Source organism: [Clostridium] citroniae WAL-17108, from assembly GCF_000233455.1.
In the GTDB taxonomy this organism is placed as follows: domain Bacteria; phylum Bacillota; class Clostridia; order Lachnospirales; family Lachnospiraceae; genus Enterocloster; species Enterocloster citroniae.
This window is the reverse complement of sequence record NZ_JH376420.1, coordinates 1972305-2026048: the sequence shown is the minus strand read 5'-3', so window position 1 is coordinate 2026048 and position 53744 is coordinate 1972305. Positions and strand designations below refer to the sequence as shown.

The following is a 53744-nucleotide window of genomic DNA, read 5'->3' as shown; positions in this document are numbered from 1 at the left end:
GTCTTTATAGGGTACTGCGGTTGCCATTATATCATTCCTCCTTGAAAATCGGCATAAAAAATACACCCCTTGCCAGGATGCTCCAGAGATGATATAATTTGGTTGCGAAGCAAAATATATCTTCTGGAAGCAAACCCAGTAAGAGAATTATGTTAAAAGTCATTCCTGCGCCTACAGGGGTGGCTTTTTTCATTTATATGATCAAATATATCAATGAAAGATTCCGAACGCAATCCTTGTTTTTCTTGCTGTTTTTTTGACAAAATTTTTATATCTTCCAGCTTTATTCCAGCATAGTATTGTAGGATTTCGTATTTTAGGTTTTCTATCCTATATTTCACTGCTGCTTTAGGAACAAGGTATGTATCACAAGCTATATTGACAAAATCTTCTATAGCTACCTGATCAGGATGTTTTCCGACTAGATCGTATAGCATTGGTATAAACTCCCTAAATGGCATAAGAAATTCCGCTGCTCCTTCATTTGCTTGCCATTCAAGGAACGGATCCTGATTGGGTGCCGCCACTTCATTAAAACAATTGAATGTAGATCGTCCTGTATGCCGATGCAATGCTAGATGCATTGCTTCATGTCCACAATCAAAATTTTGCTCTCTGAATGTTCGTGCGCTGTTTAGTAGTATTACATCTGGATGTGGCTTTTTTCCAATTGCTGCCATACCACGCAAACCAGGTGTTCTAAAAGGTAGCGCTTCCATTTTTACACCAGTAGATTCAAATGTTTTTACAAGGTTTATTCCACATTGGAAATCTTTGAATCCCATAAAACGTTTGATCCGTATAACATTTTTGTATAGTTCAAATTTGTAATTCAGATCCAATCCTATTTCTCTCCCCTTAACCTCCTTATAGTATCAAGAGCGAGACGAATATCGTCCGGGTCGATTCCGCTGTCTTGGGCTTCCTTGGCGTAGGACAGGTATATGCCCTTCAAATCGCTATAAGGATTTTTCTTTTCTTCTGGCTCCTCTTTTCCGGTCATTAAATAGTCAAGGGACACCCCAAAATAATCAGCTACCCTTTTGCCTATCTCTGGGCTGACTAAATTTTTTTTGCTTTTCCATGTGCTGATAGTGGATTGAGATATGCCAGTCTCTTTGCAAAATTTGTATGCAGTGATATTGTATTTCTGTAAAAGTTGCTCAAATATTTCATACATTTTTATTCACCTTTCACAAAAAAGCAATACTTCGCAGAAACGTTTTAAAAAACCTTGACTGATTCTGCCGTAAGTGCTATAGTATAGACATGCTTCGGAAGAACGAATCAAAAATAAAAAACGCTTCGTATGAAAGATGCTTTATTAAATTGATATACTTCATTCGACAAATAAAGTATATCATATCTCCGAAGTAAATACAATACTAAAAGGAAAGGTGGTGTATTTTTTTGTATGAAAAATTTGAGAGATTGCTTTCTGAAAGAAATCTCACATCTTACAAAGTGTCTCTTGCTACAGGTATCGCCCAATCATCTTTATCCGATTGGAAACGAGGCGTAAGCAAACCAAAAGTTGATAAGCTTCAAATCCTTGCTGATTACTTTGGTGTTCCGCTTGATTATTTTTTGAAAGAATAAGAACGTATGTTTGCTCTGCGTGCTGTAATTGTACTCCCTTCAACATAAGATGTCAATAGGGAGGGGATGGAAAGGAGGGGTGATTTATGGTAACGATACAGGTACCAAATTATTGCACTATTACTGAGGTATGCAAGAAATTTGGTTTTACTTATTATACAGTATCATATTGGTTAGACCATAACCTGGTGAAGTGGATACCGGCTGGATCTAAAAAGCTGATCAACATGGAGGATCTTGATCTTTTTTTAAATGGAGAGAAGGGGGCAAATGCTAATGAGTAAAGCAGATATCCAGTACATGCCCCTCACGACAGACCCGGCCCGGAATAATCATGATCTAACCACAGAACTTACACAGGCCAACATCTGGCTGGCCGGAGGGCTGGATGAGGAGCGGAGGAAGCAGATGGAGTCAGAGCATTGGAGGATGGCCCTGGCGGTCATGCTGGCAGTGACGGTTACGCTTCTGGTCCTTACCTGGACCGGGTACATACCTATATGAAGGGGGTGAGCATAGTGAAGATATTAATACCCGGGAGCAAACTCAACTCACAGGAGCAGCTTGATATGGCAAAATATCTGGTCAAGGCTGGGTATGCCGTTAGTATCACCAAGGGTAAAAGCCAAAATGGTAAGGTTATTACCTATATTAATTACAACATGGTGGAGGTGCAGGATGAGCAGACACAGAAATGGGACAAACCGTGCGGCAGCAGCCCTGGGGCTTAATCCCTATGGGTGGGGAAACGGAAAGGCAAGAAAAAGGCCGAGGGAGGTGCGAACTCCGGTCGGCCAGTATGATAAAACATCACAACCTTATTATAAAGGAGAACCGGAGGAATGGCAAGCATGAGGATATCAAAAATCAAGATTAAGAACTTATTTGGGATAAAGGAGTACGAGGCCAATGGACAGAGCGTTGAACTGGATGGAAGGAATGGAGCTGGTAAGACTTCCGTGATTGACGCAATCCGGTACGGTCTCACGAACAAATCTGGCCGTGACTACATAGTAAGGGACGGAGAAACTGAGGGGGAAATCCTCATTGAGACTGACGATGGTATACGGATTAACCGTAAAGCCCGTACCGCACAGGCAGATTATAAGAGTGTGAAGAAAGACGGCTATGAGGTAGGAAGCCCGGAGACTTTTCTGCGGGACATCTTTACCCCCCTTCAGCTTTCTCCGGTTGAATTCATGGAGATGGATAGGAAACAGCAGAACGCCATCATTCTGGATATGATTGAGTACCCATGGGACATGAACAAGATACGGGAATGGTTTGGTGAGATACCTGACTGGGTTTCCTATGACCAGAACATTCTCCAGGTACTCAACGACATCCAGGCGGAAAATGGATGGTACTTCCAGCACCGGCAGGATATTAACCGGGACATAAGGAATAAGAGGGCTTTCATCGCGGATATTTCCGATACAATCCCGGCAGGATACGAGGCGGACCGCTGGGAACGCGAGAATGTTGGGGAGCTCTACCGGGAGATTGAAAAAATCCGTAAGGATAATGAGACCATAGACAAGGCAAAAAGGATGCTGGAGAACAGGAGCAACAAACTGAGGGCTTATGAAGCTGACCGGGAAATTGAGATATCTGCCATCGAGAAGGAGTTTGCACGGCGTGAGACTGGGCTCAAGGAACAGATTGCCTCACTGGAGGAACAGATACGCTCTTGCAAAAAAGAGCTGTCCGGTCTTGGGGAAAAGAAACAGGACAAGATTGATTTGGCTGAACAGACATATAAAGCCAATGTATCAAAATATGATGCAGAGCTGTCACAGTACGAAGAGTATGCCACTAAGGAGCCCGGAAGTACCACGGAGCTGATGGAAAAGGCAGAGTATGCTGAGCAGATGAAAGGCCACCTGAATGAATACCGCCGCATGGAATCCCTCCAGGGGGAGGTGTCGAAGCTGTCAGAAGAAGCAAAGTCCCTGACGGATAGGATTGAGAAGGCCAGGTCCCTTCCTGGGGAAATCCTGCAGGAGGCCAGGATACCGATTGATGGGCTTACGGTCAAGAATGGAATCCCGTTAATTCACGGGCTTCCCATCAGTAACCTGTCTGATGGAGAAAAACTGGACCTGTGCATTGATGTGGCAATACAGAAACCGAATGGTCTGCAAATCATACTGATTGACGGGGTGGAAAAGCTGTCAACCGACATGCGGAATGAACTTTACCGCAAGTGTAAGGACAAGGGGCTGCAGTTTATCGCAACACGCACAACTGATGATGCGGATTTGACTGTTGTGGAATTGTAGGAGGATGACAATGGAAGAAATAGTGGTGAATGACCAGAAGCATGAGGTGGCAACACCGTTTTCAAACTCACAGAGTTTCCAGAAATTATATGACATAGGGAAGATGTTCGCGTCTTCATCCCTTGTTCCGGCAGCATATCAAGGGAAGCCAATGGATTGTACAATTGCTGTTGACATGGCGAACAGGATGAATGTCAACCCCATGTTCGTGATGCAGAACCTGTATGTAGTGAAAGGGAAACCATCGTGGAGCGGACAGGCCTGCATGAGCATGATAAGGGCCTGCCATGAATTCAAAGACGCACGTCCTGTATACACGGGTGAACCATATACAGATACCTGGGGATGCTATATCCAGGCGGAGGACAGGAAGACAGGGGAAATCATCAACGGGACAGAGGTGACCATACAGATGGCGAAGGCTGAGGAATGGTACGGAAAGCCCGGGAGCAAATGGAAGACCATGCCTAAGCAGATGCTTGCCTATCGTGCGGCTGCCTTCTTTGCCAGGGTATATATTCCGAATGCCCTTATGGGGTGTCACGTTGAAGGGGAAGCAGATGACATGACGAAAGGGGATAAGCCTGCCATGGTTGACCCCTTCATACCACCAGAAGGAGAGGAGCGCTTTAAATGATATTGACAGCAGAGAACTATTACAGCCAGGAGGCCAACCAGGCTTACATGTCGGTCAGCCAATATAAGGAATTCTGTGGCAGCATGGGTAAAATCCCATGCGAGGCCCAGGCCCTTGCGAAATTACGTGGGGAATGGGAGATGGAGAAGACCGTGGCACTTATGGTCGGGGCGTATGTGGATGCCCACTTTGAGGGGACACTCAACCTCTTTAAGGCCCAGAATCCAGAAATCTTCACGAAACAGGGTGTGCTAAAGACGGAATACCGTCATGCGGAGGAAATCATCAACCGGATAGAACGGGATGAATATTTCATGAAGTACATGGGGGGCCAGAAGCAGGTCATCATGACCGGGGAGATAGGTGGGACGCTCTGGAAGGTCAAACTGGACAGCTTCATCCCGGATGTATGCATCGTGGACCTGAAAGTCATGAAGTCCATCCGCGATACATTCTGGGTACGTGATGTAGGATACATGGATTTTGTTCAGTACTGGGGTTATGACATCCAAGGCGCCGTGTATCAGGAGATTGTCCGCCAGAACACAGGCAAGACATTGCCGTTCTTCATTGCCGTGGCAAGTAAAGAGAAGGAGCCTGATATAGAAATCATTGGGATTGATGATGCACACCTGCAGGAAAAATTAATTGAGGTGCAGAGCAATGTTGCAAAAATCAATGCATTGAAGGCCGGTGAGTTTGAGCCTTTGCGGTGTGAGATGTGTGATTACTGTAAGCATACAAAGGTGCTCACACACCCCATCCATTATTCTGAGCTTATGACGGAGGTGTAAAGTGCCAGGGATTGTGACGGAGTATAATAACATTTGCATTTTTTGTGGTAAGCCAACAAATATAGAACATCATCTCATTTATGGGAATGGCCGCAGGAAGTTAGCGGATGAAGATGGATTGATAGTCCCTTGCTGTGCAGACTGTCATACCTTGGGTAGGAATACTGAGAAAATCCATGGGAACCCAAAGGCTGAGAAGATGTCGAAGATGATGGGGCAGCTTGCCTATGAGGCATATATTGGGAACCGTGAAAATTTTCGGAGAAGATATGGGGAGAGCTATCTATGAAATTCATTATTTCAGGAACTTATTACAAGGACAGGACATTTCCGGGTCTGAATGAGTACATAGCGGAGCTTGGGAGGAACCCACATGCAGGCGGCCGGCTTAAACGTGATTATATGATGGTTGCCAGCAATGCCATCAGGAGGGATTTGAAGCGGTATAAGGCCAATGGTCCGGTCATCCTCCATTACAGTTTCTATGAGCCAGCAAAAGGACGTAGGCGTGACGTGATGAATGTCTTTTCCTTTGCGGACAAGGTGATTGAGGATGCCCTGGTGAAATGCGGAGTTCTGAGTGATGATGACCCGTCCCATATGAAGAACACCACACACGAGTTTGAATACACATCCGGGGTGCCTCGCATTGAAGTGACGATAGAGGAGCTTTAAGGAGGGAATCATGTATGGATGGACACATCAAACTGTTTCGTAAGTTTCTGGATTGGGGATGGTATCAGGATATCAACACGAAGGTGCTGTTCATCCATATGCTCCTTAAGGCCAACTGGAAGGATGGAAAATTCATGGGCACAACGGTTCCGCGTGGTTCCTTTGTATCGTCTATCAAGAACCTTGCATATGAGACAGGGCTTACAGAACGGGAGGTTAGGACCGGAATTTCCCACCTAAAAACGACAGGCGAAGTGACAAGCAAGGCGACAAACAAATATAGCGTATTTACAATAAAAAACTATGATTTGTATCAGTCAGATGACAGGCAGGATGACACCCAGGCGACAGGCGAGCGACATTCTAACGACAAACGAACGACAACAATAGAAGAAAGAAATAAAGAAATAAAGAAAGAAGATAATATATATAGTGCATCCGATGACAGGAAACAGCAGGCATCTGCCTTGTTTGAAACCCTGTGGAAATTGTATCCATGCAAGAAGGGGAAAGGGCAAGTATCCGATACCCAGAAACAGAAGCTTCTAAAGGTTGGGAAGGATGAGCTTATGAGGTCAATTGAACGGTACAAGGATGACCTTAGGCGGGATGCGTCCTGGAGAAAACCGCAGAACGGAAGCACGTTCTTCAACAGCGGATATGTGGATTATCTGGATGCAAATTATGTAGGAGGTGGAAATGGTGGACCCGTTGCAGGAAATGGTCAACCGCATACAGGGGGAACGCAGAAGTACGATGCTGACTACCTCGAAGGAGCCGGAGAAGGATTTACCGGTTTCTGATATCTGCCCCGTATGTCATGGGAGCGGCTGGATATACTGGCGAGATAACAATGGCATTGAGTATGGCCGGAGATGTGGATGTGGATTGGTAGAGCGCCAGATTATGGAACGTAAGCTGGAGTTCGCAAACATCCCTGAGGCATTCAAGACGCTGGATATACGGTCCTTCAGGCTGGATGTATACCGCAATGAGGGCAGCAGAAAGGCGATTGCTAATACATGCGCTGCCATAAAATATTACCTGGACAACCTGGAAGGTATGCGTAAGGACGGGATGGGGCTGTACTTATATTCCGGGACTAAAGGGTCAGGCAAGACACGGATGGCCGCAAGCATAGCAAACGAGATGGTCAGTACATACAGGATGCAGGTTAAGTTTGCTGGTTCCATGCAGATTATCAACGAGATAAAGGCCACATGGGATGACAAAGACAGAAGTGAGAGCGACCTACTAAGGGCATTGTCCACGGTCCAGGTCCTGGTGATAGATGATTTTGGCACTGAGCTGCCAAAGGACTGGATTGGAGAGCGATTTTATAGCATTATTAATGGCCGATATCAGGACAAGCTGATTACCATATACACCAGTAATCTGTGCCTACAGGATTTGAGATACGATGACAGGATAACAAACAGAATTAAGGAGCGTACCTTCCAGCTGCCATTCCCAGAAGAATCGGTTAGGGACTTGATAGCGGAGCAGAACAGGAAGGCGCTTATAGACGGAATGAGAGGAAGATGATTGATATGGGGAAACCAAATGAGAGGAGTGCATTGTTTTTAGATCGGTCTTACATAGACCGAAAATTTGCGGAACTGAGAGCGGATATGATAACCGTTATGGAAGCTAAGTTCCGGGCAGTACAGAACAATCAGGAGAAAATTATTAAGCTTCTGGAAAGGGATGATGATAAGCCCAGAAAACAGGAAACCATATCGGAAGCATATACCTGGAAGATTGAGATACGCCGCAGGGTGGATAGGATGGTTAAGGACTACCCGGAACTGTATTCAGATTTCAACAATGTTCTGACCCGAATATATCGGAAAATGCGTGACGTATATGGCTTTGTATCGGAACAGGCCATTAAGGATTATAAGTACGCTACAGGGGCTGAGAAAGCCTCATGCCTGGAGGTGATATCCGAAGATGAAAAACTGCGATCATTGTTTGAGCCTATCCTCTCTAACCTGGAGGAGGACAGCCGTAAGGAGATGGAGCGGCGCCGGATGGCCCAGGAGGCGGAGATGGGAAAGACCAGACAGGAAATTATACAGCCGCTTATTGATGCCAGAGGAGATACAACAAATTTTGGATGCGCCACATACGTTGTGGTGAAGGCCAGATTAAGAAAAAATAAGGTCAATTATGAGGATTACGAGTCCGAATATAGGAAAAGGACAGGAATCAAGCGTAAGGTAACTAATGGTGAGTTGATTGACAACATCCCAGCCCTAAAACGTGAATTTGCAAAGGCTGTTGGGGAGATCCTGGCAGAGATACATAAGGGAGAAGCATCGGAATGAAAGATGATCAATGTGCAGAAAAATCTGAACGTCAAAGGATGGCAGCAATAAAAGACATGGAAAAACATCCATCGCCCATGACACAAGCATATCTACGTCCAGCCTATGATAGGACGGAAATATGCCCGGATCATTCCAGACGTCCAAGTAATCAAAATGCCCATTTAGAAAAGGAGTGAATGAAAGGTGATACAAATTGACGGACAATGGGAAAACATCCAGACATGGGAAGATTGCATAAGAATCATGTCGGACAAGATAGGGCCGGAATTTGCAGCCGAAGCGGATAAACTGTTTGGATATCGGAAAATAACGAAGGACAGCTTAAAATCAGTAATACCAGATTTCCAGGATGCAATCAATGATCTGGATAGCGCGCTGGATACCTTAAGAGAGATAAGAGATGAGATGGACTAAACACAGATTTAGAGGAGGAAGCAGAATGGGAAGACTAATTGATTCGGATGATGTAAAAAAACTGCTTATTGCAAGATATGAGGGAGAAGAGTACATAATCGAGGATATAAGAAAAATTCCAACCGCAAAAACAGAGAATAAGTGGGTTCCGGTTGAAAGGGACCTTCCTCCGTGTGGAGAGATAGTACACGTTACGGTTAGACGTGGATATGTTGAAGTTGGATATTATGATGATGTTAGAGAAGAATGGTGGAAGGTTGATGATGAAGGACTTCTTGATGTGATTGCATGGCATCCAGCACCGGATCCATATAAGGAGGCAGAGGGATGAAGGGATATAGACCAAAACTCGTTGAAGGACGGGTAAACAGCACTGGATGGCCGATAGATGGGTATGTAGTAGCGTTAACGTTATGGGATTATGACAACTACGAGATGTATCATCTGTTCAGCTGGCCGGATGAATCGGACGATGCAATGATGCGAACTATGTACCAGACAGAAGAGGAAGCCGGATTTTTGCTGGCTGATAGTTTGGAAGAGTTTGAACAGCAGTGGAAGGCTGGAGAGTGGGATGCTCAAGGATCATTCTGCATTCCGCTCGATAAAGTGGAGGTTATTAAGGTAATCTGGGAAGAGGAAAAAGAACATGATTATGGGGAGCGAGGAGGGAAAGCATGGGAAGAGCATTGAAACGGGTGCCATTAAATTTTGATTGGCCCCTTAATACAATATGGTATGGATATTATTCCAATTATTGTCATGACAGTGATTATAGCGCGGGAGGTTGCGATAACTGTAAACGGTTTGCGACCTTAAAGGGAATTGCTTTAACAAGTTATGGTTGCCCAGATTTTGAGCCGTTTCTAGGTCCACCAAAAGGAGAAGGTTTTCAGCTTTGGGAAACCACAACGGAAGGTAGCCCGGTAAGCCCAGTTTTTGAAACACTGGACGAGCTTTGTGAATGGTGTGAAAGTAACTATACAGTTTTTGCTGATATGAAAGTCAGTAAAGAACAGTGGAAAGAAATGCTGGATGCTGATTTTGTACATGCGAAAGTAGGAAATGCAGTATTCATCTAAATCGCTATTTAAGCAATTAAAGAAATAGAAAGTAAAACAGTCCTGGCCGGGTAAAGTGATCACTTTCTGAATGGTAAAATTACAGGATTTACCAGTCAATACATTAGCGCTGGTGAGCGATAATAGTAATTATTCATTTTAGGAGGTACCTATGAAAGTATGTTGGTTTAGCACCGGAGTATCGTCTTTTGTGGCGTGTTACTTGGCTAAGGATATTGATAAAATTATTTACACTCATGTCGAAAATCAACATCCTGATAGTCTGAGATTTTTGAAGGATTGCGAGGCGATTTTGGGAAGAAAGATTGAGCCTATACAATCAGATAAATACAAAGATGTGGATGATGTAATTGAAAATACCAGATGCATAAACACAGCTTTTGGAGCACCCTGCACTAAATGGTTGAAAAAACAGGTACGCAGAGACTGGGAGGCAGCGAATCCAGACCATCATACATATGTGTGGGGTTATGATGTGAATGAGATGCACAGAGCAGACGCAGTTGTTAAAGCGCTTTCTGACTACGACCATGAGTTCCCGTTGATTGAGAATGGATTGACAAAAGCAGAGTGCCACGGGATAGCCGATAAACTGGGGCTGAAACGCCCAGTAATGTATGACATGGGGTATCCAAACAACAACTGCATTGGTTGCGTAAAAGGCGGCATGGGATACTGGAATAAGATTCGGATTGATTTCCCGGAGGTATTTGAACGCCGGGCTAGGCAGGAGAGGGAGATAGGGCATAGTTGTATCGGGGGAGTATATCTGGACGAGTTAGACCCGAACCGTGGAAGGATGGACCTGGAGGTTATGGAAGACTGTACGATAGCCTGCCAATTACTTAGCCAGGGGATAGGCTGGATAAATGACTGAAAGGAAATATTGTATTAAACGATGAAAATTAGAATTTTGAGGTATTGGTATGATTAAAAACAAAGAGCTGTTGGGGATTATTGAAACAAAGAAACGGGAAAAAAGCTGCGAAAATTGTAGGCACTGCAATCTACAAGCATTCCATAGGGGGCAGTGGTATTGCAATAAGATAAGTGTTTTTGATGTTCCAGTGGAAACAAAAAAATGTTTTGAAGATTAGTATCTGGAGGATAAAGAATGATACCAGAAGACAGAAGAAAGATATATATGTAAATATTGCATATATTGTGAATGTGAGAAAGAAACAGAAGGAATGGTAATTTGTAATGTTGATATAAGAGAACAGGTGGATGTTAATCACCCAAGTTGCTACTGCTTTGATTATGATGATACTTTTAAGAGATATTAAGTTTTCCAGAGGTAGAAAATATGAAATTTATAAAAAATGGTGGTTTGTATGAAACAGATAAAAGTAATGAATGTAAAATTTCAAAAATCACAGAAGATGAAAAGATAATGACAATATCGGTTGTTGTGCCTAAGGATTTTAACGGAACTTATTGCCAAAAATGTCCGATATGGTGTGACAGTATATCTTGTTCTGTAATTGGAATTTGTCCGTTAAATGATAATCAGCAGTATTAACATTTAAACGATGAAAGGAGGACGGAGTTGCGGCCGCATAAAATCCGGGTTTCTCCTTTCAGATATGAAAATTTTAGTAGCATGTGAGGAATCGCAGTCGGTAACGAATGAGTTACGAAGGTTAGGACATGAAGCTTACAGTTGTGATATAGAATCCTGTTCTGGTGGGCATCCAGAGTGGCATTTACAGGTGGATGCCTTGGAGTTGCTGAAAATACAGTGGGATATGATTATTGCTTTTCCGCCGTGTACATATTTAAGCAATGCAGGGGCTTGCCGCTTATATCCTAGAAAGGGACAGCTTGACCAGGAACGATATAAAAAGGGGCTGGCGGCAAAAGAGTTTTTTCTGCACTTCCTGAATGCTGACTGTCCGAAGATAGCTGTGGAAAACCCAGTGTCAAGTACAGTGTTCCGCATGCCCCCACATAGCCAGGAAATTCAACCTTGGCAGTTCGGACATCGCTACACAAAAAAAACGAGGTTGTGGTTGCGGGGGCTTCCACCGTTAGTGCCAACAGATATTGTTACTCCGATAGGGCCATATGTGCCGGCCGGAACCGGTAGAAAAGACAGGAGCAAATACGGGGCAGCAAAACGCGGAGAGGATGCTAAAAATAGAGCAAAGACGTTTCCTGGGATAGCCCATGCAATGGCAGAGCAATGGGCTGGACAGAACGTAAATTAGCATTTCCGGGAGACCGGAGAAAGGAAAATATGAAACCGAAAGATGCAATAGAATTGCTAAAGGGTATGCAAAATCCATTACAGGATTATGCAGAGATGGTTGGTGCTCCAACGTGGTCTTATGGGTGTCGGTATGTATATCCAGACCCTGAAGATTATGCTATCGAAGAAGCGATTAATACCCTAGAAAAAATCCCGCAAGTTATTTCCGATTTGACGTATTATTTGGACACCAATGAAGAAAATGGAGTTGTTTATATTCCAAAGTTCGTTGTTGAGAAGATATTAGCATTACTAAACTTGGATCAGGAGAATTAGAATTTTTCGGAAGGAGACAGCAATGACGGTAAGGGAATTAATTGCGCTGTTGAAAAAAGCGCCGCCAGACGATATTGTCCTGGCAGATATAGAGCAGAAAGACAGCATAGCAGAACGTAATAAGTACCTCATCCAGCTTTTTATGATTAAAAAACGGAATCTTAAGCGCGGTACAATGGAAGGATACCTGGGAGCAATTAAGCGGCTGATTACGGTCATTAATAATAAATCATTGGACCAGGTGGATGAAACGGATATAGAGTGGTATTTGGCTCAGTATGAACGGCGCGAAGGACTATCATCGAAGTATTCCGCAGCACTGGTGCCAGGGTGGGAGAGATTGCAGAGATCACCTTAGAGCAGGTTAATCTGGAAACAGGAGACATCTGGATCCGGGGCGAGAAGGGCGGGAAATATCGGACCCTTTATCTGGATGATGATGCCAGACATTACTATAAGATGTACCTAGAAACGCGGACAGATGATAGTCCATATATGTTCACCCGTACCAGAAAACCCTATGGTAAGATGACCACATGCTCATACCGGAGCATAATGAAGGCCATAGGAAGAAGGGCCGGTCTTACCTGTAGGGTGTATCCACATAAAATGAGGAAAACCCTGGGGATGAACCTCAAAAACAAGGGTGTGGATATAGGAACCATCCAGGAGGTCCTGGGACATGCCAGCCCGGCAGTTACATCGCAGTATTATGCACAGTCAACGCCACATACCCTTAGGAGCGTCAGGGAGCGCGTGGCTGTATAGGAGGAGTTAGAAATTGAAGATTACAAAAAAGAGGTTAGATAATTATCGTAATAAACTTAGGTGGGATATTATCTGTCTGGAATTTGAACTGTCAGAGATGATAAGTACAGATGCAGGAATGGGGAATAGCACTATCCTCGATTATCGGGATGGATATCCAAAACCTCAAAGTATTGTTGGGTTTGATCGTGAAAAGTATACAAGGAAGGAGAATCTGCTCAAGAGAAAAAAAAAGGAGGCCGAAGAAATTAAGGCATGGTTGGAAGCAATAGAAGATGGGCAGACACGGACTGTATTTAAACTATGGTATATGGATCGGCTAACATGGAAGGCAATTGCAAAGAAAATTGGAATGCCGCAGAATGAGGATTTTCCTCGTAAATGTATAAGGGATGCGTATTTAAAAAAACTAGGCGTAAAATAGCGATTTTCCGTTTTTTCCGCCAATTCCGTTTTATAATATAATTAGGCCAAAAGGCAAGTGCCTACGGCCTTTCCCCCTACTAAACAAAACGCGGCTGCTGGGCATTATATCCTGGTAGCTGCGTTTTGCTTATTTTGGTGTATCCATTTTTCATTTTTCCCCGGCACCTGAAACTTAGGGTGCCCGGGACCTCCTCCATTCATTGTTGGATAAAATTACCATATGCATATATAACTCAATAAATTATAATACCATAAGAAAAGGGGGATCATCATGAAACTGACAGAGCGAGAAACACAGATATATCAATACATCCTTGATTACACACAGGAGCACATGTGTGCACCCACAATCCGGGAAATAGGAAAGGCTGTGGGGCTAAAATCCACATCATCTGTGGCAACGAATCTGATGCACCTGGAAGCTAAAGGAATGATAGAGGTGGGACAAGATTCGCCCAGAGCAATACGGCTGGTTGGGTATAGCATCGTTCCCAATTCTATGATCGAGGAGCTGAATAAACTGAGGGTAGTTATAAAGGGCATCTGAGAAATCAGGTGTCCTTTAATATATTATCAAGGAGGAATAGACATGGAAGAGAAAGCAATGAAATCATTGCTGGGAGTTAAGCCAGCGAGGATTGTGATTACTGACAGGAACCTTGACCTTACTAAGGCAATATGGGAACGCACCATGCAGGAGAAAATAACTGCTGCGGATTACCGTTTGATGGCCATATGGGCATCGGAAATAACACTGAACTGCAACATGATGTTGGCATTGGATAAAACAGTGAAGATGATGGGGGAGTAGCGTAGCATAAAGCGAGTAAAGGAGGTGAGCCTGATGGCGAAAGGAAAATTTGAATACTGGTTAACACCGGAAGGCTTGCTGAAATTGGAAGCTTGGGCGAGAGACGGTTTAATTGATGAGCAGATAGCAGAGAACGCCGGAATTACCACATCAACGTTATATGAGTGGAAAAAGAAGTATCCGGATATATCGGAGGCCTTAAAAAAGGGAAAAGAGATTGTTGACATCCAGGTTGAGAATGCACTGCTTAAGAGAGCACTTGGATATTCATACAAGGAAACCAAGACAGAGGAAACGGCCGATGGAGATAAGGTCACAGTCACGGTCAAGGAGGTTGTGCCAGATACCACAGCACAGATATTCTGGCTGAAGAACCGGAGACCGGATAGGTGGCGGGATAAGCAGGACATTGAGCACAGCGGGCAGATAGGAGGGGTGATGATAATTGATGACATCCCAAAGCCGGACACAAGTTAGGCTATCTGACCTGATAGCCCCTTCCTTCTATGGACTTCACCGGGATATTGCAGAACATCGGCATACCCATTATAAGCTGGCTGGCGGCCGTGGCTCTACTAAGTCATCGTTCATCAGTGTGGAAATCCCTCTTGGGATGATGCAGGACCCGCAGGCAAATGCCATTGCAATGCGTAAGGTCGGGCGGTTTCTGGAGGAGTCAGTATTCCAGCAGCTTATCTGGGCAATTAATGTACTTGGTGTTGCGGATGACTGGAAGATAAGATATTCCCCGTTAAGCCTGACATACATACCGTTTGGTAATAAGATAATCTTCCGTGGAGCGGATGACCCGCAGAAGATAAAATCCGTGAAGCTGGCGAATGGATATTTTAAGTATATCTGGTTCGAAGAGCGGGCGGAGTTTGACGGCGAGGAAGAGGAACGAACAATACTTCAGTCGCTGATGCGTGGCGGTTCAGAGTATTTTGTTTTCTATTCCTGGAATCCGCCTAAATCTTTGAATAACTGGGTGAACCAAGATATCCTTCAGAGTAGGGAAGATACAATCGTCCACCATAGCGATTACAGGTCAGTACCACCTGAATGGCTGGGAGAACAGTTCTTTATCGAAGCAGAATCGTTGAAGGAGACAAAGCCGAAGGCATACGAACATGAATATCTTGGAATTGCCACAGGTACAGGCGGGCAGGTATTTGATAATGTGACAGTCAGGCCCATCACAGAGGAAGAAATGGCGCGGTTCGACCGGATTTATCAGGGGTTGGATTTTGGTTTCGGCGCTGACCCGGCAGCATATGAAAAAATGCATTATGACAGGACGCGAAAGCGTCTTTTTCTGTTTGGTGAAGTGTACGGAACCCGGATGGGGAATACCAGGCTGGCTGGCAAGATTATAAAGTATAATCCGCTTAATAAAGTGGTAACAGCGGACAGCGAGGACCCCAGGGCAATTGATGCATTGAATGAATTGGGATTACGGGTAGTAGGAGCAAGGAAGGGGCCAGGCTCAGTGGACTTTGGAATGGAGTTCCTGGCAGATGAAGTCAATGAAATCATCATTGACCAGCATCGTTGCCCGAATGCCGCAAGGGAATTCACCGGGTATGAGTTGGAGCAGGATAAGAATGGGAACTTCAAAGGCAGTTATCCGGGCAAGGATAACCATACCATTGATGCAGTACGGTATGCGCTGGAAGATGTAATGACAAACAGGAAGGCAAAGGTCAGGAAGAAATCCGATTACGGTTTACATTGAGGAGGTGGTTACCATATATACATACACAATGCCGCGCGATGGATGGGATGAGCTTAACCCGGATAAGCAGGCTATCCGCACCCTAATCATGAAACACCAGAAGGAAGTGCGTAGATTAAAGAAACTGAAACAATATTATGAAGGACAACACAAGATACTGGGTGAGAAGAGAAAGACAAAGCTGGTCTGTAACCATGCAAAGGATATTTCAGACACAGCCAGTTCTTATTTTATCGGAAATCCCGTAAGCTACAAAAGCCAGCAGGACATCAAACCGCTGATGGATGCATTTGAAGTTGCCGGAGCCGATGAGGCGGATGGTGATAACGGACTTGACCTGTCTATATATGGGCGGTGCTATGAATATGTGTATCCAGAAGAAGGCGATACTGACCTGACAATCAAGACGTTGGAGCCTGAAAACACATTTATGGTCTATGATGACACCATTGAGCAGAAGGAACTATTTGCGGTCTATTATTATGCGAGGAAGGATGATAGTGACAGACATCAGATGGTCTATGTTGCAACAGTGCTAACCAGGCATTATAAATATGTGCTGAATATCCGCGATATTGAGGGGCCTCAGTCCCTTCTGGAGGAACCAGAACCGCATTATTTTGACGAGGTACCCGTAATCGAATATAGGAATAATAAACTTGCGATAGGCGACTTTGAACTACAAATACCTTTGATAGATGCATACAACGCACTGATGAGCGACCGTATCACCGATAAGGAGCAGTTTATAGATTCTATCCTGGCCCTCTATGGTGCCCTGCTTGGAGATGAGGATACGAAGGATACTGATGGAAAAACCGCAGCACAACGGCTTAAGGATGATAAGCTACTGGAACTGCCTAAGGATGCAAAAGCGGAATATCTGACTCGGACATTCGATGAGACGGGAGTGGAAATATTAAAAAAAGCTGTAGAGCAGGATATACATAAATTCTCACACATTCCATGTATGACAGATGAATCCTTTGGTGGGAATGTATCTGGAGTTGCAATGGAGTTTAAGTTGCTGGGTATGGAGAACATAACCAAGATTAAGACACGATATTACAAAAAAGGGCTACGCAAGCGGATGCGTCTGTTTTCGGGATGGTTGAGTAAGAGCCGAGCGATAAATATTGATATATCCGGCATCACCCCAACATTTACCCGTGCGCTTCCTAAAAACCTTCTGGAAATCAGTCAGATTACCTCCAATCTGTGGGGAAAGATAAGCAAAAGGACTTTGCTGTCTCAGGTACCGTTTGTAGATGATGTGGATGCGGAGGTTGCTGCGGTGGAAAAGGAAGCCGAAGAGGCGTTAAAGCAGCAGCGGGCCATGTTTGGTCTTGGGAGTAATACTCCGCCAACTGGAGATGAGGATGAACCGGATGTACACAAGAAGCCGGGTGGTGTAGATGAGTAGCCTGTCATACTGGGAGCGCCGGAAGGCCCAGAGGATGTTTGATTACATGCAGTCTGCGGAGGATACGGCGGACGATATCGCAAAGCTGTATCAAAAAGCATCAGGGTACATCAGTCATGAGTTGGATAAGATATTTGAACGGTACAAGCGCAAGCATCATCTAACGGATGCGGAGGCTTACAGGCTGCTAAATGACTTAAAGGACAAGACCTCCCTGGATGAATTGAAACAGGCATTAAGGGCGCCAGGAAGGGGACAGACAGCGGCAGAGATCCTTGCAGAACTGGAAAGCCCAGCATTCCAGGCACGGCTTGAACGGCTCCAGCAACTCCAGAACCAGATTGACCTGACCATGCAGCAGATTTATAAGCAGGAGAAGGTCAGGAGCACAAGCCATTATGTAGACCTTGCCAACGAGGCATATTATAAGAGCATCTTTGATATCCAGCAACGGGTGGGGCTGGGTTTTTCTTTCGCCGTGATAGATCACAAGGCAATAGACCGGGTGATTAACAGCAAATGGTCTGGTTCCAATTACTCAGACCGTATCTGGCATAATACCAGGGCGCTTGCGCAGGACCTAAAGCAGGAGTTGCTGATCAACATGGTGACAGGTCGGACTGACAGTGAGGTGGCCGATATCATATCCAACAAGTATGCCCAGGGGGCCAGCAATGCCCGGAGATTGGTACGGACTGAATCCTGCAACTTGGCAAACCAGATGGAAATGCAGTCCTATGAGGATTGCGGCATTGAGACATATATCTATGTGGCAACCCTGGATCTTAAGACATCAACCGTATGCCGGAAATTGGATGGTAAACGGTTTAAGGTGTCTGAGCAGCAGCCCGGCTTTAATTGCCCGCCTATGCATCCATGGTGCCGGTCCACAACCATCTGTGATATCTCGGATGATGAATTGTCTCAGATGCAGCGAAGGGCCAGGAATCCAGCCACTGGTAGGGCAGAGACAGTACCCGCTAACATGACATACGAACAGTGGCATAATAAATATGTCAAGGGAAACAAAGAAGCTGAGGAAAAGGAAAAGGAACTGAAAAGGATGAAAAAGAAGTGAGATGAACGTAGGAAAAGCACTCTACAAAATGGGAAATAGTAAAATGACGATTATAGAGAATATACACGCGGGACTTTCCTGGGTGTTATTTTTATGCAACGGCTTGGGCGAATGAACAGGCTGGGGCGGAAAGGAGTAATTAATGAGAAAAGAATCACATAGCAGGGAACGAGTGCCAATGAACCTGCAACTTTTTGCAGCAAGTGGAGACGGCGCTGGGGCCGAAGGCGGCAATGGTGACGGAGCTGAAGGTGAGAACAGTGGAACATCCGGGGAAGAAAGAGGGAAGGCAGATCCCCCATCATTTGATGACATATTAAAGGATGGTCACCAAGCTGAGTTTGATCGTAGGATGCAAAAGGGCATTGAGACAGCACTTGCAAAAGCACAGGAGAAGTGGAAGGTTCTTACGGATGATAAACTATCCGAGGCTGAAAAGCTGGCAAAGATGACGAAAGAAGAGAAAGCCTTATACTTGCAACAGAAACATGAGAAAGCATTGGCAGCCCGTGAAGCGGACATAACCCGCCGGGAGCTGATGGCCGAGGCAAAGAATACGCTGGCTGAAAAGAAACTACCTGTAGGGCTTGCAGAAGTGTTGAATTACACGGATGCGGAATCATGTAATAAATCCATGGTTGCTGTAGAGAAAGCCTTCCAGGAGGCCGTACAGGCTGCTGTGGAAGAGAAGCTGAAGGGCGGTACGCCGCCGAAGAAAGCACCAACAGGTGGAGATGATGATCTTGCAAAACAGGTAGAAAACCTGATGATGGGAAGCATATAAGAAAGGATGATAGAAGACTATGGCAATTAACACATTAGCAACAGCAACACTTTTTCAGAACACTTTGGATAAGGTAGCAATCCGGGAGGCCGTTACAGGATGGATGGATGCAAATGCTGGACAGGTGATTTATAACGGAGGTGCAGAGGTAAAGATCCCGAAGATGAGCGTCCAGGGCTTGGGTGACTATGATCGGGACAATGGATACCAGCAGGGTGGAGTTACCTTGGAGTATGAAACCAGGAAGATGACCCAGGATAGGGGCCGCAAGTTCCAGATTGATCCTGTCGACATTAACGAGAACAACTTTGTGACCACAGCAGCCGCAGTCATGGGAGAATTCCAGCGGACGTTTGTGGTTCCCGAGATTGATGCATACCGTATCAGTAAGATTGCAACAGAGACAATCACGGCGAAGAAGGCTGGCATGGTGTCCTATGGTTATACACCGGGAGCCACCGGGACATCGGCCCTTCGGAAAATCAAGGAAGGGATCAAGGCAATCCGGGAACTGTACAATGGCCCGCTTGTAATCCATGCCACACCTGATATGATCATAGAATTGGAAATGGAGCTGTCTGGGAAGATTACAAGTACCACGTTTTCAAAAGGGGGAATTGAGACTGCGGTTCCTTCTGTTGATGAGGTACCGATTATCTCCACCCCGTCCAATCGTATGTATACGGCAATTACTATCTACGATGGTAAGACCTCAGGGCAGGAAAAGGGTGGCTATGTGAAAGGAACCACAGCGAAGGATATCAACTTTTTTGTCTGCCCGCGCACAACACCCATTGCAGTCACTAAGCAGGATATCATGCGTATCTTTGACCCTACCATCAACCAGAAACTGAATGCATGGCAGATGGATTACCGGAGGTTCCACGACATCTGGGTGCTGGATAATAAACTGGACAGCATCTATCTGAGTATCAAAGATGCTGCCCCATCTGAGGGATAAGGAGGTAGCTTATGAGGCTGATTAAGGATAATGTGGAGCGGGTTGCAGATGGTGAACAGGCGGACAAGCTGAAAGCCTTGGGGTTCCAGGAAATCGGAAGTACAGCCACGGAAACGGTAGGGTCGGAGGATAAATCTCCTGATAAAATGTCCGTTGCTGAATTAAAGTCCCTGGCAAAGAAAAAGGGGATAGAAGGGGCCGGATCCCTGACCAAGGCGGAATTGCTGGCGGTCCTTAAGGATGTGACCATGGATGACTGACATCGAAATACTGAAAAAACTGACAGGGGAGAGTGATGAGGTATTACTCTCTCTTTTGCTGGATGACGCCACGGCTTTTGTGCTGTCCTATACTGGACGTACAAAGATAGTAACAGGTCTGGAAAAGGCCGTACGTGACTTGGCCGTGATAGCCCTTAACCGGATGGGGACCGAGGGCGAGTCCAGCAGGAGTGGCGGAGGGGAATCATACAGCTTTGATAACGCCCCAAAGCACATTTATGACACACTGGACAGGTACAGGTTGGCACGGATAGGAGGCAGGACGTATGAGGCTAAGACGGAGCAGGCTGGGGACGTACCATCACCGGGCAGCAATACCTAAAAAGGACAGTGAGGGAAGCGCATATACGGAGTATGGACCGGCTGTATCCTTCCAGGCCGAGGAGTGGTCGGCAGGCGGAAAAGTACAGGCTGAGATGTATGGGCAGCGATTGCCTAATATCCGTAACCTTAGAATCCAAGGAACCTATCAGGAAGTACCGGGATCCGGTAAAGTAAGCTATGCAATTGCTGATGGCCCGATCATTACGGCCAATGATGGGATATGCCTGTATGTCTCTGGAGAGGCGGAGCCGGATTATAGGGTAGTTGCTATATACCCTTACCGGTTCCTGACGCTGGAGGTGGAAAAGTTATGATTCAAGGTCAAAAAGAGTTGGAAAGAAAGTTTGCAGCATTGGAGCAGGTTTGTGATCAGCAAATGGAGCGGCTTGTGGGGCAGCAGTCCAAACGCATACAAGCAGAAGCCAAGCTGTTATGTCCCGTCCGACATGGAGAATTGAGAAATAGCATCAAGTCAATGACAGAGAGCATGGATGACAGGATAATTGGGACCATTTACACCAATAAAGCCTACGCTATGTATGTTGAGATGGGTACCGGCCCCAAAGGTGCCGCAAACCATTCAGGGATATCCCCTGTCTCCAATCCAGCGTACACAATGTCTCCCTGGTGGATACATGAGAGCCAGGTGGACAAAGAAGCAGCTGAAGAATATCACTGGTTTTATTTGGATACTCCAGATGGACGGTTTTACCAGTGTACAGGCCAACCGGCGCAGCCATTTATGTATCCTGCCTTAAAGGATAATGAGGACAAGGTAGTGGAGAGGCTGGAGAATGCCCTGAAACGAGAATTAAGAAAGGCGTGTAAGTAATGATCAATGTTAAGGATGAGGTATATGCTGCGCTGCTTACGGTCACAGACAATGTGACGGACTGTTATCCTAAGGACTGGGAGAAGGACTTATCCATTCAGTATATGGAAGAGGACAACAAGGTTGTCGAGTATACAGATATGAGGGAGCAGAAGGCGTATATCAGGTATAGGATAGATATATGGCACAGAAAAAGTACAACTGCTGCAGCCGTAGCTGTAGATGCCGCAATTGAAAAGCTGGGCCTGTTGCGTACAGGAAGCCAGGATGTGGATGATCCGAGTGGTAGAAAGCACAAACAGATGAGGTATGAAATGGTGATTGATGTAGATACCAAAGAGGTCTATCACAACATGTAAGAAAGGAGAATTGGATGTTAGCTAATGGCGCAAAATTGGGATATAAGAAGTCAGGAGGCTCTACATTTACAGACCTTCCAGGGCTTAAAGAAATTCCGGAAATGGGTATTGAACCAGAGAAGGTAGAGAATACCTGTCTGACTGACAAAAATAAGCAGTATGAAAATGGTATTGGTGATGCTGGCGATATTACATACAAATTTAAGTATGATAATTCCAAAGCTGACTGCCCGTACCGTGTCATGAGGGCAGCACAGGATGCAGGAGAGGTATTGTCATTCCAGGAAACACTGATTGACGGTACCACAACAGAATTTGACGGACAGGTATCCGTAAAAAGAACTGGTGGCGGAGTAAACGGTGTGATTGAATTTAATCTTGCAATATCATTACAGAGCGATTTGACCGTGACGGACCCTACATAATAAGGAGGATAATGGAATATGGGACAATTTGGAATGGACGAAGAGAACGAGAAAAAGGTTGAAACAGTTGAAGAACTTAAAAATAGAAGAAAGGCATTTGCATATTGGACTGTTGGTGGAGAAGATTACAAACTTAAGCTTACCACCCAGCAGATTTGTAAATTGGAAGAAAAATTCCGCTGTAATCTGGTGACATTGATTATGCAGAGTGGTGGATTGCCACAGTTGGGAATCATGCTTACTGTGATTCAGGCGGCCATGACGCCCTGGAAACATGGTGTTAAATATAAGGATGTACAGGCCCTGTATGACCAGTATGCGGATGAAGGCGGCACCCAAATGGACCTCATGGTTGATGTCATCATGGAAATTATGCTGGTGAGTGGTTTTTTTACGGAGAACCAGAGGGAGAGTGTGATGGACAAGAGGGAGGATCTCAAGGACGAGATGTAACCATATCCGATCTCATTTATGATCTTTATCCTTTAGCACTAGACTGCGGGATAAGACCGGGGGAGTTCTGGGAGTATTCGCTTGGAGAGGTCCGGGACTTGATGGAGTCATACGCCCGGAAAGAACAGCGGCGAGTGAAGGAGGAAATATCCTCACGCTTCCAGCTTGCGGATCTCTTGGGAATACATATGCAGAAGCTGTTTGATGATAAAAATGAAATAACTCTGCCGCATGTGTGGGATGCATACCCGGAATTGTTTGCAGATGAGAAAAAAACGTTTGAAGAGCGGCAGAAGGCGGAGGAGTTGGAACGGGCCAGGGAATCACGCAGGGAGTATGCCGCAAGATACAATGAGATGCGCAGGCGGCGGGGGTTAAGCTGAAAATATAGCGCAGGAAGGTGGTGAGGATAACGGACGGAAGCGGAATAACACTTGAAAAGCTTAAAGTTATCATAGAAGCTTACACGAAGCCATATCAGGAGCAGATGGAAAAAGTGCAGGCCAAGACGGCACAGGTTACGGACCGGATTGCGCGGCAGACAGCCAGGATAGCAAACTCATGGAAAAAGGTTGGGGCCATATTGGCATCGGTACTGAGTATCGGTGCCATTGTTGCGTTTGGAAAGTCGTGCATTGACCTTGGTTCGGACCTTGCGGAAGTCCAAAATGTGGTGGATGTCACCTTTGGATCCATGTCCGGCAAGGTAAATGAGTTTGCACAAGATGCAGCAAAATCATTCGGCTTGTCGGAAACAATGGCCAAGAAATACATGGGTACATATGGAGCTATGGCGAAATCCTTTGGAATTACTGGAAAGGCCGGATATGACATGTCAGCGGCCATTACGGGTCTTACAGGTGACGTAGCATCATTTTACAACTTATCACAGGATGTTGCCTATTTAAAACTCAAGAGCATTTTCACGGGTGAAACAGAATCGCTCAAGGATCTCGGCGTTGTTATGACCCAGACAGCCTTAGACCAGTATGCCTTAAACAATGGCTTTGGTAAAACCACGGCGAAGATGACCGAGCAGGAAAAAGTTATGCTCCGGTATCAATTTGTTATGGCGCAGCTGTCGGATGCGTCTGGAGATTTTGCTAGGACGAGCGATTCATGGGCTAACCAGGTGCGAGTTCTTACATTGCGGTTTGAATCGTTAAAGGCTACCATCGGTCAGGGATTAATCAATGCATTTACTCCTGTTATCCAAGTAATCAATACCATTATTGCTAAACTCCAGGTGCTTGCGAGCTATTTCAAGGCATTCACAGCGGCTCTGTTTGGTGATGCTTCGGGAGGCGGAGATCCAGTAACAGATGCGGCTGATGCTATGTCTAATGCAGTTGGTTCCTCTGGCGCGGTTGCCGGGAACATGTCTGATGCAGCCAAGTCTGCAAAGGAGATGAATAAGCAGCTTGCCGGTTTTGATGAATTAAACAACCTCAGTTCCAGCCGTGGTTCCAGTGGGAGCGGCTCTGGTGGCGCAGGTGGTGATATTCCTGATTTCGGAAGTATGTCAGGAGAACTATTCGGAGATGTGACTGTAAACCCAGAGATAGAGGCCGCAGCACAGAGAATCCGTGATATCCTTAATGACCTGATGGCTGCCGCAGACCCAACAGTGGAAGCATTAAAGAGACTGTGGGATGAAGGGCTGTCACAGCTTGGCAACTTTGCCTGGACAGGTCTTAAAGACTTCTGGGACTACTTCCTTAAACCGCTTGGAAACTGGGCATTGGGAGAGGGATTCCCGCGATTTATTGACATAACCAATTCCTTCCTCACTACGATAAACTGGACGGCCATCAATGAGGCATTGCGGAACCTGTGGTCTGTCTTGGAGCCATTTGCACAGGCCGTTGGGGAGGGGCTGCTGGACTTTTACGAGGACATGGCAGCGCTGGGGGCAGATTTCATAAATGTTGTAGTGCCGGGCGGAATTGATGCCCTGGCGACAGCTATCGGAAAGATTGACCCAGAAACAGCCAGAGCGATAGGATATGGAATCGGAGCGATTGCAACGGCAATGCTGGCCTTTAAGGGACTGAACACGGCCGTAAGCGTTATCAAAAGTTTTGTGGCATTTCTAACCGGTAATAAACTGGTTACAGGTATAAAAGCGATTGCATCGGCAATAGCGGGTTCTAAACTGGTTGAGATGCTCAAACTGGTGGCTGGTGGGGCAGGTACATTAGGTGAAGCTTTTGCAGCATGTTTTCCTAAACTAGCTGCTTTTGCATCTGCAATAGGAACCGCGTTAGGGGCTATAGGTTCATTTGTGACAGGTTTATCGGCGGCAAGCGCAGCTGCAATAGCCGTAGGTGCAGCAATAGTTGCTGCTGTTATAGCAGCAGTAGTAGCCATTATTTTAAATTGGGACAAGATTGTACAGTTTTTCACAGATACAATACCTACATGGTGGACAGGAACGGTAGTTCCGTTTTTCGAGGGTATTCCAGCTTGGTTTGCTGGGGTTTGGGATACGGTATCTAGCTATTCCATTGAAAAATGGAATGGGTTAATTGACTGGTTTAAGGGTGTCCCTACTTCCATAAGCCGGATAATCAACGATATCGTAAAATGGTTTGATGGGCTGCCATATAAAATCGGGTATGCCATTGGATATGCTATAGGTACTATTGTTGACTGGGTAAATAACATGATCACCACAGTAAAAGAGGAAGTACCTAAAATCATTGAATCTGTGGTTAACTTTTTTACAGAATTACCTGGAAAAATATATGAGGCTATCATTAAATTTAAAGACAATGTTGTCCAGTGGGCAACTGAAACATGGAATACCTTTAGTGAGAAAGTCACGGAGATTATTGGAAACATTGTGGCATTCTTTACGGAACTTCCTGGAAAAATATATGATGCAATTATTAAGTTCAAAGACACCATAGTGCAATGGGCTACAGATGCAATCGGATGGGTAGGAACAGAAGTGCCTAAAATACTGAATGCTATCATTGACTGGTTTAACAAACTACCTAGTAAGATGATTGATATAGGCAAGAACATCTTAAAAGGTGTGTGGAACGGTATATTATCCATGGGTGGTTGGCTTAAACAGAAAGTTAATGACTTCTTTGGCGGCATTGGGGATGGCATAGCTGATGCTGTTGGGATTGGCCAGGGAACTAGCGTTGAAATTGTGCCGGTACAGAAATTTGCAGCGGGGGGATTCCCGAATAGAGGACAATTATTTATAGCAAATGAATCTGGTCCAGAAATGGTGGGGCGTATTGGCGGAAGATCAGCCGTAGCGAATAAGGATCAGATAACGGACGGCATTGCAAATGCAGTATACACGGCAAATGCAGAACAGAACCGTCTGTTAAGAGAACAGAATGACCTTCTTAGGGCGATACTTGCAAAGCCAGGGGTGAATAAGGATGATGTAGTTGATCTGTGGAAGTCAGGAGCGGGAGAGTATCGAAAAAAAACTGGCAGACAATTAGGATTGGCATATTAACATTTCTCCCTGTATCTGGTATACTCTGTATATGAGGTGCAGGGAGGTTGATTAGATGGAAGAGTTGCAGATTCGCTTTGATAATGGGGATTCTATTTGTTATAAATATGGAAACTTGGAGTTAAAAGATAAACGTAATTTTGGTTACTGCCCATATGGGAAAATCGAAGATTATATCTTGCTCTATTGGGAAATGACATTGGACAAATACATAATAGTTATTGGAAATCGGCATATGAAAGCCCCTAAAAAATACACATTATTATCAAATAGCAGATATGGAGAAGATCTTGAGCATTTACATAAGATAATGACAGAGCGGTGTAAATGTGATATTCAACATACATTAACTGATGCTATTAAGTATAAAATATCATACGAGCCTATTGTCATTGAAAAATCTAAATCGGAGTCTATTAATAAGCAGGTCATAGCAAGTCAGGCTGATAATAACCAAGCGAGATGCCCGCGTTGCGGATCCACATCCCTTTCAGCCAACAAAAAAGGCTTTGGCATGGGAAAGGCTGTGGTCGGTACGCTGGCCTTTGGTGTGATCGGCGGAGCGTTGGCCGGGAGTATCGGCGCAAAAAAGATCGAGGTTACATGTTTGAAATGTGGAAAGAAATTTAAGGTATAGGAAAAAGCACCTGGGGACCGGGTGCTTTTGTTATGCTCGGAAGAGATTTATAAATGTTTCTGAAAAAAATACAGTATACCATAAAACATAATTTTCAGACAACTTATATGCTTTGTTACTATCTAAAACCGTCTAATAACTTTTAACAACTTTTAATAGCTATTAATAACTTTTAATAACTTTTGTTAATAAAAATGACAGTAAAAAATTGCAAATAAACAGACGGAATTGTGTAAACAATAGCATTGTTTACATATGGATTCAGATATGATATGCTCCGAATAAGAAAACTTGGACATAACTAGTGCTTTCTTAGACTCTCAAAAAACAGATCAAGGTTACTGACAAGATTATTTTTTTCGGACTGATAGTTTTTATAAGCATTTTCAATGTCTGATAAGTCTGGCATTGCTGAATCTACAAATGATGACTTTTGGGCTATGGTCTGTATGGAAAGAAGATTTTTCATTATATCTTGGAAACGTTCCATACATTGTGTGCTATTAGGGGATCTCATCAGTTCATTACAGATAAGATATAAGTTATCAAGGATAAGCGAAAGCTTTTCCTGTATCATCAATGGTGCATTATTATATGATTCCTGTATACTTTTTATGTCATCATTAAAAACGAGACCATTAAAGGAAGGAATATCTGATTTCCCAGTAAGATAATCCAAGCGCACATTAAAAAATGTAGCTATTTTTTCCAGTGTTTCATAATTTGGTTGCTGAACCCCATTCTCATAATTGCTGAGTGATGAATATGAAATATCAAGCTCCTTACCAAGTTGTCTTAATGTATATCCATGAGCAGTACGAAGTTCTTTTAAACGTGTTCCAAACATAATTACACCTCCTGGCTTAAGTATACTTCATTGTTATGAAAAAGTAAACAAAGTACTTGACAATACGCAAAGGTAAACATATAATAAACATGTTATGAAAAAATAAACAAAGGAAAGGAGGAAGAACAATGCGTCTTGATAATCGGAAATTATTGATTATAATGGCAGAAAAGGAAACAGGCGTTAGAGCGCTTGCTAGACTCAGCGGAGTTTCGGCAGCATCAATTTCCAATTATATTAGAGGAAATTCCAGTCCAACATTACAATCACTAGGGAAAATTTCCAAAGGGTTGGGGATACGAGTAACTGAAATATTGCAAGATGAAGAAACAAAAAAAGAGCAAACACGATAACTTTGGCGAGTGCGTGTTTACTCCAATGCAGAACCCGTTAACAACAGGAATCCATGTATTCAATTATAAAGGATTCCACTTGGATTTTCAAGGAGGAAAATTTATTTCATGAAAAAGAATGAAGTTATGGTATTTGAGAATGAAGAACTGGGATTGCAGGTGCGGACACTTATGAATCCTGATGGGAGCATTTCAGTTAGTGCAGAAGATACCGCAATGGGTTTTGGGTGGTTTAGAACAGAAGTGAAAAATGGCAAAGAGTATACTTCTGTAATGTGGTCAAGATTAAATGGGTATTGTAAGGAGTTGGGTTTCGCACACGAATGTGCGAAAGATGATTATATCCCTGAAAGCCTGTACTATCTCCTTGGCATGAAAGCCAACAATGAGAGGGCGCAGAGATATCAGCGATGGCTCGCTATGGAAGTCCTCCCCACCCTCCGTAAAACTGGTTACTACGAAATGCCCAAGAAACTATCTGCCACGGAACAGCTACGCCTCCAGAATCAGGCAATACTCGAAGTGGATGAAAAAGTAGAAGCTGTCAACCAGGATTTACAGCAGTTTAAGCAGGACATGCCCATTCTTGGAATCGAAGAAGATAGGATTACCAATGCTGTAAAGAAAAAAGGGGTACAGTGCCTGGGTGGTAAAAACAGCAATGCATATAAAGACCACTCACTAAGGCAAAGGCTTTACAGAGACATTTACCGTGAGTTGTATCGGCAGTTTGGGGTTAGTACATATAAGGCTATCAAAAGAAGCCAATGTGATATTGCAGTAAGTATTATTGGTGGTTATGAACCTCCTTTGATTCTGGCAGAGCAGATTTCTGATTGCAATGCACAGATGAATATAAGCCAGGAGGTGGCCTAATATGTCATATCCGATTAATGAGGATGAGTTTGTTGAAATCTGCAAAAAAGAACTGAAAGAGTATGATGAGACAGATATAAAGGTAGCGCGTGCAGTTGCTATAGCCTTAAACTGGGCAAACCATAAAAAACAAACAGCATAGCAAAATAATCAGAACGTCCTCCGGGGCGTTCTTTTTATACATATTCTTCAAGAAAGGAGGTGGTGCGTATGCCTGCATACAAAGGATGGCTGTTGAAATTTGATGGTCGTATATTTCCCATGGACTACATAGCTCATGCATCATATAACGCAACCCCGGATCAGCGGCAGGATGAGGATTCCTATCAGGATGGGTACGGCGCTCTACACCGAAATGTATTACCGCACACCAGGACGAAGATTGAGTGGACAACCCCCTTTATGCACTTAATGGATAAAATAGACATGCAATCTTATTTCCCAGACCGCGTGACCATGGAAGTAGAGTACTGGAATGATGAGCAGAACGAGTATGTAACGGGTACATTTTACGTGCCAGACATCCAGTTTCCATATTATGATGTTAGCGACAATGATATACGATATAACCCCATCCGTATAGCGATGATCGAGTATTAAGGAGGTGGTAAGGTGCTGGATGTACCGGAGATTATAAAGCAGCGGTGCCGGTCAGACAATAACAGGGCAGAGACAGTGAAACATCTGGAACTGTCTTTTTTTGATGGCGGAGTAGATTCGTTGTATCCATCAAATGACCTATATCCTGCGTACGATCTGTATCCTGCTGATGCTGGAGCAGCATGGCTAACTATTGGAATGGACCGGATATGCGCGGAGACTTTAAACCTTACCGAAAACTTATCGTCTGGAAATAACATCATCTGGGGAAGCTGTGAGGCAGCCAAGTTTGTGATCACTGTTGCCGATGTTGAGGATGAGATTGAGGGACGAGAGTTTACTGCCACACTGAATATAGGTGATTATAAGATGGCCTATGGAATCTATGTGGTGGACAGTGTGATCCGGCAAGCAGACCGTAGGAAACGGAAAATCACGGCCTATGACAGGATGGTCAAGTTTGATGTGGATGTGTCAGATTGGTATCATGCCATGTATCCCACGGACGATGCCACCCATACAGTCAAGGAATTGAGGGATAGTCTGTGTGATGAGATAGGGGTTCCGCAGGAGCAGACAGCACTTATCAATGACGGGTTGGTGGTTGGTAAGACTATCAGCCCCGAATCATTATGTGGCCGGGATGTGCTTAAAGCCATCTGTGAGATTAATGGCGTGTTTGGGCATTTTGACCGTACGGGGACATTAGTATATGTAAGCCTACAAGATACCGGCCTGTATCCATCTGATACCCTGTACCCTGGTGATGACCTGTATCCACAATCTGGATGGGCAGCGGCGGAGGAACTGGAATATTATAAATCCATTACCTATGAGGACTATCTTATTGATGGGATAGACCGGGTACAGGTCCGGCAGGAAGAGGGGGATATAGGCGCTGTGGTTGGCTCCGGTGGAAATACCTATGTGGTGGAAGGGAATTTCCTGGCCTATGGACTTGGGAGCGCAGATCTTACCCGGTTGGCATGGTCCATATATGACACAATCGCGGGCAAGACATACCGGCCAGCTAAGATAGCATCCTACGCTATGCCGTGGATCGAGGTAGGGGATGGTCTGAGAGCTATCACCACAGACATGGAGATAGCTACTTTTGTGCTTACCAGGACCATGAGCGGCATACAAGCAATGATGGATACCGTGGAGGCCAAGGGGACCAAAACACAAGGGCAGAGTTTTGGCATTCAGAATGAGATCATACAGCTTAAGGGTAAGACGGCCGTCATAGTACGGAGTGTGGATGAGGTATCTGCCACGGTGATGGACCTGGAAAAGCAGACCACAGCTCAGCTTAAAGTGGTGTCCGACAAGATAACCGCAGAAGTAAAGCGGGCAACAGATCAGGAAGTGGAACTGGCTGGCAGCATAAGCGTCCTGGCCGGACAAATTGAAGCCAAGGTAAGCCGTGGGGATCTGATAGCATCCATTAATCTGGAAGTCAATAAGGCAGGATCCTGCATTACTATGGAGGCTGGGCATTTTGTCTTTAAGGGCAGCAACTTTTATGTGAACGCGGATGGCTCTGGTGGTGCGGCCAATGGTAATTTGACTTGGGATGCATCTGGAGGATTGGTAGCCAAAAATATTAAGCTGATAATGGCAGATATATCCGGGACAACAAACTCCAGCTCCATTGGCGTCAGTACAATGTCCGCCCAAAATGCCAATATTGACCGCCTGACAGTTAATGGATCGTCTGAGATGCGGGATATAGTGTCTGGTGACATATATGCAGATGATATCCAGTGTACCCAGATATATAGTAGCAGGGCCGGGGAGTGGTGGAGTGACCGCCGGATGAAAAGCGATATCAACCCTATATCCTCTGAGGCAGCGCTTGCTGTCACAATGGCGTTAAGACCAATGACATTTTATATGCTGGGGGCCAATGAGAAAGACATGGGCTTTGTAGCACAGGATGTAGCGGAAATAGAATCAGACTTGCCACTGTATACCATGCTGGATGGTTACTATGCCCTACCATACACAAGCTATGTTGCCTTGCTGGCCGGGGCTATCCAAGCACAGCAAGAACAGATCAGTAAATTGAAGGAGGTATTACATGCCAAATAATGAAGGAATGATCGTACACAGTCAGAAGGATATACAGTCAGTGATGAGTTTTTTAAACAGCCTTAGCCTTACCGGGATCGAGGCAGCAAGGAAACTGGCTACGGCAGCCACTATACTGGAATCAGGAAAGCCACTGGAAGAATATCTGAAATCGAAGAAAGGAAGTGATCAGGATGGGATTACTGAGCAGGATGAGCAGAGCAGCAACGGCACTGTCTAAGTACTATTATCCATTTACTTGGAGGAATAAGCCAAGCATAGAATCACCCATTAATGAGGTCCATCTGAATCATATTGAGGATGGTATCAATGAGATGGATAATCGTATCCTTATCCTGGCGCAGGATAAGGCGGATGCATCAGATTTGACAAATGTGTTTGTGAATTTTGAAATGAATGATACCACAGGAGTCATGACGTTTACGAGGCTTGATGGATCTAAAGTGACACATGATTCCGCTGTTGAAAAAATAGCACTTAATTGTTATTTGGAGGGGAATAATTTTGTCCTGGAATTAGCTGATGGAACTAAGCAAAAGGTGTCTCTATCAAAATTTATTGATACATATACCTTTACGAATACTGATAGGATACAATTTACTGTTAATGGCAAGAACATAAGCGCCGATATCCCAGATGGAAAGATTACACTGGCAAAGCTTGAACCGACCATCATGTCAACTATCCGTCAATACACCCTAGATGCACAGACCGCTAAAGGAGTGGCGGAGCAGGCTGCCAGCACGGCACAAGGATGGGCAATCGGCGGAACGGGATTTGATGGAAACAACGCTAAGTATTTTGCTGATAAATCTAAAAGGTATGCAGTAGGTGGCGTAGAGGAAGGGGATACATCTGATAATGCCAAAGCGTATTGTGCCGCTGCACAGGCCGCTGCCCAACATGCCGAAAACATGACACATATATCTGAGACTTCTTTTGCCGTTAATACGGGGACAGGTCATCTCACAGTGCAAATAGGATGATGGAGGGGACATATGATAGTTGCAGATTATAAAGATAGTCCTTGTATTGTATATGGGCTTACCCGATACGATTATGGACAAATATTAGAGATCAGGGGACTAGAGATACCAAACGGAACTGAAATACATTTTTGCCAGCATGGTAAAGCGATCACCCAATATATCCAAGATATGCAGGTCCTTATTCCAGATTACCTGTTACAATATGCTGATGATATTGATGTGTATGTTTATTATGCTGATATGAACAGCGGAAAGACTGTACAAAAAATCATTCTTGTGGTTACTGATCGGGAAAAACCTGGGGACTATGTGACACCAGAGGAACCGGCATATTCGCGGTTGCTTCCGTCTGGAGGCGAAGAGGGACAAATGCTTGCCCGAGGTCCAGACGGATATGTTTGGGTGGATCTTGATGAGGGGTTAGCAACAGACGCGGAATTATTGGAGGTGTGGCGGAATATCCCTACTCCACTAAGTAACTTAGAACTGGAAGAAATTTTAAAGTAAAGGAGATAAGAGAGTGGGAAAGTCATTAGACCAAAACGGTGTTCTATATTTGTGGAATAAAATTAAGAGCATATTTGTTACAAAGGAAGCAGGCAAGGGGTTGTCAACCAACGACTATAGCACTGCCGAAAAGAACAAACTTAGCGGTGTTGCCTCCGGGGCTGAGGTAAATGTGCAAAGTGACTGGAGTGTGACAGACACAGCATCTGATGCATTTATAAAGAACAAGCCTACATCCATGCCCGCAAATGGAGGAAATGCTGCAACGGTTGGGGGACACACTGTTGCCATTGATGTACCAGCAAACGCCAAGTTTAGTGACACAACTTATAGTGATATGAAGGGAGCCTCAGCGGATACTGCGGGAGCACATGGTCTCGTTCCGCAGCCAGCTATTGGTGCTCAGACTAAGTATCTGCGCGGTGATGGGACGTGGCAATCCCCGCCCAATACTACCTATACTGTGGCCACAGCGTCAAAAGATGGCCTTATGAGCAAAGCTGATTTTACAAAGCTTTCAGCTTTTGGAGCAGCGTCTACATATGCTTTAAAATCAGATATTGCTGGGATGTACAAATATAAAGGATCAGTAGATAATGAGGCGGCCCTACCTACAACCGGACAAATAGCGGGAGATGTCTATAATATAAAAGCGGCATCAAAATATGGGGCTGCTGGTGCTAATGTAGCTTGGGATGGTACACAATGGGATAGTTTGGGTGAGATATTTAATATTGACTATATCACTAATGCTGAACTTGATTCCATTTGCGTGTAAAGGTGGTGGTCGTGTATGGCCGCAAAGAGTATTGATAAGAATGGGGTAGTCTATTTATGGGGTAAGGTAAAGACCTATGTAAATAATAACCGCTTTGACACAACATATTTACAAATAAATGCCAGTACAGGGCATTTACAGGCCCACCAGGATGCCAACCTTAAATTCACGTTGGGATCTGATGGACATCTTAAAAGTGAGGTGACTTAATGGAGGATTTAGGAAAAGTAATGGTAGTCCCCAAAGGGGCATACAATGCAAATACAACTTACGAGATTCTTGATCTTGTTACATACAATGGGAGTAGCTATGTAGCTTTGAAAAGTACCAAGGGAAATGTACCGACCAATACAGCTTATTGGCAGTTACATGGGCAGGGATATCCGGGATCTGCAGCGGGGGTACCGGCCAAAGATACACAGGGGATGGTAGTGGCCGCCGGTAGTAATTCAACTGTTCAGGCGTTGATTGATGCTGTCGCAGATAAGGTTATGACGAAATTATTTGCAAAAGCAAATATCGCACAAACGGAATCCACTGCTACAGATAAGGTCCCTTCCAGTGCGTACTTGAAATCTGTAAAAGATGACATAAATAGCAATTTGGGAAGTACAAATAATCGCGTATCCTCGCTTGAGGAAAATTTTTCCAGCGGTTATGATGGCCCCCTTGCTGGATCCACGGTAAGAACCAAAGGAACAGAAGGATGGTATGTGGAATTGTCCAATAATAACCAGTGGGCAGCCATGACACTAAACATTGGAGAGAGTATACGGTATCGCCTCCAAATTGAGAATACGGGGCAACTTACCATGTACCGGACAACTGACAACTGGGCAACCAATCAATCTAAAGTTGTTTCGGAGGGATGGTAAAATGATCATTATGTCGGCTTATTAAGTTTCCAAACCTGGTTCCAAGTGGTTCCATTGTAAAAGTCATACCAAATTCCCGTATTATTAAAGGCTATTGATGCAATCTCTCCGGATGCGTATTGCAACTGGATTGCCCGATCAGTGCGGTCAGAATAGACAGTTGTAAACCCATTAATGTTCTTAACACCATTCAGGATGACTTTGTTATTTGCCGTAGCAGCTGTATTGGAAACATCAGTCAAATTGCTATTTTGAATACGAACGAAACTTGTTAATCAGGTCCCTATTGGGGCTTATTTTATTGCCCGGCGTCCGGTATGTCCGGCTGGGCGGAAAGGAAAAATTATGAATGAAAAAATCAGATTAAAAAATGGTAAGGAGTATCCGCTTGTTATCGGTGGCACATCCTCCACACCCAGCACACTGCAACTTATTTTCCTGGCAGCGGAACCAGTGGAGGATATCGTGGCCGTTTTTGAGGACACGGCTGCCACGGAGCAGATTAAGACCATCAATGAGGATGGCAGCATCCTGGCCGTATATGATGGCTATACCGTGTTGGGCAACCCCAAGTCCATTGATGATCACTATCTTATTACCCCGGAGCAGTATGAGGAGGACGGTACCGTTACAACAGCAGCTGTATATGGCCGTGTGGCAATGCTGACACTCGAACAGCCGGGCGTAGGGGCGCAGGTGGACAAACTTAGGGCTGATGTTGATTTTGTGGCTATAATGGCCGGTATCGATTTATAAGGAGGTGAGACCATGGATGTGAAAGGATTAGCACAGAAATATTACCCGAGGCTGTGGGACATTGACCGGCTTAAGGCCCTGGTGGCGGCCGGTAAATTATCTGAGGCAGATTACAAGGAGATTACCGGTGAGACAAACACCACAGAATAAGGAAAAGCGAGGTACATGCTGTGGATAAATATGAGGTTGTAGCAATTGTTGTGGGAATGATTACGACAGCGATTGCTATTGGTGCACCTGTGATCAAACTAAACACAGCAATCACGAAACTGATTGTGAAGCTGGATGCATTAGGCGAGGATTTTTCCAGCCTTGAATTACATAACCACGAATCACACCGGCGCATTTGGGAAAAGAACGATGAGCAGGATGAGAGGCTTGCGGATCATGAAACCAGGTTGAAAGTCATTGAAAATGAAAGGGAGAAATAGTAATGAGAAAATATGATATAAAAGAATGGGCAAGAGCTGCTGGTGTTAGGGCGGTTAAAACTATGGCGCAGACTTTTGTGGCAACAGTTGGTGCAGCAACAGTTATGGGTGATGTCAATTGGCCTATGGTTGCATCCGCATCTGTCCTGGCGGGTGTATTATCACTTGCTACATCTGTGGCAGGATTACCGGAATTGGATGGTAAGACTGGTGTCTGAGAGGGGGTGGTCCATACATCTCCCGCCGCAGGGTTAAGCGGATTGTTACATGATGGACAGGCCCAGGCATCCCCTGGGCCTTATTTTGATTGGAGGAACGACATGATCATAGACAAGCAGTATTTAACGGTGAGTAATTATAACAGACCAGGAACCAGGCGCGGCAGCACAATTGCTGTGGCCTGCCATTACATAGGCAACCCCGGAACCTCGGCCCAGGCCAACCGGAATTACTTTGAGAACCTGCGGACTACCCACACCACCAAGGCCAGCGCCCATTACATCATTGGGCTTCAGGGCGAGGTGATCCAGATGATCCCGGAAGAGGAGGTAAGCTGGTGCACCAACTCTGCCAATGCGTACACGATCAGCATTGAGGCATGCCATCCAGACAGCACCGGCAAATTTAATGATGCCACCTACGCAGCCTACGTGGAGTTGTGCGCAGATATCTGCAAGCGCTGGGGCCTGGATCCACTGCATGGCGGTCTGATCAGGCACTATGACGTAACTCGGAAGGTATGCCCCAAGTGGTTTGTGAATCACCCGGATGCCTGGGAGCAGTTTAAACGGGATGTGGCGGCTAAGATGGCACCCACGTATGAGATTGGCTGGCACCATGATCTTAACGGCTGGTGGTATGCATACAGCACCACGGATTATCATAAGTCCTGCTGGCAGATCATCAATCATCATAAGTACTATTTTAATTCGGATGGATACGCCCTGACGGACTGGCACCAGATCGGGGGCAAGTGGTACTATTTTGAGCCTGAATACGGTCATCCACTGGAGTGTGCAATGTATGTGGCACCTGACGGGGAGCAGCGTATAGGGGAGTTTTAATAAGGTAGGGCGGATTGGGTGGGTATATAAAAAGACGGCGGGGATCATTCCTCGCCGTTACTCATGTCTCTTTCTCTGATTCTAATTATTTCATTGACTATCAATTTTTCTTCCCATTCGGGCAAGGCTTGTTGCTCTGTTTATGTACGTTTTCTGTATTTTTCAACTCTTTTTAATACTCTTTCCATCTCTTCGGGAGTAACTGTTTCTCCCCTTGCATACGCATAGCTTTCCATTATTGCGCTTGGTACTACTTTTTGATGGCAGATACCCCCGCAGTCTTTCACGATCCCCATCACCAGGGCCTCCTCCTTTACATAACAGTACCCGCCACACTCGCAGGTACATTTCCAGATTCTCCCGTAGCGCTTGTTCTTCCACGACCATTTTGTTTCCAATTGTCCGAAGCATAGATTTGGTTTGACATCCATTGTAAAAATCCCCTTTTTTTCTTTGATTATAGCACTGGCTGTTTGTTTCCAGTGCTGGTACTTATTTCCAAACACAAAACGATAAAAAAGTGGTATATTCGTAATTATGAAGATACTGCTGAAAAATATAAGAGAAGAGAGGAAATTATCCCTTCGGCAGATGGAAATCATGACTGGATTATCAAAGTCGGCTTTGAGTAGGATAGAGAATGGAGAGGTATCAATGACCCTCCATGAGGCCGAGATGATAGCAGAAGGGTTACATATTGGAATTGTAGATTTATTCGATTCAGCAGTGAAATTTAAAAAGTGTCCCGATATCGGGACAAAGCGAAGGGAAAAGTAAATTGGTGCGTTCTCCAATTAAAGATAACTTGAAAGGAGACGAAAACTATGGTGTACATTAGAGGAGTAATGGATATGGATACACGAAAATCCTTAATATTCTTATAGGTGTTTCTGTATAAATACAAAGGAGGAAGTAGTTATGGCATATCCAATAGATGAGGATAAGTTTGTTTCTATTTGCATGAGAGAAATAGGTGAACATGATGAAGTCGATGAGAAGGTGGCTCAGGCAGTAGCAATAACCCTCAACTGGGCCTATTACAAAAGCCTGATTGACAGTAAGCAAAGAGGATGAGTTTAGAAAAGCGGGCACCAGATATGCGGTCCCGCTTTTTATATCAATCGTAAGAAAGTCGAGTCCATAAAAAGTCCATAAATTCTATTTTTATAAATTATCTGTGATATAACAAAAACCCCGTAAGCCTTATGCTTACAGGGTTTTATTCATGCGCCAGAGAAGATTCGAACTCCCGACACTACGGTCCGTAGCCGTATGCTCTATCCAGCTGAGCTACTGACGCATGCTGCTGTTTTGTTTCCTCAACAGCGCAAAAACTAGTATATATGAGTTGGACAGAAATGTCAATGGTTTTTTGAAAAAAATTAAAAGTATTGAAAACAGATTTTGCCTATGGTATCATTACTTTCATAAAGTTAATTTTTCGGATGAGGATGCATTGGCGCAGAAAACAGGTGTACTGCGTCTTTTTGTGTATGAGGCCGAACAAAAAGGAGGAGAATCTATGAAAAGAAAATTGAGCCTGGTTCTTTCACTGATGATGGCAGCCAGCCTGGCGCTGTCCGGCTGCGGAGGCGGCAAGGGAGGGGAAGCATCCAAGGCGGAGTCCGGCGCGCCGGCTGAGAGCAGCGCTGCAGACGGCCAGGGGACATCCGGCAGCGTGGGGGATACCAGCATTGATACCACAGGTTTTCTTAATGTGGCATTAAATGCGGATATCCAGACAGCAGATATGCAGAAGACATCCAAGGATTATCAGATCCCCATTAATATTTATGACAGCCTTTGTGAGATCAAGGTGGCGGATGACGGCACTTCCTCCATCCAGCCATGTCTGGCGGAGAAGTGGGATATCAGCGATGACGGCATGGAATATACCTTTTATCTGAGAAAGGGCGTCAAGTTCCACAACGGAGAGGAACTGAAGGCCAGCGATGTCAAATATACATTTGAGCGTATGCTTACAGTGCAGGGAGGGACCAACTCTGAGTTCCTGGACCAGATCAAGGGGGCGGGCGCGCTTTTTGAGGGCACAGCCACTGAATTGGAGGGATTTGAGCTTGTGGACGATTATACCTTCAAGCTGATATTGGAGGAGCCCTATTCCGGTTTCCTGGCATGTATCTCAACCCCGGCTGTTTCCATTTATAATGAGAAAGCCACCGAGGAGGCGGGGGACCAGTTCGGCCTTGACCCGGCCCTTACAGTGGGGACCGGTCCATTTAAGTTTGCCAGCTGGACCTACAATGACCAGCTTGTACTGGTGAGGAACGATGACTATTTCCAGGGCGCAAGCCAGCTTCCCGGCGTTGTGATCAAGATCGTGCCTGATACGGAGACACAGACCATGATGTTTGAGAGCGGCCAGCTGGATCTTCTGGACATGGATTATGTGACAGAGCAGATCGACCGCTTCCAGCAGTCTTATCCGGACCAGCTGGTATCAGGCCCGCGTCTGGGAACCACCTATTTCACCATGAATCAGAAGCTGGAGCCATTTAACAACCTGCAGGTAAGAAAAGCCGTTCAGATGGCCATTGACCGTCAGGTGATCCTGGATACCCTGTGGGGCGGCAGGGGCCAGCTGGAAAACGGCATCTTCCCCCACGGCCTCATTGGATTTAACGCCAACATGCCGGAGATCAAATATGATCCAGAGGGGGCAAAGGCCCTTTTGGCAGAGGCAGGATATCCGGATGGGTTTACCATGGAGATTGCAGCCGACATGTCTGCATCCGATACCGTGACCATGGCCCTGGAGATCATCAAGGAGCAGCTGGCCCAGGTGGGGATCAATGCTGAGATCAAGAACTATGATGAATCCACATGGCTGGAGACCAGAAAGTCAGGGGAGCTGGGTTCCTTCATGTCCACATGGACTGCGGATTACAATGATCCCGACAACTTTATCTACACCTTTTTCGGCAATGGGGAAAAGACCACGGCCCGTTCCCTGAATTATCCGGATACCGCTGTGATGGACCGTGTGGCAAAGGCCAGGACCATTCTGGATAACGATGAGCGTATGAAGGAATACAATGCACTGGAGGAGAAGATCATTTCCGAAGATGCGGCATGGGTGCCCATGTTCTCCAGACTTCATGTCTTTGCAGTATCTAAGAGAGTCCAGAATTTCAGGGTTGCCTGGAATGGTCTCAGCGACAATGATTTTTATCCGTTGTCCATCACTGAATAAAATAAGAATAAGTGTAAGTACGCCCCGGCTCCGGTGGGAGCCGGGACTGCCAGGGGTGCCGCATGAACTGCGGCACCTTTGGCAGATATGCGGAGTGCCCTCAGAAACCTCTTTGTTCCAGCGCATTTTCACAGTCCCTTATGGCAAGGTGGTTTCTGAGAGTACTCCCATTACGAAAAGGGGGTAATCCTGTGCTGAAGAAATGTTTAAAACGTATCGTCATATCCATTCCGGTCCTCATAGGTGTTGTCCTGATCATATTCGTTATGCTCAGGATCATTCCGGGCAACCCTGTGACCACCATGCTGGGGGAACATGTAAACCAGGCTGTTATCGATAAGGTCAGCAGGGAGATGGGTCTGGACCAGCCCCTGTACATACAGTTTTTCCGGTATGTGGGCAATGCCCTTAAGGGGGATTTCGGAACCTCCTATAGGCTGAACCGCAATGTGACCAAGATCATCCTGGAAGCGTTTCCTAATACGGTGAAGCTGTCCGTGTGCGCGGCCGTGGTTGCCTGGGTGATCGGGATCACAGCCGGTATCGTGGCGGCGGTCAAACAGAATAAACTTCTGGACCGTCTGTTTATGGGCTGTGCGCTGATGGGTGTTTCCATGCCTGTATTTATGACAGCCCTGGTGCTTCAGTACGTGTTTGCCTTTAAGCTTAAGCTGTTTCCCGTGTCCGGGTATGATTCGCTTATCTGTATGGTGCTGCCCGCCATTGTGCTGGGATGGAATTCAGCCGGAAGCATTGCAAGGATGACCCGGTCCAACCTGGTGGAGGCCATGCAGGGAGATTACATACGGACGGCCAGGGCAAAGGGGCTGAGGGAGTGGGGCGTCATTGTGCATCACGCCCTTAAGAACGCCATGCTGCCGGTGGTCACCATGATGGCTCTCCAGGTATCCAGTATGCTTTCCGGTGCAGTGCTTACCGAGAGCGTGTTCGGAATCCCGGGAATCGGACGTCTGGCAGTCAATGCCATTGAGACAAGGGACATGCCGCTTTTGCAGGGCACGGTTATTTTTACCACAATTCTTGTAATTGCAGGAAACCTGGTGGCGGATATGCTGTATTCGGTGCTGGATCCGAGAATCAGGGAGGGTGCATGATGAGCGAGGAGAAAATAACGATCAATTCCATAGATATGGAATCACAGATTGGGGAGTCGGAAACACTGCTGGACCAGATAAGGACCATGGTGCGCCAAAATAAACTGGCGGCCCTGGCAGCGGTGGTGATCGCGGTCATTGCCCTGGCGGCCATATTTGCGCCTTTGGCAGCTCCGTACGACCCATATGCGCAGACCCTGACCGACAGGCTCCAGGCGCCCAGCGCAGCCCATATCCTGGGCACGGATGAGCTGGGGAGGGATGTGTTCAGCCGGATCATCTATGGGGCAAGGGTATCTCTGATGGTAGGGTTGGTCCCCACTGTGATCTCTATGGCCATTGGGACGATCCTGGGCCTTTTGGCAGGATTTTACGGTGGCAAGACAGATTTTGCCATCATGCGCCTGGCGGATGTGATGCTGGCTTTCCCTTCCCTGCTTCTTGCAATGGTCATCACCTATACCATCGGCGGAGGACTGGTGAGTATTTTTATGGCCCTGATCCTGGTGAACTGGGCAGGGACGGCCCGGATCGTCAGATCCCAGACCCTTTCGTTAAAGGAGGCGGAGTATGTGGAGGCGGCCCGCTCCATAGGAGTAAAAAAATGGAAAATCATGTTCCGGCACATCCTTCCCAACTGCCTGCCTTCCCTGATCGTTCTGTTTACACTGAACATTCCGGCGGCTATTCTGACAGAGTCCTCCCTAAGCTTTCTGGGAGCGGGACTTCAGCCGCCGTCCGCCAGCTGGGGCCTTGCGGTGGTAAGGGGAAAGAAATACCTGTTTTCAGAACCATGGCTTTCCATTGCGCCCAGCGTGGCAATCATGATCGTGGTGATGGCGTTTAACTTCCTGGGGGATGGACTTCGGGATGTGCTTGACCCGTATTTGAAAGAACAGTAGGAGGCCGCGGATGAAGGAAGAACATGTATTGACCATAGAGAACCTGCAGTCCTATTTCTTTACTGCCAAGGGAACCGTACCGGCGGTGGATGATGTGACCATTGAGGTGCCGGCCGGGAAGATCATTGGTCTGGTGGGAGAGTCGGGCTGCGGAAAAAGTATGACAGCCATGTCTGTGATGGGGCTTTTGCGCCATCCCGGCAAGGTGGTGGGGGGCAGGATCCTCCTGGACGGAAGGGATATCACCCATCTCGGGCCAAAGGAAAGGGCAGGTGTAAGGGGAAATGAGATATCCATGATTTTCCAGGAACCCATGACCTCCTTAAACCCCGTGTACCAGGTGGGAAGACAGGTACAGGAAGCCATTCTCCTGCACCAGAAGGTGTCCAGGGAGGAAGCAAAAAGGCAGGTGATCGAGATCTTCAGGGAGGTGGGGATCCCGGAGCCGGAGAAGCGGTACAATTCTTATCCGCACCAGCTTTCCGGCGGCCTCCGCCAGCGTGTGATGATAGGCATGGCCATGGTCTGCAAGCCCAAGGTCATGATCGCTGATGAGCCGACCACTGCCCTGGATGTGACCATTGAGGCCCAGATCCTGCGGCTGATGAAGCGCCTGAGGGATGAGCAGGGAACCTCCATTATCCTGATTACCCATAATATGGGAGTGGTTGCGGAAGTCTGTGATTATGTGTATGTAATGTATGCGGGAAAAGTGATGGAGCAGGCGGAGGTCTTTGATCTGTTTGCCAACACAAAGCATCCCTATACCCAGGGTCTGCTGAGGTCTATTCCCAAGCTGGACAGCAATGAGGAGCGCCTGTATACCATAGAAGGCGTGGTGCCCAACATGCTGCACCTGCCCCGGGGATGTAATTTCTGCAACAGATGTACAAAGGCGGCGGCACGATGCCTGGAGGAAAAACCGCAGCTGTATGATACGGGGACGGATGAGAACGGAATGAGCCACAAGGTGAGGTGCTTCCTGTATGATGACAGAAGCGCGGAGGGCAGTCGGGAGGCGGAACATGGCAGATAAGAAAATACTCCTGGAAGCCAGGGATCTTGTAAAGGAATTTGCCCTGGAGGGCGGAAAAAAGGGAAAGAATGTGGTCCACGCAGTTTCCGGCGTGAACCTGAAGATCTATGAGGGAGAGACACTGGCCCTGGTGGGGGAGTCCGGATGCGGCAAGAGCACCCTGGGCCGGACCCTGATCAGGCTTTTGGATGCCACGTCAGGCACCATAGAATTTGACGGAATGGATATTATGGGGATGAAGGATAAGGAATTTGCCGGGATCAGGCGGCAGATGCAGATCATTTTCCAGGATCCCTATGCATCCCTGAATCCAAGAATGAATGTAAAAGAGATCATTTCCGAGCCCCTGACCACTTACGGTCTGGCAAAAAACAGGGCAGATGTAGAGAGCCAGGTCCAGGCGCTGATGGATGAGGTGGGGATTCCCAGGGAATTCATCAACCGTTACCCTCACCAGTTTTCAGGCGGACAGAGGCAGAGGATCGGGATCGCCAGGGCGATCGCCCTTCACCCAAGGCTGATCATCTGTGACGAGCCTGTGTCTGCTTTGGATGTGTCCATCCAGTCACAGGTATTGAACCTGCTAAAGGATCTGCAGGAACAGTACCAGCTGACGTATCTGTTCATCTCACATGACCTTGGGGTGGTAAAATTTATCTCCGACAGAGTGTGTGTGATGTTTCTGGGAATGGTCTGTGAGGTGGGGGATACACATGAATTGTACAACCACCCACTGCATCCCTACACGCGTTTTCTTCTCAACGCCATACCCAAGGCCGATCCCAGGCTTAGGAGCGATGAGCAGGAGCTGCTTACAGGGGAGATCCCAAGTCCGGTCAATCCCCCCTCGGGCTGCCGGTTCCATACCAGGTGTCCTTATGCAAAGGAGGTATGCAGCCAGAAGGTTCCGGAGGGGACTATGGTTGGGGAGAGACAGGTGTTTTGTCATTTTCCGTTAACATGAGACCGAGGGGTGGATCCTTTACAGAGCTGGATCCTCTAACGGAAGATCCCGATGCAGTACCCTATGACAACCCACAGCACGGAGAGAATCCACAGGGGCACGAATGAGAATTTAACGTAATCGGCCAGTTCCGTGCCATCGGCCAGATCACAGGCCAGGTATATCTGGGGCTGGGCCACAGGGGAAACCATGGCGCCCATGTTCATGAGAAGGGTCAGGATGACCACCTCGCCGGGAATGCCGAATTTGCTGCTGACGCCGGCTACAATGGGCACCAGGGCGTATTGCCAGATATCATTGGTAAAGATAAGCATGAGCGGAGTGCTGAACAGGGCGATGATCAGGTAGACCCATGGACCCATGGCACCCGGGATGATGCGGATCAGGAAATCCACCATGGCATCCATCATACCGCTCTCGGAAAGGACGCCTACCACCACGCCGGACAGGAACACGGCGCATGCAGTGGAGTACATTTCCTGGGAATATTTCTTTAACAGGCTGCCCTGAAGTTTCAGGTCAGGGTAGTTGACGCACAGAGCCACGATCAGTCCGATGGCAAATACAAAATAGTCAGGGCAGGGAACCGCGCTCAGACCGATGATCAGCAATATGGTCCAGATCAAGTTGAACCAGAACAGCCTGGGGCGTTTAAGCTCTGAGGACTCCATGGTTACAGCCGTGTCCACCTGTTCATCCATCTGGCCGGCTCCTTTTTTCATCTGAATTCTGGCCAGGATGACAGCAAGGCAGACACACAGTACAATATAGATGAGCATCATGGGCAGCATCTTTGAGAAAATGTAGTTCTGGGGATTTTCAATGCCCTCCAGCAGAGTGGCTGCCCTCAGGGTACGGCCGTTCCAGGGCGTTACGAACAGGGCGCACATGGTTGCGGAACATAAAAGCAGCAGTACTTTTGGATCGATTTTTAACTTTTTGTACAGAGGAAGCATCATGGGTATGGTCACCAGATAGGTGGAGGTGACGCTTCCGTCTATTTCCGTGATCAGAGATACCAGCACGGTGATGATGCAGATCACCGTGACACTTAGTTTTGTGTGCTTTAGCAGGAACTCCACCATGATATCAAAAAGTCCTGCTTCCGACATGACTGAGAAATAGGGCAGTGAGAAGAATATGATGAACATCAGATCCCTGGTCTTCCCAAGTCCCACATTAATATAATCACATACTTCCGTAATGCTGGCACCCACCAGCAGGGCCCCGATTATGGGAATGATGGTAAATGCAAACAGGGTGCTTACTTTCTTTTTCAGGAGCAGTGTGGTGATGAGTATCATCATCCCAAAGCCCACGATGGCTGTATAACTCACGTTTTATTCCCTCCCTTTATTTATAGCGTTTCCTATCTCACAAGACATGGCTTTTTGGAATCATAGATCCATCCCGGGATCAGGTACTGCATGGCCATGGCGTCATCCCTGTCATGGCTGGGCATACGGTTGTAAAGCTTGTTGGCCTCCATTACCTGATCCATGTCCAGTGTGACACCAAGTCCGGGACGGTCCGGAACTTCCAGGTAACCGTTCTTTATGGCCGGGGTATCCTTTAACAGGTTCTGGCCGTCCTGCCAGATCCAGTGGGTATCCAGGGCCGTGGGACTGCCCGGGGCAGCTGCGGCCACATGGGCGAAGGTGGTAAGGGTTATGTCAAAGTGGTTATTGGAATGGCTGCCCCAGGTAAGTCCCCAGTCATTGAGGAGCGCGGCCATGCGCAGGCTTCCCTCCAGACCCCAGAAATGCGGGTCCGCCAGAACAATGTCCACTGCTTTTAAGGCAGCGGCATGGTAGAACTGCCTCCAGTTTGTGGCAATCATGTTTGTGGCAACCAAAAGTCCGGTGGCATTTTTGAATTCCGCCATGATCTCACGGCTGGAAAATCCTGCCTCGGGGCCGCAGGGATCCTCAATATAGGACAGGATGCTGCCCATGCCCCGGCACAGGCGGATGGCTTCCTCCAGACTCCATGCGCCGTTGGGGTCTATGTTGATGCGGCCCTGGGGAAACTGCTTTTTGAGAGCCCTTACCGTGTCCATTTCGTAATCCCCTGAGAAAACGCCGCCCTTGAGCTTGAAGTTGCGGTAGCCGTATTTGTCCTGAAGGCAGCAGGCCTGTTCCACGATCTGTTCATGGCTGATCATTTCCTGGCGTCTCATCCTGAACCATGGATCACGGCTCTGGGATTCATCCAGGTAGGGAAGGTCGGTTTTGTTCTTATCCGATACATAGAACAGATAACCAAGTACTTCCACCTGATCCCGCTGCTTTCCCTCTGCCAGAAGTTCGCACACAGGAATGCCCAGGTGCTGTCCGAGAAGATCCAAGAGGGCGCATTCAATGGCCCATTCTGCCTTTACCACAAACTTCAGTTTGCTGATGTCCAGGGTCTGAATGCCTTCCCCGTCATCACCCGCAGCCTGTTTGCCGCCTCTGTGGATACATCCCAGAATGGAACGGTATTTGCCTACTTCCTGTCCCACGACCAGGGGAATACAGCTGGTAAGGCATTCATATGTATAATCCCCTCCGTGGATCTCTCCAATGCCTGTATGGCCGGAGCTGTCCTTTATAATGACCAGATTCCGTGTAAAATAGGGAGCATGGGCTCCGCTGAGTGTCATTTCCATGCTGTCGTAACCTGCTACAGGAATTACCTGCATCTCAGTGACAATAGGTGTGTTTGCTGACATGTTTTATTTCCTCCTTATATACAAATGCCTTGCTTTTTTGACTGTTTTTATTATAATACAGTTAGGAAAATCAGGCCAATATGTAAAAATAATCGGGGCAATCACTTTTACTAATGGTGAATGTGAATAAAAACAGGCCTGCAAAGACAGGTCCGCAGCGGGTCTGCCCATATGCACACGGGGGGATTATATTGGATACAAAATATTTAAACTATATTTTAACCATTGCAAGAAGAAAAAACATGACAAAGGCTGCGGAGGAACTGTATGTGTCCCAGTCCTCCTTGAGCCAGTATTTGTCCAGGCTGGAGCAGGAGATCGGGGATCCTCTGTTCATACGGGCAAAAGGGGAGCTTTTGCTGACCCCGGCAGGGGAACTGTATGTGGAGGCTGCCAGGAAGGTGATACGGATCCAGAAGGACCTTTATCAGGACATACGCAGCCTGAACAATAAAAGCCATATCACCATTGGGGTCACGTCCCAGTTTGGCCTGAGGATGCTGACGGAGATCATACCCGCGTACAAAAAGGAGTTTCCCCAGGTGACCATTGAGATCTCGGAATCCAATGTGCCCGCCCTTACAAGGATGCTGCTGGATGAGGGGATCGACTGCGCCATTATGGCCCTTAATGGTACGGATGCCTTTTCCAGGGAGCAGGTTTCCGTATTGCGGGAAGAGGAAGTGCTTTTCGCCATACCGGCATCCCATGAGTACAGGAAGCGCAATCAGGACAGTGCCATGACCCAGGAGGAACTGGTGAGAGAGTTCGGTAAAGACAATTTCATGCTTTCCAAGAAGGGTTCTACCCTGCGGGTGCTGGCGGACCGGATCTTTACAGCCTGTGACTTTCAGCCCAGCACCATGTGTGAGACCAACAGCATCATTGCCACACGGGCCATGGTGGCAAAGGGTATAGGGGTTACTTTTATTGCCAGCTCCTGCGTCAGCGACCGGGAAAATGTAGCTTACTATTCATTGGATCCCAAACTTTACCGGTACAATGTGCTGGTGCTCAGAAAAAATCTGATACAGAACCGGCCGGAAAGGGTATTGTTTCAGTATATATATGACTATTTTAAAGAGTAGGAACCAGAGGCGCCGGGAAGGCGCATTTCCCGGTTAATGTTGAAACATGGGGACTTTTGTGATATCATTATCAAAGAAAGAGATAAGAGAAATCGGGGGATAAACTCTTATCTCTTATTTTGTACTGAGCGGGGATATATACATTATGAGACAGAAACTATCAAAGCACAATCTGCTGCTTGTTGGATTTACATTATTTTCCATGTTTTTTGGCGCGGGAAATTTGATCTTCCCGCCTTTTCTGGGCGCTCAGGCAGGCAGCCTTACATGGCTGGCCATGGGAGGATTCCTGATCAGCGCGGTGGGCCTCCCTGTGATGGGGGTGGCGGCAGTTGCGCTGTCCGGTGGACTGACCAATCTGGCAGGAAGGGTGCATCCCTGGTTTGCCTTTCTGTTTACGCTGCTGATATATCTTTCCATCGGACCATGCCTGGCCATACCAAGGACTGCCAGCACCTCCTTTGAGATGACGGTGCTCCCTGCCCTCACCGGCATGAATCTGAATATGCAAGGTGTGGTGGGCCAAACCGGGTTTACCCTCCAGACACTTTCACAGTTTGCCTATTCGGCCCTGTTTTTTATTGTGGCCATGATAGTGGCTTTCAGGCCCGAGAAGCTGACAGACCGGCTGGGAAAGGTTTTGTGCCCGGCGCTTTTGGTCCTGATCGGCGTCATATTTACCGGGTGCCTGGTATGGCCCATGGGACCTTACGGGACGCCGTCCCAGTCCTTTTCATCAGGACCTGTGGTTAAGGGATTTCTGGAGGGATATCAGACCATGGATACCATTGCCGCCCTTAATTTCGGAATTGTCATTGCCCTGAATATCCGGGCAAAGGGGGTGGAGCAGGAGGGCGCCATTGTGCGGGAGACCATCAAGGCGGGGGTGATCGCAGGAATACTGCTGGCCCTCATCTACGGAGCCCTGGCCCATATCGGGGCGCCGGCAGGCACTGTTACGGCTGATACGGAAAATGGAGCCAGGATCCTTACCTATGTTGCGGGAAGCCTGTTTGGGCAAGCGGGGATGATGATATTGGGAATGATCTTCCTCATTGCCTGCTTTAACACCTGTGTGGGACTGCTCAGCTGCTGCAGCCAGTATTTTACCACCATCATTCCACTGATCGGATACAAAATGTGGGTGGCTGTGTTTGCGGTCATCAGCCTGGTGATCTCCAGCGCGGGTCTGAACCGGATCCTGGCGGTTTCGGTTCCTGTGCTCAGCGCCATTTATCCCGTGGCCATTGTGCTCATTGTGCTGGCATTTATGGATCCTCTGACAAAAAGATGGCCGGCCATGTTTCCATGCAGTATATTGTTCACAGGGATCGTCAGTGTGGTTTATGCGCTGGAGCAGAGCAAGGTGGTCATACCGTTCCTGAGCCAGGCAACCACCTTCCTGCCTGGTTATGGGGCCGGACTGGGCTGGATCGTACCTGCCCTGGCCGGAATGGCGGCCGGTGTGGCCGTGTCCTCCGCAATGGAAAGCGGCTGGTGACGGAAGGCAATGCTATAAAGAAAAAGGATATAAGAGAGATGACACAGACAAAATGGATGCTGCACGCCAAAAAGGCGGATTTTAATAAGATAGCAGAGAACTTTGGGATAAGTCCCGTGACAGCAAGGATCATACGCAACCGGGGGATTGAGGACATGGAGTCCATTCGGCATTACCTCCATGGCTCAATCGAAGATCTCCATGACCCGCGTCTTCTTCCGGACATGGAAAAGGCGGTGGGCATACTGAGGCGGAAGGCGGCGGAGGGAAAGACCATCCGTATTGTGGGTGATTATGATATTGACGGAGTGTGCTCCACCTATCTGCTTTACCGGGCTTTAAAGCGGATCGGGGCCAGGGTGGATTATGAGATACCTGACCGTATTAAGGACGGATATGGAATCAATGAGATGATCATCGAGGCAGCTGCATCAGACGGCATTGATACCATACTTACATGTGACAATGGGATCGCTGCCGTCAGCCAGATCGCCAGGGCAAAAAAACTGGGGATGACGGTTATTGTCACGGACCACCACGATATACTGGTGGAGGAAAATGAGGAAGACCTGCCTGAGGGGGGAGGGAAGTGCTTCCTCCGGCCGATGCGATCGTGAATCCCAAGCTCAGGGGATGCGCGTACCCGTTCACCGGTATCTGCGGCGGAATGGTGGCGTTTAAACTGGTGCAGGTGCTCTTTGAGGAGTCGGGAGTTTTGGCGCAGGAGTGGCTTGACATGCTGGAGATCGCGGCCATTGCCACGGTGGGGGATGTGATGAAGCTCCAGGGGGAAAACCGTATCATTGTAAAGGAAGGCCTGCGCTGTCTGGGCCATACCTCCAATCTGGGGCTGAAGAAACTGATCGAAAAAAATAATCTGGTACCGGGCTCCATTACTGCCTATCATATCGGGTTTGTGATCGGCCCCTGCCTGAATGCCAGCGGACGCCTTCAGACAGCTAAGATCGCATTGTCCCTGCTGCTCTGCGAGGATGAGGAGGAAGCCGACCGCATGGCCATGGAGTTAAAGGAACTCAATGACCAGAGAAAGGATATGACCCAGGCCGGGATTGACCAGGCCGCAGCCATGGTGGAGGAACGGTATGGGGATGATAAGGTACTGGTAGTGTTCCTGCCCGACTGCCATGAATCACTGGCCGGGATCGTGGCGGGAAGGCTCAGGGAGAGATATAACAAGCCCTCCTTTGTGCTGACCCGGGCAGAGGGCTGCGCCAAAGGCTCCGGGCGTTCCATAGAGGCCTACCACATGTTCCATGCCCTGGTGGAGGTGAAGGACCTGCTGCTGAAGTTTGGGGGCCATCCCATGGCAGCGGGGTTTTCCCTGGAGGAAAAGGACGTGGACGAGTTCCGGAGACGCCTGAATGAGAATGCCAGGGAGCGTTTGACGGAGGAGGACTTTATCCCCAGGGTGTGGATCGATGTTGCAATGCCCTTTGAATACATAACGGAGCCGTTTGTCAGGGAACTGGAACTTTTGGAGCCATATGGGCAGGGGAATGAGAAGCCGCAGTTTGCCCAGAAAAGCATGGTGATCCGCAGTGCCCATGTGATGGGGCGAAACCGGAATGTGGTACGGCTGAGTCTGGTCAATGAGCGGGGAGTATCCATGGACGGCGTGGTATTTACAGATGGGGACCTGTTCATGGAGGAGAAGGGAAACAGCCGCCTCATGGATGTGATCTATTATCCAGGCATTAATGAATACAATGGGAACAGGAACCTGCAGATCGTGGTAAAGGACTGGAAGTTCCATTGATGACAGCGCTTTAAAGCGCCATCATCCCCGACATGATACATCCGCCAACGGCCCCACATGACATGACTTCCCGGATCTGGGCCGCCTCCAGGCGGATGCCTCCTATGGCATAGACCGGTATGGAAACGGTTTGGCATATCTCCCTTAAAAAAGCAGTTCCCCGCGGGGGCAGTCCCTTTTTACAGTCAGTGGCATAGATGTGGCCGGCTGTCAGATAGGTGGCTCCCAGGGACTGGGCCTCCAGGGCCTCATTGGCGGCATGGACCGATACACCGATGGTGGTGAATCCGTCCAGCTGTTTTTTTTCGGCCGCCTCCCTTAATTTCCACAGCGGCAGATGGATTCCATCAGCACCCAGAATGTGGGCGGCCTCTGTAAAGGTGTGGAGGATGCAGGGAACCTGATAGGATGCACACAGTTTTAAGACCTCCCGTGCCATGGATTCATAGTCTGCCTCATCCATGTCCTTTTCCCTCAGGACCAGGGCTGCCGGATGAAAACAGCATATCCGGCGGACCTGGTCCATAAATGGCCGGGTGCAGAGACTGCGGTTGGATACGGCCATGATGCGGTCCCTTATTTCCTTTGGTATTGTTTGTTCTTGTATATTACACATAGATATAATCACTCATCACCGGCTGGAGATTCCTGCTCAGCAGGTCGCGGAACACCTGATCCACGCTGCGGTTGTCGGAAATCTCAAACTGGCTGTCTCCTTCCTCTTCTATTTCCTCTGAATGTCCTCCGATCCCGGTGCTTACCCCGGCAGATACCTTGGTGGCCGCAATGGATGCCAGATGATCCCTGACCCTGGCGCATTCCCTGGTGGACACGGTGATGCTGGCCCAGGGCATAAGGAGACGGTAAGCTGTGACCACCTGAAGAAGCTGTGTCTCATGGACATCCATGGGATTGATCTTGTCATTGTTGATAATGGGTCTGAGGCGCGGGCAGGAAAACGCGATCTCCCCGTGGGGATATTTCCTTTGAAGCAGCCAGGCGTGGCATCCGGTTGCAAATGCGTCCTTGCGGAAGTCCGACAGTCCTAAAAGGGCTCCCAGACCCACGCCCCTCATTCCGCCCTTCAGTGCGCGTTCCTGGGCATTGAGGCGGTACGGAAAACAGCGCTTGTGGCCGGACAGGTGCAGGGTCTCATATTTGTCCGGGTTATAGGTCTCCTGGAATATGGTTACGTAATCCACTCCGCAGCTGTGCAGGTAAGCGTACTCATCAGAGTTCAGGGGATAGATCTCCAGGCCGATCACCTTAAAATACCTGCGGGCGATCTTACAGGCTTCTCCAATATAAGAGACAGTGGACTTTGCCCGGCTTTCACCGGTAAGGATCAGGATCTCCTTCAGCCCTGTGCGGGCAATGGATTTCATTTCCTCCTCGATCTGTTCCGGTTCAAGCTGTGCACGCCTTATCTTGTTCTTGCAGTTGAAGCCGCAGTAAATACAGTAGTTTTCACAATGATTCGCAATATAGATAGGGGTAAACATGTAGATGGAGTTGCCGAAATGTTTTCTGGTTTCTACCTGGGCAGCCTTTGCAATGTCTTCCAGCAGAGGCTGTGCGGAAGGGGAGAGCAGGGCGGCGAAGTCCTCCAGGGTGCGTGTTTCATGGGCCAGGGCTGCTTTGACATCCGCGGCCGTGTACGCTGACGGATCATAGGCGTTCATAAGGGACAGGACCTGCCTGCCGATTTGTGAATCCAGTACCTCCATATCGGGAAGATAGGCCATGTGGTCAGTGCGTTCCTTTTTCAGGTCCTGGCTGATCTGGGGGTTCAGGATACTTTCATTCATGGGTTCATTGTTCTTTTCATTTTGAGACATGGTGTCACCTCTTTTTATCATAGGGTTTGTGGTTAGTCGTGGAGAAATCCGGTCAGGGGGGAGGAGGCACTGGCTTCCTTGTCCAGTGTCCTTCCAAGACCTGCCAGGTATGCCTGCCTTCCGGCTTCAATGGCCAGCTTAAATGCCCCGGCCATTGCCGGTACGCTGCCTGCTGTTGCGATGGCTGTGTTGGCCATGATGGCGGCGGCGCCCATTTCCATGGCCTCACAGGCCTGTGAGGGGCGTCCGATCCCCGCGTCAACAATAATGGGAAGATCTATTTCATTGATAAGGATCTGAAT

General features: G+C 47.0%; 76 protein-coding genes, 1 tRNA gene and 1 pseudogene (2 of these 78 cut by a window edge). 67 read left to right on the top strand and 11 right to left on the bottom strand.

The annotated features are described in order from the left end of the window. From HMPREF9469_RS09250 to HMPREF9469_RS31230, 3 genes are all read right to left on the bottom strand, one after another. A protein-coding gene (locus HMPREF9469_RS09250) for a tyrosine-type recombinase/integrase (protein WP_007861251.1) crosses the window boundary here: on the bottom strand, positions 1-27 show its 5' portion. The gene continues 1365 nt to the left of window position 1, outside the view; 27 of the gene's 1392 nt are visible here — the first part of the coding sequence; its start codon is at positions 25-27; the stop codon falls past the left edge of the window. Between the two features lie 125 nt (positions 28-152). Continuing rightward, positions 153-842 carry an ImmA/IrrE family metallo-endopeptidase gene (locus HMPREF9469_RS09245; RefSeq protein ID WP_007861250.1) on the bottom strand — a complete coding sequence of 230 codons (690 nt, stop codon included), beginning with the start codon at positions 840-842 and terminating at the stop codon, positions 153-155. A gap of 2 nt (positions 843-844) precedes the next feature. Then, complete coding sequence (locus HMPREF9469_RS31230; protein WP_007861247.1) at positions 845-1180, bottom strand: helix-turn-helix domain-containing protein; 336 nt, start codon at positions 1178-1180, stop codon at positions 845-847. Positions 1181-1410: 230 nt separating this feature from the next. Here HMPREF9469_RS31230 and HMPREF9469_RS31225 point away from each other — a divergent pair, with 230 nt between their 5' ends. The 42 genes from HMPREF9469_RS31225 (at position 1411) to HMPREF9469_RS32610 (ending at position 27124) form a co-directional block, all read left to right on the top strand. Further along, a complete protein-coding gene (locus HMPREF9469_RS31225; RefSeq protein WP_082197727.1) occupies positions 1411-1599 on the top strand; it encodes a helix-turn-helix domain-containing protein in 189 nt (62 codons plus the stop codon). A gap of 86 nt (positions 1600-1685) precedes the next feature. Beyond that, complete coding sequence (locus tag HMPREF9469_RS09235) at positions 1686-1883, top strand: MerR family transcriptional regulator (protein ID WP_007861246.1); 198 nt, start codon at positions 1686-1688, stop codon at positions 1881-1883. Further along, positions 1876-2103, top strand: a complete 228-nt coding sequence (locus HMPREF9469_RS09230; RefSeq protein WP_007861245.1) for a hypothetical protein — start codon at positions 1876-1878, stop codon at positions 2101-2103. Before HMPREF9469_RS09235 ends, HMPREF9469_RS09230 begins: the two co-directional genes overlap by 8 nt. A 14-nt stretch (positions 2104-2117) precedes the next feature. Next, entirely contained in the window at positions 2118-2330 is a 213-nt protein-coding gene (locus HMPREF9469_RS09225; RefSeq protein WP_040415228.1) for a hypothetical protein, read from the top strand. Positions 2331-2450: 120 nt separating this feature from the next. After that, entirely contained in the window at positions 2451-3881 is a 1431-nt protein-coding gene (locus HMPREF9469_RS09220; protein WP_157140265.1) for an AAA family ATPase, read from the top strand. A gap of 10 nt (positions 3882-3891) precedes the next feature. Continuing rightward, positions 3892-4518: a hypothetical protein gene (locus HMPREF9469_RS09215; protein ID WP_007861241.1), complete on the top strand. Its 627-nt coding sequence runs from the start codon at positions 3892-3894 to the stop codon at positions 4516-4518. Beyond that, a complete protein-coding gene (locus HMPREF9469_RS09210; protein WP_007861240.1) occupies positions 4515-5312 on the top strand; it encodes a PD-(D/E)XK nuclease-like domain-containing protein in 798 nt (265 codons plus the stop codon). The genes HMPREF9469_RS09215 and HMPREF9469_RS09210 overlap by 4 nt, the downstream gene beginning before the upstream one ends. Positions 5313-5597: 285 nt before the next feature. Next, positions 5598-5987 carry a RusA family crossover junction endodeoxyribonuclease gene (locus tag HMPREF9469_RS09200; RefSeq protein ID WP_007861237.1) on the top strand — a complete coding sequence of 130 codons (390 nt, stop codon included), beginning with the start codon at positions 5598-5600 and terminating at the stop codon, positions 5985-5987. Between the two features lie 14 nt (positions 5988-6001). Next, positions 6002-6790, top strand: a complete 789-nt coding sequence (locus HMPREF9469_RS09195; RefSeq protein WP_007861236.1) for a hypothetical protein — start codon at positions 6002-6004, stop codon at positions 6788-6790. A gap of 103 nt (positions 6791-6893) precedes the next feature. Beyond that, on the top strand, positions 6894-7532 hold the full coding sequence (locus tag HMPREF9469_RS09190; protein ID WP_227884193.1) for an ATP-binding protein: 639 nt from the start codon (positions 6894-6896) through the stop codon (positions 7530-7532). A gap of 5 nt (positions 7533-7537) precedes the next feature. Further along, positions 7538-8317 carry a hypothetical protein gene (locus tag HMPREF9469_RS09185; RefSeq protein ID WP_007861233.1) on the top strand — a complete coding sequence of 260 codons (780 nt, stop codon included), beginning with the start codon at positions 7538-7540 and terminating at the stop codon, positions 8315-8317. Next, the gene (locus HMPREF9469_RS09180; protein WP_040415224.1) at positions 8314-8496 is read left to right on the top strand and encodes a hypothetical protein; all 183 of its coding nucleotides are present in this window, start codon (positions 8314-8316) and stop codon (positions 8494-8496) included. Before HMPREF9469_RS09185 ends, HMPREF9469_RS09180 begins: the two co-directional genes overlap by 4 nt. Positions 8497-8503: 7 nt before the next feature. After that, a complete protein-coding gene (locus HMPREF9469_RS09175; RefSeq protein ID WP_007861232.1) occupies positions 8504-8734 on the top strand; it encodes a hypothetical protein in 231 nt (76 codons plus the stop codon). 25 nt (positions 8735-8759) lie between these two features. Continuing rightward, positions 8760-9065 carry a hypothetical protein gene (locus tag HMPREF9469_RS09170; RefSeq protein WP_007861231.1) on the top strand — a complete coding sequence of 102 codons (306 nt, stop codon included), beginning with the start codon at positions 8760-8762 and terminating at the stop codon, positions 9063-9065. Next, on the top strand, positions 9062-9427 hold the full coding sequence (locus HMPREF9469_RS09165; protein WP_007861230.1) for a hypothetical protein: 366 nt from the start codon (positions 9062-9064) through the stop codon (positions 9425-9427). Before HMPREF9469_RS09170 ends, HMPREF9469_RS09165 begins: the two co-directional genes overlap by 4 nt. Continuing rightward, entirely contained in the window at positions 9412-9816 is a 405-nt protein-coding gene (locus HMPREF9469_RS09160; RefSeq protein ID WP_007861229.1) for a hypothetical protein, read from the top strand. The genes HMPREF9469_RS09165 and HMPREF9469_RS09160 overlap by 16 nt, the downstream gene beginning before the upstream one ends. A gap of 151 nt (positions 9817-9967) precedes the next feature. Next, positions 9968-10693 carry a hypothetical protein gene (locus HMPREF9469_RS09155; RefSeq protein ID WP_007861228.1) on the top strand — a complete coding sequence of 242 codons (726 nt, stop codon included), beginning with the start codon at positions 9968-9970 and terminating at the stop codon, positions 10691-10693. A gap of 49 nt (positions 10694-10742) precedes the next feature. Further along, on the top strand, positions 10743-10913 hold the full coding sequence (locus tag HMPREF9469_RS31990; protein ID WP_007861225.1) for a hypothetical protein: 171 nt from the start codon (positions 10743-10745) through the stop codon (positions 10911-10913). Between the two features lie 209 nt (positions 10914-11122). Then, complete coding sequence (locus tag HMPREF9469_RS31985) at positions 11123-11338, top strand: hypothetical protein (RefSeq protein WP_007861223.1); 216 nt, start codon at positions 11123-11125, stop codon at positions 11336-11338. Between the two features lie 199 nt (positions 11339-11537). Next, positions 11538-12026 carry a DNA cytosine methyltransferase gene (locus tag HMPREF9469_RS09150; RefSeq protein ID WP_242827901.1) on the top strand — a complete coding sequence of 163 codons (489 nt, stop codon included), beginning with the start codon at positions 11538-11540 and terminating at the stop codon, positions 12024-12026. 29 nt (positions 12027-12055) lie between these two features. After that, positions 12056-12343 (top strand): hypothetical protein, encoded by a 288-nt coding sequence (locus tag HMPREF9469_RS09145; RefSeq protein ID WP_007861219.1) that lies wholly within the window; start codon positions 12056-12058, stop codon positions 12341-12343. 22 nt (positions 12344-12365) lie between these two features. Then, positions 12366-12701 carry a phage integrase N-terminal SAM-like domain-containing protein gene (locus HMPREF9469_RS32905; protein ID WP_007861217.1) on the top strand — a complete coding sequence of 112 codons (336 nt, stop codon included), beginning with the start codon at positions 12366-12368 and terminating at the stop codon, positions 12699-12701. Then, a complete protein-coding gene (locus HMPREF9469_RS32900) occupies positions 12674-13111 on the top strand; it encodes a tyrosine-type recombinase/integrase (protein WP_007861215.1) in 438 nt (145 codons plus the stop codon). The genes HMPREF9469_RS32905 and HMPREF9469_RS32900 overlap by 28 nt, the downstream gene beginning before the upstream one ends. A gap of 13 nt (positions 13112-13124) precedes the next feature. Continuing rightward, positions 13125-13535, top strand: a complete 411-nt coding sequence (locus tag HMPREF9469_RS09135) for a hypothetical protein (protein ID WP_007861213.1) — start codon at positions 13125-13127, stop codon at positions 13533-13535. 273 nt (positions 13536-13808) lie between these two features. Then, positions 13809-14084: a LexA family protein gene (locus HMPREF9469_RS09130; protein WP_007861212.1), complete on the top strand. Its 276-nt coding sequence runs from the start codon at positions 13809-13811 to the stop codon at positions 14082-14084. A gap of 42 nt (positions 14085-14126) precedes the next feature. Then, entirely contained in the window at positions 14127-14348 is a 222-nt protein-coding gene (locus tag HMPREF9469_RS09125) for a hypothetical protein (RefSeq protein ID WP_007861209.1), read from the top strand. A 33-nt stretch (positions 14349-14381) separates the two neighbouring features. Then, positions 14382-14825, top strand: a complete 444-nt coding sequence (locus HMPREF9469_RS09120) for a transposase (protein WP_007861208.1) — start codon at positions 14382-14384, stop codon at positions 14823-14825. Beyond that, a complete protein-coding gene (locus HMPREF9469_RS09115) occupies positions 14797-16083 on the top strand; it encodes a PBSX family phage terminase large subunit (RefSeq protein ID WP_007861200.1) in 1287 nt (428 codons plus the stop codon). The genes HMPREF9469_RS09120 and HMPREF9469_RS09115 overlap by 29 nt, the downstream gene beginning before the upstream one ends. 4 nt (positions 16084-16087) lie before the next feature. Then, entirely contained in the window at positions 16088-17506 is a 1419-nt protein-coding gene (locus tag HMPREF9469_RS09110) for a phage portal protein (RefSeq protein ID WP_242827900.1), read from the top strand. Further along, positions 17499-18584: a minor capsid protein gene (locus HMPREF9469_RS09105; RefSeq protein WP_007861194.1), complete on the top strand. Its 1086-nt coding sequence runs from the start codon at positions 17499-17501 to the stop codon at positions 18582-18584. The genes HMPREF9469_RS09110 and HMPREF9469_RS09105 overlap by 8 nt, the downstream gene beginning before the upstream one ends. 142 nt (positions 18585-18726) lie before the next feature. Then, a complete protein-coding gene (locus HMPREF9469_RS09100; RefSeq protein ID WP_007861193.1) occupies positions 18727-19368 on the top strand; it encodes a DUF4355 domain-containing protein in 642 nt (213 codons plus the stop codon). Positions 19369-19387: 19 nt separating this feature from the next. After that, complete coding sequence (locus HMPREF9469_RS09095; protein WP_007861192.1) at positions 19388-20329, top strand: hypothetical protein; 942 nt, start codon at positions 19388-19390, stop codon at positions 20327-20329. 11 nt (positions 20330-20340) lie between these two features. Next, positions 20341-20589 (top strand): Rho termination factor N-terminal domain-containing protein, encoded by a 249-nt coding sequence (locus HMPREF9469_RS09090; protein ID WP_007861190.1) that lies wholly within the window; start codon positions 20341-20343, stop codon positions 20587-20589. Further along, positions 20582-20932, top strand: a complete 351-nt coding sequence (locus HMPREF9469_RS09085) for a phage head-tail connector protein (protein ID WP_007861188.1) — start codon at positions 20582-20584, stop codon at positions 20930-20932. The genes HMPREF9469_RS09090 and HMPREF9469_RS09085 overlap by 8 nt, the downstream gene beginning before the upstream one ends. Next, entirely contained in the window at positions 20877-21248 is a 372-nt protein-coding gene (locus HMPREF9469_RS09080) for a hypothetical protein (protein ID WP_007861186.1), read from the top strand. Before HMPREF9469_RS09085 ends, HMPREF9469_RS09080 begins: the two co-directional genes overlap by 56 nt. Then, the gene (locus HMPREF9469_RS09075) at positions 21245-21766 is read left to right on the top strand and encodes an HK97-gp10 family putative phage morphogenesis protein (RefSeq protein ID WP_007861180.1); all 522 of its coding nucleotides are present in this window, start codon (positions 21245-21247) and stop codon (positions 21764-21766) included. The genes HMPREF9469_RS09080 and HMPREF9469_RS09075 overlap by 4 nt, the downstream gene beginning before the upstream one ends. Next, the gene (locus tag HMPREF9469_RS09070) at positions 21766-22125 is read left to right on the top strand and encodes a hypothetical protein (RefSeq protein WP_007861179.1); all 360 of its coding nucleotides are present in this window, start codon (positions 21766-21768) and stop codon (positions 22123-22125) included. The genes HMPREF9469_RS09075 and HMPREF9469_RS09070 overlap by 1 nt, the downstream gene beginning before the upstream one ends. A gap of 14 nt (positions 22126-22139) precedes the next feature. Beyond that, positions 22140-22550: a phage tail tube protein gene (locus tag HMPREF9469_RS09065; protein ID WP_007861177.1), complete on the top strand. Its 411-nt coding sequence runs from the start codon at positions 22140-22142 to the stop codon at positions 22548-22550. An 18-nt stretch (positions 22551-22568) separates the two neighbouring features. Then, positions 22569-23003 carry a DUF6096 family protein gene (locus tag HMPREF9469_RS09060; protein WP_007861175.1) on the top strand — a complete coding sequence of 145 codons (435 nt, stop codon included), beginning with the start codon at positions 22569-22571 and terminating at the stop codon, positions 23001-23003. A 101-nt stretch (positions 23004-23104) separates the two neighbouring features. After that, complete coding sequence (locus tag HMPREF9469_RS09055; RefSeq protein WP_007861172.1) at positions 23105-23386, top strand: hypothetical protein; 282 nt, start codon at positions 23105-23107, stop codon at positions 23384-23386. A 104-nt stretch (positions 23387-23490) separates the two neighbouring features. Further along, positions 23491-26487 carry a hypothetical protein gene (locus tag HMPREF9469_RS09050; protein WP_227884182.1) on the top strand — a complete coding sequence of 999 codons (2997 nt, stop codon included), beginning with the start codon at positions 23491-23493 and terminating at the stop codon, positions 26485-26487. A gap of 55 nt (positions 26488-26542) precedes the next feature. After that, positions 26543-27124, top strand: coding sequence for a hypothetical protein (locus HMPREF9469_RS32610; protein ID WP_007861170.1), 582 nt, complete (start codon positions 26543-26545; stop codon positions 27122-27124). Between the two features lie 301 nt (positions 27125-27425). On the opposite strand, the gene HMPREF9469_RS30605 is transcribed toward HMPREF9469_RS32610, so the two are convergent. Further along, the gene (locus HMPREF9469_RS30605) at positions 27426-27971 is read right to left on the bottom strand and encodes a helix-turn-helix domain-containing protein (RefSeq protein ID WP_007861169.1); all 546 of its coding nucleotides are present in this window, start codon (positions 27969-27971) and stop codon (positions 27426-27428) included. A gap of 128 nt (positions 27972-28099) precedes the next feature. Between HMPREF9469_RS30605 and HMPREF9469_RS09035 the strand changes: the two genes are divergently transcribed. The 15 genes from HMPREF9469_RS09035 to HMPREF9469_RS08970 all read left to right on the top strand — a co-directional run bounded on the left by HMPREF9469_RS09035 (position 28100) and on the right by HMPREF9469_RS08970 (position 37294). Next, a complete protein-coding gene (locus tag HMPREF9469_RS09035; RefSeq protein ID WP_007861168.1) occupies positions 28100-28324 on the top strand; it encodes a helix-turn-helix domain-containing protein in 225 nt (74 codons plus the stop codon). 108 nt (positions 28325-28432) lie between these two features. Then, on the top strand, positions 28433-29200 hold the full coding sequence (locus tag HMPREF9469_RS30600) for an ORF6C domain-containing protein (protein WP_007861167.1): 768 nt from the start codon (positions 28433-28435) through the stop codon (positions 29198-29200). A gap of 1 nt (position 29201) precedes the next feature. After that, positions 29202-29342, top strand: coding sequence for a hypothetical protein (locus tag HMPREF9469_RS32410; protein ID WP_007861166.1), 141 nt, complete (start codon positions 29202-29204; stop codon positions 29340-29342). Positions 29343-29410: 68 nt separating this feature from the next. Further along, positions 29411-29800 (top strand): DUF6711 family protein, encoded by a 390-nt coding sequence (locus HMPREF9469_RS09025; RefSeq protein WP_007861162.1) that lies wholly within the window; start codon positions 29411-29413, stop codon positions 29798-29800. Between the two features lie 12 nt (positions 29801-29812). Next, on the top strand, positions 29813-31894 hold the full coding sequence (locus HMPREF9469_RS09020) for a tail fiber domain-containing protein (RefSeq protein WP_007861161.1): 2082 nt from the start codon (positions 29813-29815) through the stop codon (positions 31892-31894). Beyond that, complete coding sequence (locus tag HMPREF9469_RS09015) at positions 31884-32114, top strand: hypothetical protein (protein WP_007861160.1); 231 nt, start codon at positions 31884-31886, stop codon at positions 32112-32114. Before HMPREF9469_RS09020 ends, HMPREF9469_RS09015 begins: the two co-directional genes overlap by 11 nt. Then, the gene (locus tag HMPREF9469_RS09010) at positions 32068-32880 is read left to right on the top strand and encodes a hypothetical protein (protein ID WP_007861158.1); all 813 of its coding nucleotides are present in this window, start codon (positions 32068-32070) and stop codon (positions 32878-32880) included. The genes HMPREF9469_RS09015 and HMPREF9469_RS09010 overlap by 47 nt, the downstream gene beginning before the upstream one ends. A gap of 12 nt (positions 32881-32892) precedes the next feature. After that, complete coding sequence (locus HMPREF9469_RS09005; RefSeq protein ID WP_007861157.1) at positions 32893-33390, top strand: hypothetical protein; 498 nt, start codon at positions 32893-32895, stop codon at positions 33388-33390. Between the two features lie 13 nt (positions 33391-33403). Further along, complete coding sequence (locus tag HMPREF9469_RS09000; RefSeq protein ID WP_007861156.1) at positions 33404-34168, top strand: hypothetical protein; 765 nt, start codon at positions 33404-33406, stop codon at positions 34166-34168. A 209-nt stretch (positions 34169-34377) separates the two neighbouring features. After that, on the top strand, positions 34378-35043 hold the full coding sequence (locus HMPREF9469_RS08990) for a hypothetical protein (RefSeq protein ID WP_007861153.1): 666 nt from the start codon (positions 34378-34380) through the stop codon (positions 35041-35043). 345 nt (positions 35044-35388) lie between these two features. Further along, on the top strand, positions 35389-35799 hold the full coding sequence (locus HMPREF9469_RS08985; RefSeq protein ID WP_007861152.1) for a hypothetical protein: 411 nt from the start codon (positions 35389-35391) through the stop codon (positions 35797-35799). 12 nt (positions 35800-35811) lie between these two features. Further along, positions 35812-35949, top strand: a complete 138-nt coding sequence (locus tag HMPREF9469_RS31205; RefSeq protein ID WP_007861149.1) for an XkdX family protein — start codon at positions 35812-35814, stop codon at positions 35947-35949. 20 nt (positions 35950-35969) lie between these two features. Then, positions 35970-36230, top strand: a complete 261-nt coding sequence (locus tag HMPREF9469_RS08980) for a hypothetical protein (RefSeq protein ID WP_007861146.1) — start codon at positions 35970-35972, stop codon at positions 36228-36230. Between the two features lie 2 nt (positions 36231-36232). Continuing rightward, on the top strand, positions 36233-36448 hold the full coding sequence (locus HMPREF9469_RS08975) for a holin (RefSeq protein ID WP_007861144.1): 216 nt from the start codon (positions 36233-36235) through the stop codon (positions 36446-36448). Between the two features lie 102 nt (positions 36449-36550). Beyond that, a complete protein-coding gene (locus HMPREF9469_RS08970; RefSeq protein WP_007861142.1) occupies positions 36551-37294 on the top strand; it encodes a peptidoglycan recognition protein family protein in 744 nt (247 codons plus the stop codon). 140 nt (positions 37295-37434) lie between these two features. Here HMPREF9469_RS08970 and HMPREF9469_RS32895 read toward each other — a convergent pair whose 3' ends face one another. Then, positions 37435-37725: a hypothetical protein gene (locus HMPREF9469_RS32895; protein ID WP_007861141.1), complete on the bottom strand. Its 291-nt coding sequence runs from the start codon at positions 37723-37725 to the stop codon at positions 37435-37437. A 106-nt stretch (positions 37726-37831) separates the two neighbouring features. Here HMPREF9469_RS32895 and HMPREF9469_RS08960 point away from each other — a divergent pair, with 106 nt between their 5' ends. Together HMPREF9469_RS08960 and HMPREF9469_RS32405 are read left to right on the top strand one after the other, a co-directional pair. Further along, positions 37832-38071, top strand: a complete 240-nt coding sequence (locus HMPREF9469_RS08960; RefSeq protein WP_050814446.1) for a helix-turn-helix domain-containing protein — start codon at positions 37832-37834, stop codon at positions 38069-38071. A 141-nt stretch (positions 38072-38212) separates the two neighbouring features. Continuing rightward, a complete protein-coding gene (locus tag HMPREF9469_RS32405) occupies positions 38213-38368 on the top strand; it encodes a hypothetical protein (RefSeq protein WP_007861139.1) in 156 nt (51 codons plus the stop codon). A 152-nt stretch (positions 38369-38520) separates the two neighbouring features. Here the strand turns inward: HMPREF9469_RS32405 and HMPREF9469_RS08955 are convergent. Beyond that, positions 38521-38594: transfer RNA gene (locus HMPREF9469_RS08955), tRNA-Arg, on the bottom strand. Between the two features lie 222 nt (positions 38595-38816). On the opposite strand from HMPREF9469_RS08955, the gene HMPREF9469_RS08950 reads away from it, so the two are divergent. The 5 genes from HMPREF9469_RS08950 to HMPREF9469_RS08930 all read left to right on the top strand — a co-directional run bounded on the left by HMPREF9469_RS08950 (position 38817) and on the right by HMPREF9469_RS08930 (position 44525). Further along, positions 38817-40508 (top strand): ABC transporter substrate-binding protein, encoded by a 1692-nt coding sequence (locus tag HMPREF9469_RS08950; RefSeq protein WP_007861133.1) that lies wholly within the window; start codon positions 38817-38819, stop codon positions 40506-40508. A gap of 191 nt (positions 40509-40699) precedes the next feature. After that, on the top strand, positions 40700-41623 hold the full coding sequence (locus tag HMPREF9469_RS08945; RefSeq protein ID WP_007861131.1) for an ABC transporter permease: 924 nt from the start codon (positions 40700-40702) through the stop codon (positions 41621-41623). Further along, positions 41623-42525, top strand: a complete 903-nt coding sequence (locus HMPREF9469_RS08940) for an ABC transporter permease (protein WP_007861129.1) — start codon at positions 41623-41625, stop codon at positions 42523-42525. The genes HMPREF9469_RS08945 and HMPREF9469_RS08940 overlap by 1 nt, the downstream gene beginning before the upstream one ends. A gap of 10 nt (positions 42526-42535) precedes the next feature. After that, positions 42536-43561, top strand: coding sequence for an ABC transporter ATP-binding protein (locus HMPREF9469_RS08935; protein ID WP_007861127.1), 1026 nt, complete (start codon positions 42536-42538; stop codon positions 43559-43561). Next, positions 43551-44525: an ABC transporter ATP-binding protein gene (locus HMPREF9469_RS08930; RefSeq protein WP_007861121.1), complete on the top strand. Its 975-nt coding sequence runs from the start codon at positions 43551-43553 to the stop codon at positions 44523-44525. Before HMPREF9469_RS08935 ends, HMPREF9469_RS08930 begins: the two co-directional genes overlap by 11 nt. A gap of 35 nt (positions 44526-44560) precedes the next feature. Here the strand turns inward: HMPREF9469_RS08930 and HMPREF9469_RS08925 are convergent, their stop codons facing one another. Beyond that, the gene (locus HMPREF9469_RS08925; protein ID WP_007861117.1) at positions 44561-45862 is read right to left on the bottom strand and encodes an SLC13 family permease; all 1302 of its coding nucleotides are present in this window, start codon (positions 45860-45862) and stop codon (positions 44561-44563) included. A 32-nt stretch (positions 45863-45894) separates the two neighbouring features. Beyond that, a complete protein-coding gene (locus tag HMPREF9469_RS08920) occupies positions 45895-47238 on the bottom strand; it encodes an enolase C-terminal domain-like protein (RefSeq protein WP_007861115.1) in 1344 nt (447 codons plus the stop codon). Between the two features lie 191 nt (positions 47239-47429). Here HMPREF9469_RS08920 and HMPREF9469_RS08915 point away from each other — a divergent pair, with 191 nt between their 5' ends. From HMPREF9469_RS08915 to recJ, 3 genes and pseudogenes are all read left to right on the top strand, one after another. Beyond that, positions 47430-48326 carry a LysR family transcriptional regulator gene (locus tag HMPREF9469_RS08915; protein ID WP_040415815.1) on the top strand — a complete coding sequence of 299 codons (897 nt, stop codon included), beginning with the start codon at positions 47430-47432 and terminating at the stop codon, positions 48324-48326. 145 nt (positions 48327-48471) lie between these two features. Further along, positions 48472-49827, top strand: coding sequence for a branched-chain amino acid transport system II carrier protein (brnQ, locus tag HMPREF9469_RS08910; RefSeq protein WP_007861112.1), 1356 nt, complete (start codon positions 48472-48474; stop codon positions 49825-49827). Between the two features lie 38 nt (positions 49828-49865). Continuing rightward, a pseudogene (gene recJ / locus HMPREF9469_RS08905) lies at positions 49866-51604 on the top strand (single-stranded-DNA-specific exonuclease RecJ). A 10-nt stretch (positions 51605-51614) separates the two neighbouring features. On the opposite strand, the gene HMPREF9469_RS08900 reads toward recJ, so the two are convergent. The 3 genes in view from HMPREF9469_RS08900 to HMPREF9469_RS08890 are tightly spaced (at most 32 nt apart) and all read right to left on the bottom strand, a layout consistent with a single transcriptional unit that may run on beyond the window. Then, entirely contained in the window at positions 51615-52220 is a 606-nt protein-coding gene (locus tag HMPREF9469_RS08900; protein ID WP_040415218.1) for a thiamine phosphate synthase, read from the bottom strand. Continuing rightward, a complete protein-coding gene (thiH, locus tag HMPREF9469_RS08895) occupies positions 52213-53442 on the bottom strand; it encodes a 2-iminoacetate synthase ThiH (protein ID WP_007861102.1) in 1230 nt (409 codons plus the stop codon). The genes HMPREF9469_RS08900 and thiH overlap by 8 nt, the downstream gene beginning before the upstream one ends. 32 nt (positions 53443-53474) lie before the next feature. Further along, positions 53475-53744 carry the end of a thiazole synthase gene (locus HMPREF9469_RS08890; RefSeq protein ID WP_040415813.1) on the bottom strand. The gene runs 537 nt beyond the window's last position, so only the last 270 of its 807 coding nucleotides appear in the window; the start codon falls outside the window, past its right edge; its stop codon occupies positions 53475-53477.

Bases quoted from the DNA above. Each gene is read 5' to 3' on its own strand.
- HMPREF9469_RS08970 (WP_007861142.1), top strand. From the start codon at position 36,551: ATGATCATAGACAAGCAGTATTTAACGGTGAGTAATTATAACAGACCA.
- HMPREF9469_RS09165 (WP_007861230.1), top strand. From the start codon at position 9,062: ATGAAGGGATATAGACCAAAACTCGTTGAAGGACGGGTAAACAGCACT.
- HMPREF9469_RS09090 (WP_007861190.1), top strand. From the start codon at position 20,341: ATGAGGCTGATTAAGGATAATGTGGAGCGGGTTGCAGATGGTGAACAG.
- HMPREF9469_RS30600 (WP_007861167.1), top strand. From the start codon at position 28,433: ATGAAAAAGAATGAAGTTATGGTATTTGAGAATGAAGAACTGGGATTG.
- HMPREF9469_RS09085 (WP_007861188.1), top strand. From the start codon at position 20,582: ATGACTGACATCGAAATACTGAAAAAACTGACAGGGGAGAGTGATGAG.
- HMPREF9469_RS08990 (WP_007861153.1), top strand. From the start codon at position 34,378: ATGGAGGATTTAGGAAAAGTAATGGTAGTCCCCAAAGGGGCATACAAT.
- HMPREF9469_RS09170 (WP_007861231.1), top strand. From the start codon at position 8,760: ATGGGAAGACTAATTGATTCGGATGATGTAAAAAAACTGCTTATTGCA.
- HMPREF9469_RS09160 (WP_007861229.1), top strand. From the start codon at position 9,412: ATGGGAAGAGCATTGAAACGGGTGCCATTAAATTTTGATTGGCCCCTT.
- HMPREF9469_RS32610 (WP_007861170.1), top strand. From the start codon at position 26,543: ATGGAAGAGTTGCAGATTCGCTTTGATAATGGGGATTCTATTTGTTAT.
- HMPREF9469_RS09185 (WP_007861233.1), top strand. From the start codon at position 7,538: ATGGGGAAACCAAATGAGAGGAGTGCATTGTTTTTAGATCGGTCTTAC.
- HMPREF9469_RS09105 (WP_007861194.1), top strand. From the start codon at position 17,499: ATGAGTAGCCTGTCATACTGGGAGCGCCGGAAGGCCCAGAGGATGTTT.
- HMPREF9469_RS09115 (WP_007861200.1), top strand. From the start codon at position 14,797: ATGACATCCCAAAGCCGGACACAAGTTAGGCTATCTGACCTGATAGCC.
- HMPREF9469_RS09025 (WP_007861162.1), top strand. From the start codon at position 29,411: ATGCCTGCATACAAAGGATGGCTGTTGAAATTTGATGGTCGTATATTT.
- HMPREF9469_RS09070 (WP_007861179.1), top strand. From the start codon at position 21,766: ATGATCAATGTTAAGGATGAGGTATATGCTGCGCTGCTTACGGTCACA.
- HMPREF9469_RS08935 (WP_007861127.1), top strand. From the start codon at position 42,536: ATGAAGGAAGAACATGTATTGACCATAGAGAACCTGCAGTCCTATTTC.
- HMPREF9469_RS08950 (WP_007861133.1), top strand. From the start codon at position 38,817: ATGAAAAGAAAATTGAGCCTGGTTCTTTCACTGATGATGGCAGCCAGC.
- HMPREF9469_RS32905 (WP_007861217.1), top strand. From the start codon at position 12,366: ATGACGGTAAGGGAATTAATTGCGCTGTTGAAAAAAGCGCCGCCAGAC.
- HMPREF9469_RS09075 (WP_007861180.1), top strand. From the start codon at position 21,245: ATGATTCAAGGTCAAAAAGAGTTGGAAAGAAAGTTTGCAGCATTGGAG.
- HMPREF9469_RS09200 (WP_007861237.1), top strand. From the start codon at position 5,598: ATGAAATTCATTATTTCAGGAACTTATTACAAGGACAGGACATTTCCG.
- HMPREF9469_RS08920 (WP_007861115.1), bottom strand. From the start codon at position 47,238: ATGTCAGCAAACACACCTATTGTCACTGAGATGCAGGTAATTCCTGTA.
- HMPREF9469_RS09155 (WP_007861228.1), top strand. From the start codon at position 9,968: ATGAAAGTATGTTGGTTTAGCACCGGAGTATCGTCTTTTGTGGCGTGT.
- HMPREF9469_RS09145 (WP_007861219.1), top strand. From the start codon at position 12,056: ATGAAACCGAAAGATGCAATAGAATTGCTAAAGGGTATGCAAAATCCA.
- HMPREF9469_RS31985 (WP_007861223.1), top strand. From the start codon at position 11,123: ATGAAATTTATAAAAAATGGTGGTTTGTATGAAACAGATAAAAGTAAT.
- HMPREF9469_RS09005 (WP_007861157.1), top strand. From the start codon at position 32,893: ATGATAGTTGCAGATTATAAAGATAGTCCTTGTATTGTATATGGGCTT.
- HMPREF9469_RS08960 (WP_050814446.1), top strand. From the start codon at position 37,832: ATGAAGATACTGCTGAAAAATATAAGAGAAGAGAGGAAATTATCCCTT.
- HMPREF9469_RS09190 (WP_227884193.1), top strand. From the start codon at position 6,894: ATGGAACGTAAGCTGGAGTTCGCAAACATCCCTGAGGCATTCAAGACG.
- HMPREF9469_RS09060 (WP_007861175.1), top strand. From the start codon at position 22,569: ATGGGACAATTTGGAATGGACGAAGAGAACGAGAAAAAGGTTGAAACA.
- HMPREF9469_RS08975 (WP_007861144.1), top strand. From the start codon at position 36,233: ATGAGAAAATATGATATAAAAGAATGGGCAAGAGCTGCTGGTGTTAGG.
- HMPREF9469_RS32405 (WP_007861139.1), top strand. From the start codon at position 38,213: ATGGCATATCCAATAGATGAGGATAAGTTTGTTTCTATTTGCATGAGA.
- HMPREF9469_RS30605 (WP_007861169.1), bottom strand. From the start codon at position 27,971: ATGTTTGGAACACGTTTAAAAGAACTTCGTACTGCTCATGGATATACA.
- HMPREF9469_RS09050 (WP_227884182.1), top strand. From the start codon at position 23,491: ATGGAAAAAGTGCAGGCCAAGACGGCACAGGTTACGGACCGGATTGCG.
- HMPREF9469_RS08930 (WP_007861121.1), top strand. From the start codon at position 43,551: ATGGCAGATAAGAAAATACTCCTGGAAGCCAGGGATCTTGTAAAGGAA.
- HMPREF9469_RS09065 (WP_007861177.1), top strand. From the start codon at position 22,140: ATGTTAGCTAATGGCGCAAAATTGGGATATAAGAAGTCAGGAGGCTCT.
- HMPREF9469_RS09095 (WP_007861192.1), top strand. From the start codon at position 19,388: ATGGCAATTAACACATTAGCAACAGCAACACTTTTTCAGAACACTTTG.
- HMPREF9469_RS32895 (WP_007861141.1), bottom strand. From the start codon at position 37,725: ATGGATGTCAAACCAAATCTATGCTTCGGACAATTGGAAACAAAATGG.
- HMPREF9469_RS09210 (WP_007861240.1), top strand. From the start codon at position 4,515: ATGATATTGACAGCAGAGAACTATTACAGCCAGGAGGCCAACCAGGCT.
- HMPREF9469_RS32410 (WP_007861166.1), top strand. From the start codon at position 29,202: ATGTCATATCCGATTAATGAGGATGAGTTTGTTGAAATCTGCAAAAAA.
- HMPREF9469_RS09010 (WP_007861158.1), top strand. From the start codon at position 32,068: ATGGGATTACTGAGCAGGATGAGCAGAGCAGCAACGGCACTGTCTAAG.
- HMPREF9469_RS09100 (WP_007861193.1), top strand. From the start codon at position 18,727: ATGAGAAAAGAATCACATAGCAGGGAACGAGTGCCAATGAACCTGCAA.
- HMPREF9469_RS31205 (WP_007861149.1), top strand. From the start codon at position 35,812: ATGGATGTGAAAGGATTAGCACAGAAATATTACCCGAGGCTGTGGGAC.
- HMPREF9469_RS09015 (WP_007861160.1), top strand. From the start codon at position 31,884: ATGCCAAATAATGAAGGAATGATCGTACACAGTCAGAAGGATATACAG.
- HMPREF9469_RS08940 (WP_007861129.1), top strand. From the start codon at position 41,623: ATGAGCGAGGAGAAAATAACGATCAATTCCATAGATATGGAATCACAG.
- brnQ (WP_007861112.1), top strand. From the start codon at position 48,472: ATGAGACAGAAACTATCAAAGCACAATCTGCTGCTTGTTGGATTTACA.
- HMPREF9469_RS09180 (WP_040415224.1), top strand. From the start codon at position 8,314: ATGAAAGATGATCAATGTGCAGAAAAATCTGAACGTCAAAGGATGGCA.
- HMPREF9469_RS09220 (WP_157140265.1), top strand. From the start codon at position 2,451: ATGAGGATATCAAAAATCAAGATTAAGAACTTATTTGGGATAAAGGAG.
- HMPREF9469_RS08985 (WP_007861152.1), top strand. From the start codon at position 35,389: ATGAATGAAAAAATCAGATTAAAAAATGGTAAGGAGTATCCGCTTGTT.
- HMPREF9469_RS09055 (WP_007861172.1), top strand. From the start codon at position 23,105: ATGGAGTCATACGCCCGGAAAGAACAGCGGCGAGTGAAGGAGGAAATA.
- HMPREF9469_RS09230 (WP_007861245.1), top strand. From the start codon at position 1,876: ATGAGTAAAGCAGATATCCAGTACATGCCCCTCACGACAGACCCGGCC.
- HMPREF9469_RS31230 (WP_007861247.1), bottom strand. From the start codon at position 1,180: ATGTATGAAATATTTGAGCAACTTTTACAGAAATACAATATCACTGCA.
- HMPREF9469_RS09125 (WP_007861209.1), top strand. From the start codon at position 14,127: ATGGAAGAGAAAGCAATGAAATCATTGCTGGGAGTTAAGCCAGCGAGG.
- HMPREF9469_RS09080 (WP_007861186.1), top strand. From the start codon at position 20,877: ATGAGGCTAAGACGGAGCAGGCTGGGGACGTACCATCACCGGGCAGCA.
- HMPREF9469_RS08900 (WP_040415218.1), bottom strand. From the start codon at position 52,220: ATGTGTAATATACAAGAACAAACAATACCAAAGGAAATAAGGGACCGC.
- HMPREF9469_RS31990 (WP_007861225.1), top strand. From the start codon at position 10,743: ATGATTAAAAACAAAGAGCTGTTGGGGATTATTGAAACAAAGAAACGG.
- HMPREF9469_RS09120 (WP_007861208.1), top strand. From the start codon at position 14,382: ATGGCGAAAGGAAAATTTGAATACTGGTTAACACCGGAAGGCTTGCTG.
- thiH (WP_007861102.1), bottom strand. From the start codon at position 53,442: ATGTCTCAAAATGAAAAGAACAATGAACCCATGAATGAAAGTATCCTG.
- HMPREF9469_RS09215 (WP_007861241.1), top strand. From the start codon at position 3,892: ATGGAAGAAATAGTGGTGAATGACCAGAAGCATGAGGTGGCAACACCG.
- HMPREF9469_RS09035 (WP_007861168.1), top strand. From the start codon at position 28,100: ATGCGTCTTGATAATCGGAAATTATTGATTATAATGGCAGAAAAGGAA.
- HMPREF9469_RS09130 (WP_007861212.1), top strand. From the start codon at position 13,809: ATGAAACTGACAGAGCGAGAAACACAGATATATCAATACATCCTTGAT.
- HMPREF9469_RS09195 (WP_007861236.1), top strand. From the start codon at position 6,002: ATGGATGGACACATCAAACTGTTTCGTAAGTTTCTGGATTGGGGATGG.
- HMPREF9469_RS09235 (WP_007861246.1), top strand. From the start codon at position 1,686: ATGGTAACGATACAGGTACCAAATTATTGCACTATTACTGAGGTATGC.